The sequence below is a fragment of the Micromonospora sp. D93 genome, from assembly GCF_018070365.1.
GTDB classification, from domain to species: domain Bacteria; phylum Actinomycetota; class Actinomycetes; order Mycobacteriales; family Micromonosporaceae; genus Micromonospora; species Micromonospora ureilytica.
The window spans coordinates 56,438-112,847 of sequence record NZ_JAGPXW010000019.1; the positions used below are offsets into that span (position 1 = coordinate 56,438).

Sequence of the window (56,410 nt, forward strand, 5' to 3'; positions counted from 1 at the left end):
TCGTACGGCGTGTGCCCGTCCTTGTAGCCCTCCGGGAACGCGTCGGCGTACCTGGTGAACAGGTGCTTGGCCTGCTCGTCGCCGAGCTTGCGTTCCAGCACCAACCGGTAGTCGTCGTCCCAGAGCCGGGTGGCGTCGGCCAACTCCTCGGCCAGCAGGTCGGCGTCGATGTCGCCGGGCGGCCGCGTCGGGTCGGTACGGACGATGAAGTGCACCCGCGCCAGCATCGACTCGGTGACCCGGGTCGTGTAATCCACCCCGACGCCGTTCAGCTCACGCAGCAGGATGTCCTGCATGCGTAGCCGGTTCTGCGTGGTGAACCGGTCCCGGGGCAGGTAGATCAGGCAGGAGATGAACCGCCCGTACGCGTCCCGACGCAGGAAGACCCGCAGCTGCCGGCGTCCGGCCATCCGCAGCACGCCGACCACCGCGTGGTACAGGTCGTCGGTCTTGATCTGGAACAGCTCGTCGCGCGGGTAGGTCTCCAGGATCTGGATCAGGTCCTTGCCCGAGTGGCTGCGCTGGCTCAGGCCGGAGCGGTCCAGCACCTCGGCCACCTTGCGGCGTACCACCGGCAGCTCGCGGACGCTGGTCCGGTAGGCGGCCGTCGAGAACAGGCCCAGGAAACGCCGCTCACCGATCACGTCACCGGCGGAGTTGAAAATCTTGAAGCCGATGTAGTCCAGGTACGCCGAGCGGTGCACTGTGGCACGGGAGTTGGCCTTGGTGATGATGAGCAGGCGCTTCTCCAGCACCTTCTCGTGCGCTTCGGGCGTCATCGAGGACAGCGACCGCGCGTCCGGCGAGTCGGAGCGCAGGATGCCCAGACCGGTGCCGAGCACCGCCTCCAACGCCTTGCCGTCGACCGGATCGGCGGCGTCGCCGCCGGTGGCGTCCACCAGCCGGTACTCGCGGTAACCGAGGAAGGTGAAGTGATCCTGGGCGAGCCAGCGCAGCAGCTCCACCGAGTCGGTGATGTCCTTCTCCGGCACCGGTGGGCGGTTGTCGGAGGTACGGGCCGAGGCCAGCTCGTCGGCGAGCGCGAGGGCACGCTGACGCATCTTCGGCCAGTCCTCCACCGCCTCCCGCACGTCGGTGAGCACCCGCTGCAACTCGCCGCGCAGCCGGTCCCGCTCGGCCGCGTCCCGGACCGGGTCGATCTCGATCCGCATCCAGCTCTCGATGATGTCGCCGGAGATCGCGTCGTCCGGTTCCACATCCGCGGAGACCTCGGTGAGCCGGCCCAGCGGCTCACGCCGCACCACCACCAGCGGGTGCACCAACAGGTGCACGTCGAGGTGGTACGAGTTGAGCAGCGCCGTCACCGAGTCGACCAGGAACGGCATGTCGTCCGTCACGATCTCGACGACCGTGTGGTGCTGGTCCGCGTGCGGTTCGTGGATCCGCAGCTTCAACTCGCCGGGCACCCGTTGCTGGGCGAGGTCCCGGTGTGCCCGGGCCGCGTCGAGCATCTCCTCCGCCGTGAAGCCGACCAGCTCCTCGTCCGGGGCGAACCGCCAGAAACGGCCGACAAGTGTCGCCGCGTCATGGTCGTCCCCCGCGAGCGCGACGGCCTGGGCCACCAGGCGCTCCGCGTTGGGGACGGGTTCGTCGAGCTCGGCGTCCTCCACGTCGTCGGCCAACGCCTCAGTCGGCAGGCCCAGATCGTAGATGGTGTCGATGCTCGACCCGGTCAGCCCCGTGACGCCCGTGTCGAGCCGGCCGTAGCCGTCCCCGTCGGTCGCCGAATCGAAGCTGTCGTCGTCCCGGCCGGAGTCATCCTGCCGGAGGTCGGGTTCCGGTTTGATCGCCGGACGCCGGTCCATCGGTGCCACTCCCCTCGACCCACCGCGTTGTGGGTCACTCTGCCGCCCAGCCTAGGCCCTGCCGTTGTGCGCCTTCGTCGGCGGACCACTGGCCAGACGTCCGGATCGGGACTTTGTCCTTTCACCCGTTGCGGGTCCGAGGTTGGCCGGCTGCGGGATACCCCGCCACGCGATGTTCATCACACCGGCCTGGCCCGTCTTTGAGCGCGGCCACGCACCTGGGGGACGTTGGGGACGGCGTTCGCGTACTACCGTGCGGGGGCAGTCCGAGATCGGAAGGACCAGCTTCATGCCCTTGTCGTACCCCCGGCCCCACCGGCCGAACCTTGCCCGCCGCGTGGCCGCCGCCGTCAGCACGACGCTTCTCGCGGCGGGCGTCCTGGTCGGTTGCTCGGCCGACGACGGGCCGCAACGCAGCGTCGACGCCTTCCTCGCGGGCTGGCGCAGCGGTGACCTCCAGTCGGTCGGTCTGATCGACCCGCTCGGCTCGAAACTGCCGTCGGCCGACGTGGCTCGCGAGATCAAGGACCTCTCCGGTGAGCTGGCGGCCACCCCGCCGACGTTGACGCGTCGCGGCGAGCCGAAGATCACGAAGGACATCGCGACCACTACCGTCCAGGTGGAGTGGACCCTGCCCGGTCAGACCCGCTGGGCGTACGACCGGGAGGTGCGGCTCGCGCACGGCGGCGACGACCAGTGGCAGGTGATCTGGGAGCCGAAGGTGGTGCACGAGCAGCTCGCCAAGGGTGACCGGTTGGCGCTGCGCCGCGACGCCGGCGCCCGCGCCGGGGTGCTGGACAACGCCGGGAAGCCGCTCGTGACCCCGCGCCCGGTGGTCCGGGTGGGTGTGCAGCCCAACGGGGTCACCGACCTCAAGAAGCTCGTCAAGGACCTCGACGCGGCGTTCAAGGCCATCCGCCCGGCGTTGGTCCCCGGCGTCGACCTGGCCGACCTGCCCGAGCGGGTGACCAAGGCCGAGCCGGGTGCCTTCGTCGAGGTGGTGTCGCTCCGCGAGGAGGCGTACCGGCAGATCAAACCCCGGATCTACGACCTGCCCGGCACCAAGTTCGTCTCCGACAAGATCGACCTGGCGCCGACCCGCGAGTTCGCCCGTGCGCTGCTCGGCTCGGTCGACCCGGCGCAGGCCGACGACATCGCCGCACACCCCGACCGGTACGTCGTCGGCGACCTGGTCGGCCACGGCGGGCTGCAGGGCCGCTACGACGAGCGACTGCGCGGCGGCCCCGGGCTGACAGTGGTGGTCGAGCGGCCGGCCGAGGGCGGCAAACTCGAGCCGACCGGCACCGAACTGTTCCGCCGGGAGCCGCAGCCCGGCCAGGCGTTGAAGACCACGCTGGACGTCGCTGTCCAGAACGCGGCCGACGGGGCACTGCGCGCCGAGTCGCGCCGGTCCGCGGTGGTGGCGCTCCGGATCAGCGACGGCGCCGTGCTCGCCGCGGCGAACGGCCCCGGCCCGGCCGGGGAGAATCTGGCCTTCGACGCCCAGGTGCCTCCGGGTTCCACGTTCAAGATGGTCAGCACCCTGGGCCTCCTGGACCGGGGCGCGGTCACCCTGGACGGGCCGGTGGACTGCAAGAAGACCTTCACCGTGGACGGCAGGTCCTTCAAGAACTCGGACAACTTCGAACTCGGTTCGGTGCCGTTCCGCACCGACTTCGCCAAGTCCTGCAACACCGCGTTCGCCTCGCTGGCGCCGAAGCTCGGCGGTGACGGGCTGGCCGCGGCCGGCCGCTCGCTGGGCCTGGAGGGTCAATGGGACCTCGGCACTGACGCCTTCACCGGCAAGGTCTCGACGGGCGGCAGCCTGGCCGAGCAGGCCGCGGCGTCGTTCGGGCAGGGCACCACGCTGGTCAGCCCGCTGGCCATGGCCGGTGCCACCGCCGCCGTCGCCCGTGGCCGCTTCGAGCAGCCGAAGCTACTGACCGACCCGGCGCCGGCCAAGCCGGCCCCGGCGGGCGAGCAGCTCAAGCCGGAGTCCGTGGCGGCGCTGCGCACGATGATGCGCGAGGTGGTCACCACCGGCACCGGCAGCGCGCTCAAGGACGTTCCGGGCGAGGTGTACGGCAAGACCGGCACCGCCGAGTACGACGACAACCCGGCACACACCCACGCCTGGTTCGTCGGCTGGCGGGGCGATGTGGCGTTCGCCGTCTTCGTGGAGAAGGGCGGGGCCAGCACCGCCTCGGCCGTCCCGATCGCCGAGCGCTTCCTCCGCGCCCTCCCGCCTTCCTGACATCAGCGCGGCGAGATGGGTCAGGCCGTGTCGGCTTTGCGGTGGTCCGTGGGGTTCTGCGCCGGCAGGGAGGGTCGCCGGAGCAGGCCCGGGCCGGCCGACGCGGGCGGTCCGACCGGCTCCCGCTCGACAGTGGCCGCGATGTCCGCCGCGACGCCCGACTGCTCGGAGCGGGCCTGACCGTTGGTGACGGCTGGCTCGGTCTCGGCGACGTTGTCGCGGGGCACCACGCCCAGCAGGGGACGGCCGTCGGAAGAACCCACGCCGGCAGACCCGACATCGGAGGATCCGGCCTCCGCGAGCGAACCTGCGTCGACGGACGGGTCCCACGGGGGAACGTCGACGAACGACTCCTCGCCATCGGTCGCGCTCGGCATCGCATCCAGCCGCTCGGCGTCATCGAGCCCATCGAACCGCTCGCCACGGTCCAGCCCGTCGAGCCCATCGCGCTGCTCGCGGCGCTCGGCACGATCCAGCCCGTCGAGCCGCTGGGAGCGGTCGGGTCGTTCGGTGGCGGCCGGGGCCCGGCCGTTACCGCGCCGGGGGGAGGGCGTCGGCCGGGCCGACAGCAGTCGGGGTGGTACGGCTTCCGGAGCGCTCACCGGCGCCAGACCGGCGACCACGGTGTTGACGATCTCGGCCGCGTACGAGCCGTCCGGGTCGTAGTCGGGGTCGAAGACGGTCAGCTCCACGCCGAGGCAGTGCGGGGTGTCGACCAGGCCGGCGAGCAGGATCTCCAGCTCGGCGAAGGCGATTCCACCCGGGTCGGGGGCGTCCACGGCCGGCATCACCGCGGGGTCGAGGACGTCCACGTCGATGTGCACCCAGTAGCCCGCGCAGTCGGCGAGCTGTTCGTGCGCCCACTGGGCCGTCCGGGCGGCGCCTTCGGCACGGAGCGCCGGCACCGGTCGGGTGGTGATCCCGGCGGCCTGGAGGTCGAGCCGGTATTCGTCCTGTGCGCGGATGCCGAGCACCACCACGTCGATGTCGCGGAAGTAGGGCCGGCGACCCTCCAGCGCGGCCAGGTCGGCCTGCCCGCGCCCGGTGACCAGGGCCAGGTCCTCACCGGCGGCAGCCCCGACGTAGGAGGCGTTGCCGGGGTGCCGGAAGTCGGAGTGCCCGTCGACGAAGACGAGCCCGATCCGCCCGCCGACGGCCTCACCGAGGCGGTGCATGGCCAGGGCCGAGCCGAGCAGCACGGAGCAGTCGCCACCCAGCACCACCGGGAACTCGCCCCGGTCGATGATCGAGCCGATGCGTTCGGCGAGGGCCAGCGAGTAGTCGGCGATCTCTCTGGCGTGGCACACCCCGTCGCCGGGCCGCCAGTCGCCCGGGTCGTACCGGGCGGGGGTGACGCAGCCGGCGTCGCGGGCGCGGAGCCGGGCCAGCAGGTCGTGGTCGCGCAGCGCCCCGGGCGCCTTGGCGCAACCCGGGACCGACGTGGGCGTCGGCGGCCGCAGACCGAGATTTGTCGGCGCGTCGAGGACGGCGATCCGGCGCATCATGAGCTCCCGTCCTCGGTGGTCGGGCGGGCCGGCCGGAACGCCGGCCCGCGCTGGCGTGCTACGAACTCAGAACAGGGCGCTGGCCAGGGCCCGACGCGCCGAGGCGACAGCCGGGTCGTCCGGGCCGGCGATGGAGAAGAGCGAGACCAGGTGCTGGCGTACCGTCTCGCGATCCTCACCGGAGGTGCGCCGGACCAGACCGACGAGCCGCGCGTACGCCTGCTCGGCCAGGCCGCTGAGCACCTCGATGTCGGCGGCCAGCAGTTGGGCGTCGACATCGTCGGGGGCGCTCTCGGCGGCGGCCAGCGCGGTGGACGGGTCGGCGCCGGCAACCCGGCGGGCCACCCCGACCTGGGCCAGCCCCGCCGTGGCCGCGGCGTCCGGCGGGGCGTCGGCGAGGATCTTCCGGTACGCCTGCTCGGCGGCGTCCAGATCGCCGCTCATCAGCGCGTCGTCCGCCTCGTCGAGGCGGGGGTCCTCCGGCTCGGCGACGGCCACGCCGCCGGCCTTGAGCACGGCCTGGAGCCACTGCCGCAGCTGCGCCTCGGGCACCACTCCGGAGAAGGCGTCGACCGGCTGGCCGCCGACGACCGCGTAGACCATGGGAATGCCCTGAACCCGGAACATCTGCGCGATGCGGGGATTTTCCTGCACGTCGACCCGGGCCAGAACCCAGGTGCCGCCGTCCTCAGCGTTCAGCCGCTCCAGAACCGGGGCGAACTCGTCGCTCTCCGGGAAGCCGGCCGCGCCGAAGAACACGACGACGGGCGTGGCCATCGAGCGTTCGAGCACGTCGGACTGGATGGTCGCCTCGGTGACGTCCACGATGGCGGTGTCACCGCCGGCGGTGGGCGCGCCGGGGGCGCCGTTGGACGGGCCGCCCTGCGGGGGCGTGCCGGGGCGGGTAGCGGCTGGTGCGGGGCCACGCAGCGTGCTGAGGTCGACCGCGCCGCGGGTGAAGATCGACGAGGTGATCCGTGGGTCGCTCATGGTTACCTAGTCTCGCACGTGAGCCCCCGATCTCAGCTCACCCGCAACCCCGACGTTGCGACTCTCACGCCCCGCCCCCACCCCCCGCGATCTTGCACATTCTGTCGCCGGTACGCCACATTTACGCCTTATGTCGTCGCACAAACTGCAAGATCGACGGGGTGGGGGTGGGGGTGGGGTTAGAAGCGGGCTGGCTCTCGGTAGGTGCCCCACTCGGCGCGCAGGGCGTCGCAGATCTCGCCCAGGGTCGCCTCGGCGCGGACCGCGTCGAGCATGGCGGGGATCATGTTCTCGTCGGTGCGGCTCGCCTCGATCATCCGGGTCACCGCGGCGCGGACCGCCGACTCGTCCCTGGCGCTCTTGCGGTCGGCGAGCACCCGGCGCTGCTCCAGCTCCACCTCGTGCGAGATGCGCAGGATCTCCAGTTCCTTGGCGACGGTGCCGGTGTGGCAGTTGACCCCGACGATCTTCTTGTCGCCCTTCTCGAGGGCCTGCTGGTAGACGAAGGCCGACTCGGCGATGTGACCGGTGAACCAGCCGTCCTCGATACCGCGCAGGATGCCCGAGGTCATCGGGCCGATCTGGTGCGGTCCGTCCCCGCCGAGCTGCCGGATCCGGGCGAAGATCTCCTCCGCCTCGGCCTCGATCTTGTCGGTCAGCGCCTCGACGTACCAGGAGCCGCCGAGCGGGTCGGCCACGTTCACCACGCCGGTCTCCTCCATCAGCACCTGCTGGGTACGCAGGGCGATCTCGGCCGACTCGTCGGTGGGCAGCGCCAGGGTCTCGTCCAGCGCGTTGGTGTGCAGCGAGTTCGTGCCGCCGAGCACCGCCGCGAGGGCCTCGACCGCGGTGCGTACCACGTTGTTGACCGGCTGCTGCGCGGTCAGCGACACCCCGGCGGTCTGCGTGTGGAACCGCAGCCACAGTGCCTTCTCGCTGGTCGCGCCGTAGACGTCGCGCAGCCAGCGGGCCCAGATCCGGCGGGCGGCCCGGAACTTGGCGATCTCCTCGAAGAAGTCGAGGTGCGAGTCGAAGAAGAAGCTCAGCCCCGGCGCGAAGACGTTCACGTCCAGCCCACGCGAAAGCCCCAGCTCGACGTAGCCGAAACCGTCCGCCAGGGTGTACGCCAGCTCCTGCGCCGCGGTCGACCCGGCCTCGCGGATGTGGTAGCCGGAGACCGACAGCGGCTTGTAGCGCGGGATCTCCCGGGCGCAGTACTCCATCAGGTCGCCGATCAGGCGCAGGTGCGGCTCCGGGTCGAAGAGCCACTCCTTCTGCGCGATGTACTCCTTGAAGATGTCGGTCTGCAGGGTGCCGTCCAGCTTGGACAGGTCGGCGCCCTGCCGCTCGGCGGCGACCAGGTACATGCAGAACACCGGCACGGCCGGGCCGGAGATGGTCATCGAGGTGGTGACGCCGGCCAGGTCGATGCCGTCGAAGAGCGCCTGCATGTCGGTGGCGGTGTCGATGGCCACGCCGCAGTGGCCCACCTCGCCGAGCGCCTGCGGGTCGTCCGAGTCGCGACCCATCAGGGTCGGCATGTCGAACGCCACCGAGAGGCCGCCGCCTCCGGCGCCGAGGATCATCTTGTAGCGCTCGTTGGTCTGCTGGGCGTTGCCGAAGCCGGCGAACTGCCGGATCGTCCAGGTCCGCCCGCGGTAGCCGGTCGGATACAAACCCCTGGTGTACGGATACTCGCCCGGCCAGCCGATCCGTTCGAAGCCCGGATAGGTGGCCCCCTCCGGCGGTCCGTACACCGGGTCCACCGGCGTCCCGGAGAGCGTGGTGAAGTCCGCGTCCCGCTTGCGCGCGGCGTCGTACCGGGCCTGCCAGCGCGCCCGTCCGGCGTCGATCTCGTCGGCGTCCATGAGCAGGGCTCCTCCTCGGGTCCTCGACTGCACGTCGAGTGTAAGGCCCCTACCTGAACGATCGCTAAGTCACGCCCTACCGGGAGGTAACAGCCGCCGCGGGCCCGCCCATCGCCACGTCGTCGACCCGGATGTTGACCTCGTCGACCCGCAGCCCGTACGCCTCGACCGCCTCCGTCACCTGGGCACGTACCTGACCGGTGATCTCCGGCACCGGCCGACCTGCCTCAATCACCAACACCAGGTTGACCACGGCGGCGTCCCCGGTCACGTGGGCCGAACAACCCCGCCGGGCGTCACCCACCTGGTCCAGCCCGACCCGGTCGAGAACCGCGTTGAAGAACCGGGCGACGTCCCCGCCCAGGTCGGCCACGCCGGGCACCGCGCGGGCCGCCGCGACGACGATCTTCTCGATCACCTCGTCGGCGACCTCCGTCGTCCCACCAGCCGGCACCGACGCCCTGGTCAGCTCGTGCGTTGCTTCCAGGTCCACAGTCGCTCCCTGCTCCTTGCCGCTACGCCTCAGGCTCCGGCGGCCGGCCCTGGCTGGTTCAGCTCGATGTCGTCCACAGTGACGTTGACCTGGGTGACCGTCAGGCCGTACTTCTCCACTGCCTCGATCACCGCGGCCCGCACCGCCTCGGTCACGTCGGCCACGACGTGCCCGGCGTCGATCACCAGGACCACGTTGATGACGGCCGAGCCGCCCTTCACGTCGGCCGAGATGCCCCGCCGAGCGTCGCCCACCTCGTCCAGGCCGATCTTGTCCAGCACGCTGTTGAAGAACCGGGAGACATCGCCGCCGAGATCGGCGACACCGGGCACGGCACGAGCGGCCGTGCCGGCGATCTTCTCCACGACCTCGTCGGAGACCGACGTGACACCCCGGGCCGCGCCCGTCGCTGGCTGCACCGCACCGGCGTTCTCCACCGCGTCCGTCATGATCACATCTCCCCTGGTCCCGACGCATTGTGGACCGACCGGCTCGTCAGCCCGCTTCGCGGAAGCCTCGCTTGCGGCCACGCGCGGCGAGCCTACTAAAACCAGAGCGACCTTCGCTTGCGGGCGTGCGGCGCGCGCCGGCCGGCCGAACGAGCGACGGCGTCCGCACCGGACGGTGCCGATTGGACGCGCGGGTCGCCGGTTCAGCGGGCGAGCTGGGCGAGCAACTCGTCAGCCGCCGTGTACGGATCGGTCGCACCCTCGGCAACCCTGGTGGCGAGCGTGGTCAGCTCCGTACCGTCGCGCAGTGAGCCGATCCGGGCGCGGAGGGTGCCGAGCGCGATCGCCTCGATCTCGGCGGCGGCCCGCGCTTCCTGCCGGCGGCGTAGCTCGCCGTGCTCGACCAGCCAGCCGCGGTGCTTGTCGATGGCGGCGGCGATGTCGTCGATGCCCTCGCCGCGCGCGGCGACCGACCGGACCACCTGCGGGCGCCACTGCCCCGGCCCGCGCTCACCGAGAGCGATCATGCCCTGGATGTCACGGACGGTGGCGTCGACGCCGTCCCGGTCCGCCTTGTTGACCACGAACACGTCGGCGATCTCCAGGATGCCGGCCTTGACCGCCTGGATCGCGTCGCCCATCCCGGGCGCGAGCAGCACCAGAGTCGTGTCGGCCAACGAGGCGACCTCCACCTCTGCCTGCCCGACGCCGACGGTCTCCACCAGCACCACGTCGCAGCCGGCGCCCTCCAGCACCCGGACCGCCTGCGGCGTCGCCGCGGCCAACCCGCCGAGGTGCCCCCGGCTGGACATCGACCGGATGTAGACACCCGGATCGGTGGCGTGGTCCTGCATCCGCACCCGGTCGCCGAGGATCGCCCCGCCGGTGAACGGGCTGGACGGGTCGACCGCCAGCACGCCGACCCGGTGCCCCTGCGCCCGCAGCGCGCGAACCAGCTCGTTCGTGGTGGTCGACTTGCCCACCCCTGGTGAACCGGTCAGCCCGACCACCTGGGCCTGCCCGGCGTACGGCGCCAGCGCCGCGGCGACCGCCGGCAACAGCGCGTCACCGTTCTCCACCAATGTGATCAGGCGGGCCACCGCACGGGGGTCGCCCGCGCGGGCCCGCTCGACCAGCAGCGGTACGTCCCGGCTGCGGCGCACCGACGTGGTGCCCGCAACCGGAACGTGCTCAGCCTCGCTCACTGTGTCATCTTTGTTCGCGACTGCGGGGCTCGCAAAACCGGCTCGCTCCTCGCGCTCACTGGCTGGCCGCGGCATTTCCCGGCACGTGGATGATCAGCGCGTCGCCCTGGCCGCCGCCGCCACAGAGCGCCGCCGCGCCGGTGCCACCGCCGCGTCGCTTCAGCTCCAGGGCGAGGGTGAGTACGAGACGCGCGCCCGACATCCCGATCGGGTGCCCCAGCGCGATAGCGCCGCCGTTGACGTTGACCTTGTCCGGGTCGACCCCCAGGTCCCGGGTGGACTGGACACCGACCTGCGCGAACGCCTCGTTGATCTCGATGAGGTCCAGGTCCGCCACGCTCAGTCCGCCCTTCTTCAGGGCGTGGTTGATGGCGTTGGACGGCTGCGAGTGCAGGGAGTTGTCCGGGCCCGCCACGTTGCCGTGCGCACCGATCTCGGCCAGCCAGGTCAGCCCCAGCTCCTTCGCCTTGGCCTTGCTCATCACGAGCACCGCGGCGGCGCCGTCGGAGATCGGCGAGGAGCTGCCGGCGGTGATGGTGCCGTCCTTGGCGAAGGCGGGGCGGAGCTTGGCCAGCGACTCGACTGTGGTGTCCGGGCGAATGCCCTCGTCCTCGCTGATCACCAGCGGGTCACCCTTGCGCTGCGGGATGACCACCGGGGCGATCTCGTCGGCGAAGTGACCGTTCTTCTGCGCGGCGGCGGCCCGCTGGTGGCTGGCGGCGGCGAAGGCGTCCTGCTCCGCGCGGGAGATGCCGTGCCTGGCGCCGAGCCGCTCGGTCGACTCGCCCATCGAGCAGCAGTCCCAGGCGTCGCTGAGCCCGTCGTGCGCCATGTGGTCCTTGACCACCACGTCGCCGTACTTGTAGCCGGCGCGCTGGCCCATCAGCAGGTGCGGGGCGTTGGTCATCGACTCCATGCCGCCGGCCACCACGATGTCGAACTCGCCGGCGCGGATCAGCTGGTCGGCCAGGGCGATCGCGTCCAGGCCGGAGAGGCAGACCTTGTTGATGGTCAGCGCCGGCACGGACATCGGCACGCCGGCCTCGACCGCCGCCTGCCGAGCGGGGATCTGACCGGCGCCGGCCTGCAACACCTGCCCCATGATCACGTACTGGACCTGGTCCGGGCTGACGCCGGCCCGCTCCAGCGCCGCCTTGATGGCGACCCCGCCGAGCTTCGTGGCCGGGAGGTCCTTGAGGTTGCCCAGCAGCCGGCCCATCGGGGTCCGCGCGCCGCTGACGATCACCGAAGCCATGCCTGCCTCCGAGGGGGGTGCCGAGCTGTAGCCTTAACGATAGTTCGGCCAGACTAGCGTCATGGCAGAGAACTCCCCCGTCGAGCCCGGTGCGGACTACGTCACAGACATCGGGCTTCGCAAGATTGACCACGTCGGGATCGCCGTGGCCGACCTGGACGCCGCGATCGACTTCTACCAGCGGACGTTCGGCATGCGCTGCGTACACGTCGAGACCAACGTCGAGCAGGGCGTTCGGGAAGCGATGCTGGCCGTCGGGCCAACCGCCGAGGGCGGCTGCGTGCAGTTGCTCGCCCCGCTCACCCCGGAGTCGACGATCGCGAAGTTCCTGGACCGCAACGGGCCGGGCGTGCAGCAGGTCGCGTACACCGTGGTGGACATCGACGCGGCCTGCGCGGCGCTGCGCGAGCGCGGCGTGCGCCTCCTCTACGACGCTCCGAGGCGTGGCACCGCGGACAGCCGGATCAACTTCGTCCACCCCAAGGACGCCGGCGGCGTCCTCATCGAGTTGGTCCAACCCGCCCCCACTCCCCACTGACCGCCAACCGCGCACGTCAGTGCGCGGTTGGCGGGGTGGTCGGACACCTTCACGCATCGGCGGATGCAGTTTTTCACAGAGGACTTCCCGGCCTAGCTACCGTTCAGTAACGTCCGGCCCCACAGGAGCGCGACCGGTGCCGGATGTGTCGAATGCCGACATGGCGGTCGTGCCCACCGGCGCCGACGATGGCAGCACCCGGGCCCGTGGGGTGCGGACGAACCGGAGGTCACCGTGCAGGACATCCTCGAAGCGATCATGGCGGCGGAGGAATCGAACGATCCGGACCGCGAACTCGCCGGCCTCGCCGGGCTGCCCGTACCGGAGAGCTACCGGGGCGTGGTGGTCCGCGCCGAGGAGTCCCGGATGTTCGACGGCATGGCCACCCGGGACAAGGACCCCCGCAAGGCCCTGCACGTGCAGGAGGTGCCGACGCCGGAGCTGGCGCCGGGCGAGGCACTGGTCGCGGTGATGGCCAGCGCGATCAACTACAACACGGTGTGGACCAGCATCTTCGAGCCGCTGCCCACCTTCAGGTTCCTGGAGCGCTACGGCCGGGTCTCCGAGCTGACCCGCCGACACGACCTGCCGTACCACGTGGTCGGCTCGGACGCGGCGGGCGTGGTGCTGCGCACCGGCCCCGGGGTGACCCGCTGGGCGCCCGGCGACGAGGTGGTCGCGCACTGCCTCTCCGTCGAGTTGGAGGACGCGGCCGGGCACGACGACACAATGCTCGACCCGCAGCAGCGGATCTGGGGTTTCGAGACCAACTTCGGCGGGCTGGCCGAGCTGGCCGTGGTCAAGGCCAACCAGCTGATGCCCAAGCCGCGGCACCTCAGCTGGGAGGAGGCGGCCAGCCCCGGGCTGGTCAACTCCACCGCGTACCGGCAGCTCGTCTCGCACCACGGCGCCAACATGAAGCAGGGCGACGTGGTGCTGATCTGGGGCGCCTCCGGCGGCCTCGGCGGGTACGCCACGCAGATGGCGCTCAACGGCGGGGCGATCCCGGTCTGCGTGGTGTCCTCACCGGAGAAGGCCGAGCTGTGCCGCCGGATGGGCGCGGAGCTGGTCATCGACCGGGCCGCCGAGGGCTTCCGCTTCTGGAAGGACGAGGAGACCCAGGACCCGGACGAGTGGCGGCGCTTCGGCGAGCGGATCCGTGAGCTGACCAGCGGCGAGGACCCGGACATCGTGTTCGAGCACCCGGGTCAGGAAACCTTCGGCGCCAGCGTCTACGTGGCCCGGCGCGGCGGGACCATCGTCACCTGCGCCTCCACCAGCGGCTTCCAGCACCAGTACGACAACCGCTACCTGTGGATGCACCTCAAGCGGATCGTCGGCAGCCACTTCGCCAACTACCACGAGGCGTGGCAGGCCAACCGCCTGGTCGCGCTCGGCAAGGTGCACCCGACGGTGTCCCGCACCTACCCCTTGGAGCAGACCGGCCAAGCCGCGTACGAGGTGCACCGCAACGCCCACCAGGGCAAGGTCGGCGTGCGCTGCCTCGCACCCACCGACGGGCTGGGCGTACGCGACGGAGAGTTGCGGGCCCGACACGAGGACGCGATCAACCGGTTCCGGGGTCACTGACCGGCACCGCCGGTCCCAGGGGGCACTGACCGGCACCGCCGGTCCCAGGCGGCACTGACCGGCACCGCCGGGCGGGTCCCGGCCGGACGGTGGAACGCTGGATGACCATTGCGCCGATCGCTCATTGTTCTTCCGCCCCCATTAGCGGATAACCCACCCGGATCGAACAAAGGGCCTCGGGGTAACCCCGGGGCCCTTTTCCGCGTCACGCTGCGTGTCGTCCGACCCGCCGGGACCTGCCAAGATCGCCGATTGGTCCAACCTCGCCGATCGCGGGAGTTGACCATGTAAAGAGGGCACGAAAGCTTCCCACCGCTCTTGCGAAGCACCCTGGGGCGTCTGCCAGTATGTCCCAATGCCCCAGCAGCAGTCCTCCCCTCTCGCGTTCTTCGATAACGCGAACTCGCAGCCAGATTTCACCGTTGGCCTGCGCGGATACAACACCCATCAGGTCGACGACTTCCTCGGCCGGATGACCGCCGCGCTGACCCAGTCCGAGCAGGCCCGTGCCGAGGCCGAGCAGCGGATGAACGACGCCCAGCGTCGGCTCCGCCAGGCCGAGCAGCGCATGAGTGCGCTGGAGCAGAAGCTCACCGACACGAACAAGCAGCTCGAAGAGAACAGCCGGCCCACCCTCTCCGGGCTCGGCACTCGCGTTGAGCAGATCCTCCGGCTCGCCGAGGAGCAGGCCAACGACCACCGCAACGAGGCCAAGCGCGAGTCGGAGGGCATCCTCTCCGCCGCCCGCCTCGAGGCCCGTGAGATCACCGACAAGGCCCGTGCCGAGGCCGCGGCCATGAAGGCGAGCGCCGAGCGCGAGGCGGGCAACCTGCGCACGGCCGCCGAGCGCGAGGCCGCCGAGGTCCGGGTGCAGGCCCGCCGCGAGGCTGACACGCTGCGCGCCGACGCCGACCGTGAGACCAAGCAGCTGCGTACGGTCACCGCGCACGAGGTGGCCGAGCTGAAGTCGACTGTCGAGCGGGAGGTCGCCACCCTCCGGGCCACCGCCGAGCGGGAGATCACCCAGCAGCGGGCGAAGGCAGCCCGGGAGGCTGAGGAGAAGCGCGCCGAGGCGACCAAGCTGCTCACCGATGCGCGGGACAAGCGCGACAAGGACCTGCAGGCCCTGGAGCTTCAGCTGGCCGAGCGGCGGGAGAAGGCCGAGCGCGAGGAGTCCGAGCGCCACGCCGCCCAGGTCTCGCAGACCCAGAAGATGGTCAGCGAGGCCGAGCAGCGTGCCCGGGCCGCGCAGGAGCGGGCCAAGGAGATCGAGCAGCGCGCCGAGGCGCGGCGGGTCGAGTCGGAGCGCAACGCCGCCGAGACGGTCGACAAGGCCAAGGCCCACTCGGAGAAGACCCTCAACGAGGCGAAGGCCGAGTCGCAGCGTCTGCTCACCGAGGCTCGCACCGAGGCCGAGCTGACCACGCAGGCCGCCCGCCGCGAGGTCGATGACCTCACCCGGCAGAAGGACGCGGTCACGTCGCAGCTGGGTCAGATGCTCTCCGGGCTCGCCGGCATCGTTCCGGGAATGCCGGCGCAGGCCGCTCCGGCTGCCAAGCCGGACGCGAAGAAGACCGAGGGCGGTCAGGAGCGGGTGCCCGCGGAGACCGCCGGCTGACGCGAGGCGTCAGGTCGGGGCATCGACGGCGCGAGGTGACACCGGGTAACCGGTGCCACCTCGCGCCGTATGCGTTTCCTCACCGGTGGTATCCGCCGACCGCAACAGAGTGAAGTAGCTCCCACAAGGCCCGTCCGTATCGCCCCAGCAGGGCCCGTTGCGTGTGAGGATGGGGGCATGTCGCACGGCGAGGAACTGTTCGCGCTCGGCGGGGACGTGACGACGGAGCCCAGCTTCGAGTCCGCTCTGCGGGGGTACGAGAAGAAACAGGTCGACCGTTATGTCGCGCGTGCTGAGCACGAGATCGCGACCCTCGCCTCCGAACGGGAACAGGCGTACACACAGATCCACAAGCTCGCCGGCCAGGTCGAGGTTCTCCAGCGCGACCTGACCCAGGTGCGCAAGCAGATGAACGTGGTCGACCGGGCGTCGTTCCGGCATCTCGGCCCGCGGGTCGAGTCGATCCTCACTCTCGCCGAGGAGCAGGCCGAGCAGATCCTCACCGACGCTAACGGTGAGATCGAGGCCCGTCGTGCCGCGGCCGAGCACATCATCGAGGAGGCCCGCGAGCAGGCCGCGCGGGCTCTGAAGGACTTCGAGATCGCCCTCGCCGCCCGACGCGCGGAGGAGGAGCGGCACAGCTCCGCCCGGCGGGCCGAGGCGGAGGCGACCCTGCGTTCGGCCAAGGACGAGTCGGCGCAGTTGCGCAAGGCTGCGCAGGACGCGCTGGCGAAGGCCCAGCAGGAGGCCACCCAGCTACGGGACTCCGCCAAGGAGATCCACACCCGGGCCCAGCAGGAGGCCACCAAGCTGCGCGAGACGGCCCGCGAGACGTTGGCCCACGCCCGGCAGGAGGCCAGCGATCTGCGCGATGCCGCCAAGGAGGTGCACGCCAAGGCCCTCCAGGAGGCCAAGCGGCTCACCGACACCGCGACCGAGGCCGGGCGGGCCACCCACGCCAAGGCGCAGCAGGAGGCCAAGCAGATCATCGACGACGCGTCGATGGCCGGCCGGGCCACTCGCGCCAAGGCGCAGCAGGAGGCCGAGCGGCTGACGACGCAGGCCACCGAGTCGACGAAGCGCAGCCGCGCCGACACCGAGGCGTACGTGCAGCGGATGCGCACCGAGACCGAGGCGTACGTGCAGCACACCCGGGCGCAGACCCAGCAGGAGCTGGGCGCGTGGCGGGCCGGGGTGGAGCAGGAGGTCAACTCCCGGCGGGAGGCGGCCGATCGGGAGTTGGCGCAGCGACAGTCCACCGCCGAGCGGGAGTTCGCGAAGCGCCGCGACGAGTTGGACAAGCAGCACACGTCGCGCCAGCAGGAACTGGAGGCCGGGTTCGCCGGCCGTCAGCAGGAGCTGGAGAGCGGCTTCACGAGCCGCAGGGACGAGCTGGAGACCGAGTACTCCACGCGGAAGAACGAGCTGGAGACCGAGTACACCGCTCGCAAGAACGAGATCGAGCAGGGCGCGGCCGGCGTCCGTCAGGCGGCCGAGCAGGATGCGGCAGCGCTGCGCCAGCGGTCCGAGGCGGAGGCCGCGGAGCTGCTGAGCCGGGCCGAGACTGAGGCCGGCGACAAGCGCCGCAAGGCCGACGAGCATGTCGCGGCATCGCGGCGGCAGTTCGAGGAGTACGCGGCCACCACGCAGCAGCACCTGGCCACCACCCAGCAGCACCTGGCGGCGACCCAACAGGAGTCGGCGGCGGGCCGGCAGCAGTTGGCCCACGTGATGCTGGAGATCGCCCAGGCCCAGCAGCAGCTCGCGGATCTGCGGCAGGAAACCTGGAAGGCCCGGCAGGAGTCCGACGAGTTCCAGCGTCAGATGTCCGAGCAGCGGTTGCAGAGTGTCACCGGCCCGATCGACGGCCCGACCGCGCCGGCCGCAGAGAACGGCCCGATCGACGGCCCGACCCCGCCGGCCGCGGAGAACGGCGCGAGCGGAGGCGGGCCCGATGGTGGGGGCGACGGCGTGAGCGTTGCCGCCGGCGCGGCCTCCGGGTCGGGTACGGGCACCGGGCTGAAGACGGACCCCGCCGACACCAGGCAGCCGGTGAACGCGGGCGCGGAGGAGTCCGGGCAGTCCACGACGCGGCCGGTGGCCGAGCCGATGACCACCGTGGACGGTGGGACGGCGAGCGCCGGGGTGGACGGGGAGCCGACCGTGGCCGCCGTTCCGGGCGAGGGTGGCCGGGGCGCCAAGCCCACCAAGATCACTAGCACCGGTGAGAACGGCAAGCGACCCACCAAGCCGACCACCGACGAGCGCAGCGCCAAGCCCAGCAAGGTCACCATCGAGAAGGAGTGACGGGCACCCGCCCGTCCAGGCTTCGAGATCTTGGACACTTTTCGTCAGCGGCTGACGGAAAGTGTCCAAGATTCACTTTTGCGTGGGGTGGCGAACGGGCGGGGTGGGGGTCCAGCCGGCTGCGGTGAGGGCGCGGCGGACGGTTTCGGCGACCTCGTCGGGGCGGGCGCGGACCAGCCAGGCCGGGAAGCGCAGAATCCGGTCGCCGCTGGTCCAGACGTCATTCTGCCGGCGCATGTCCGCCGCCCACTGCTTGGCGTCCATGTGGTGCGCGCCGTCGATCTCCACCTGCACCCGCCACTCCCGCCAGTACGCGTCGAGCCAGCGGTTCCGGCCGGCCGCGTCGACCCGGTGCTCCTGGAGGTCGGGGGCGGGCAACCGGTGTCGACGGCACAGCCGCACAAAGTCGATCTCGGAGAGCGCCTGTGCGCCGCCGGCGATGTCGCTGACGGTCTGCAGGATCAGCTGCCGACGGGCGGCCCGAGGGAGGACGTCGAGCACCGCCCGCAACTCCTCGGGCAGCACCCGGCGTTGCTGGCAGCCGGCGGCCAGCACCGCCTGCGCCTCGTCCACGCCGGCCGCCCAGCCAGCAGCGTCCACCAAGGCCCGCGCCGTCGTGGTGCGCGGCGGGCGGGCACGTTGAAGATGGGCCTCGGGTAGGACCGTTGTGCGGTGGACCAGGACGGCGGGCATGTCGATCGGAAGTCGACGCAGGGTGCTCCGCGCGGCACGGCGAGCTGCCGGCACCAGCACGTGCAGCGGCTCGCGCCGCAGTCCCCGTACCCCGGCTTCGGCGGCTGCCGACACCCCGGCCAGCACCGCCCCCGGCCCGGCTGCCAGCACCGCCACCCAGAGCTGTTGATCGCGGGTGAGTCGGCCGTTGCCGGCCAGCAGAATCCCGCGACAGATCGACCGCCACCGACCGGACCGAATCCGGCCTCGCACCGTCCCCTCACTGAGCAGGCTGGCGACCTGCGCGGTCGTCAGCACCCCCGCCTGCTCGAAGGCGAGCCAGTCGAGTGCGTCGGCGTCATCGGCGGGCAGCATCCGAACAGCTTTCGCCGTTGAACGCCGCCTCACCACCAGATCTTGGACAGTTTCCGTTAGGTCCTAACGGAAACTGTCCAAGATCTGGTGGTGGGCAGAGGCCGGGGCCCACACGTCGGCCTTTCCGGCCGTTCAATCTGGCCCGAGGCGCCGACGGTGGTTGGGTGGGGCACATGGAGCACCAGATTGACGGTCTCGTCGTCGATGGCGACCATGAGGTGGCTACTCTGCTGGGGCGCTGGGAGATGATCAAAAACGGTGCGTTGTCCCGCCGCCAGTCGATCGAACTGATGAAGAGAGTTGTGGCCTCATGGACCTGACCGGCGCGCTCTGGCGCACATCCAGCCATAGCGGCAACGGAGACCCGACCGGTCCGGTGCTGGTGTTCGCGCCTGCTGCGTGGCGGGCGTTCGTGGCCGTTGCCCGTCGCCCGAGCGCCTGAGCCGGGAGGTCCCTGGTGCCACAGCACGGCCCGTCCGGCGACGACCCGGACGTGACCCCCGGCCCACCACCGGCGGAAAACCCACAGCCGGCGGAGACGCGAGCACCGGAAGAGACGCCACCGGCGGAAGCGCCAGCACCGGTGCCGGTTCCCGCCCCGGGGATCGATCCGGATGAACCGCCCGCGGTCCCGTCCGGAAAGTTCGGCACACCGGGGCGGCCGCTGCGCCGCAGCAGCTTCCTGGTCGGCTTCACCGGTGCGCTGGGCGTGCTGCTGGCGTACACCCTCTATCTGGGGATTCGCAATGCCGGCGGCATCCTCGTGCTGGTGGTGATCGCGCTGTTCCTCGCGGTCGGCCTCAACCCGGCGGTGGTCCGGCTGGGCCGCTGGGGTGTGCCGCACGGCCTGGCGGTGGCGACTGTCGCGTTGACGGTGGTGCTGCTGCTCTGCGGCGGCGTGGTGGCGCTGGTCCCGCCGATCGTCACCCAGTCGGGGCAGTTCATCGACCAGATCCCGAGCCTGCTCGACGAGTTGCGCCGCAACCCGACGGTCAATGACCTGGTGGAACGGTACGACGTGGTGGAGCGGGTGCAGGGTGCGGCCAACGCGGAGACGGTCGGACGGGCGCTCGGCGGGGTGCTGGGCGGCGCACAACTGATCTTCGGCACGGTGTTCCGGACGCTTACCGTGCTGGTGTTGACGATCTACTTCCTGGCCTACTTCGACCGGCTGCGTTCGCTGGGGTACTCGTTGGTGCCCCGGTCCCGGCGGCACCGGGTGCAGCTGATCGGCGACGAGATACTGGCCAAGGTGGGCGCGTACATGGTCGGCGCGCTGAGCATCGCGGTGCTGGCCGGTGCGACCACCTTCGTGTTCGCGCTGATCGTCGACCTGCCGTACCCGTTCGCGCTGGCCGTGGTGGTCGCGGTGACCGACCTGATCCCGCAGATCGGCGCCACCCTGGGCGCGGTGATCCTGAGCCTGGTCGGCTTCGCCGCCGACCTGCCCACCGGCATCGCCTGCGCGGTCTTCTTCCTCATCTACCAGCAGGTGGAGAACTACCTCATCTACCCGAAGGTGATGCGGCGCTCGGTGGAGGTCAACGAGGTGGCCGCGCTGCTGGCCGCGCTGCTCGGGGTGGCGCTGCTGGGTGTGGTGGGCGCGCTCATCGCCATCCCCACGGTGGCTGCGCTGCAACTGATCCTGCGCGAGGTGGTGTTGCCCCGCCAGGAGCGCCGCTGAACGTTGGCCGGCCTGACCAGCGGCCCGGCGGGGACAGGCGGGTCAGTCCGCCTTGCTGGCGGCCGGGCCGGGGACGGGCGTGTCGGCGAAGGCGGCCACCGTCCGGTCGGCGTACGCGCTGACGTCGCCGGCCTCCATCGGCCCGTCCCAGGTCGTCGGCAGCGGCACCTCGACGGCCGGGTTGACCCGTCGGACGATCTCGTCGAGCACCGTCTCCGCGTCGCCCACCCAGAGGTGCTTGGCGCCCGCCACCCCGACCACCTCGGCCTGTGGCACGGCGGCGAACCGCTCCCGCGCCTCGGTCGGGCGCAGGTAGTCGTCGAACTCCGGCACGAGCGCCACCAGCGGCCGACCCGAGTTGGCCCAGGTGGCCAGGTCGTCAGGGGCGGAGAAACGCAGCGGCGGGGAGAGCAGGATGGCCCCGGCGATCGTGGGGTCGCAGCCGTACTTCAGTGCCAGGTCGGTGCCGAACGACCAGCCGACGAGCCAGATGTTGGGTAGCTCGGCGAACTCCGCGTACTCGATGGCGGCGGCCACGTCGTACCGCTCGCCCACCGCGCCGTCGAAGGCTCCCTCGCTGGTGCCGCGCACGCTGCTGGTGCCCCGGGTGTTGAACCGCAGCACCGCGAGGTCGGCCAGGGCAGGCAGCCGCCAGGCCGCCTTGCGGAACACGTGGCTGTCCATCATTCCGCCGTGGGTGGGCAGCGGGTGCAGGCAGACCAGGGTGGCCACCGGCGGCCGGTCGGCCGGCAGGGCCAGCTCACCGACCAGCCGTAGACCGTCGGCGGTGTGCAGCTCGATGTCCTCCCGGCGGCCGGGCAGGATCGACGACGCGCGGATCGCTGTGCTCACCGCCCAAGTCTGTCGCGAAGTCGCCGCCACCGCCCGCCCAGGCACGAACAGGGTGACCCAGGTCGCTAAGGCAGGCACTGAGCGCCCCGGGCGGGTAGCTCAGTAGCGCGGGGCGCCCCGGCCGCGCTGCACCGCCGGGCCGCGCCGCTCCCGGGCCCGCCAGCAGCCGCTGTGCCAGTGCCGCCGGTCGGTCAGGTCACCCAGGCCGTCCGCCGGCCAGGCCACCAGGTGCGCCACCCCGGGCGGGATCTCCTGGTTACAACCGGGGCAGCGGTACGTCTTGACCGACGCGCCCGCGCCGATGCCGCGTACCTGCCAGGCACCGTCGGTCCACTGCTGCACCGAGGCGACGCCCTGCCGGACCCGGTCGGCGTCCAGGTTGGCGTTCTCGTCCCGGCGAGGGCGATTGCGACGGGGGCTCACAGTCACCAAGCGTACGTCCGGCCGACGAGGCCGTCCGGGGCGGTCACCAGGTCGCGGGCCGGTCTCAGTGCTCGTCCTGGGGTGAGGTGCTCGTCACCGGTCAGCAGCCGGGCGAGCCGAACGAGGGCCGGGCCGCGGCTGCCGACGTACTCCTCGAAGGTCACATACTGCAGACGCGGTCAGGACCCGCAGGCGTTGACCCGGTCAGCGGTGCGAGTGGTCGCGGAAGCCGCGGCGGGTCTTGCGGCCCAGGTAGCCGGCGGTGACCAGGTGCTCCAGCAGCGGCGCGGGCGCGAAGCCCGGCTCGCGCAGTTCCAGGTACAGCTCGCGCTGGATGGCCAGCGCGACGTCCAGCCCGACCACGTCGAGCAGCTCGAACGGGCCCATCGGGTAGCCGCAGCCGAGCTTCATGGCGTGGTCGATGTCGTCGGCCGTCGAGTAGCTGGCCTCCAGCATCTTCACCGCGTCGTTCAGGTACGGGAAGAGCAGCGCGTTGACGATGAAGCCGGACCGGTCGCCGCAGACCACACCTGTCTTGCCGAGCGCGGCGCAGACGGCGCGGGCGGTGGCGGTGGTCTCCGGCGAGGTGCGGATGGTCCGAACCACCTCGACCAGCGGCATGACCGGCGCCGGGTTGAAGAAGTGCAGTCCCACCACGTCGGCCGGTCGGTGGGTGGCCATCGCCACGTCGATCACCGGCAGCGACGAGGTGGTGGTGGCCAGCACGACGCCCGGCTTGCAGATCTCGTCGAGGCTCGCGAAGAGGGCCTTCTTGACGCTCAACTCCTCGACCACCGCCTCGACCACGAGGTCGACGTCGGCGAGGTGGTCGAGCGTGGCCGACCAGCTGATCCGGCCCAGGGCGGCGTCCCGGTCGGCCTCGGCGAGCTTGCCGCGCACCACGCCCTTGTTCAGCGACGTCTTCACCGCCTCGCAGACCTTCGCGGACTTCTCCATCCCGCGGGTCACCGAGACGACCTCGTAGCCGGCCTTCGCGAAGACCTCGATGATCCCGGTGGCCATCGTCCCCGAGCCGACAATGCCAACCTTGGTGATGGCGCGCGCGCCGTCGGCGAGCGCCGACTCCGTGGCCAGCGGCGTCGCCTCATCGGGTACGACCACCGGGGAGCCGGGCCGCTCGTAGGTGTAGAAACCCCGGCCGGACTTCCGGCCGAGCAGCCCCGCCGTCACCATCTGCTTGAGCAGCGGCACCGGTGCGTGCCGGCGGTCCCGCCCGCCGCGCCGGTACATGGTGTCCAGGATCTCGTACGCGGTGTCCAGGCCGATCAGGTCCATCAACGCCAGCGGGCCCATCGGGAGACCGCAGCCGAGCTTCATGGCGGCGTCGATGTCCTCCCGGGTCGCGTAGTGCGACTCGAACATGCCGACCGCGTGGTTGAGGTAGCCGAAGAGCAGCGCGTTGGCGATGAAGCCGGCCCGGTCGTTGATGGTGACGTCGACCTTGCCGAGCCGCGCGCAGAGCGCTTCGACGTCGGCGACCACCTCGGGTGCGGTGACGACCGTGCGGACCACCTCGACCAGCTTCATCACCGGTGCCGGGTTGAAGAAGTGGATGCCGATGACCTGGTTGGGGCGGCTGGTGGCCACCGAGATCTCGGTGACGCTCAGCGACGAGGTGTTGGTGGCGAGGATCGTCTCCGGTCGGCAGACCCGGTCCAGCTCCGCGAAGATCCGCTGCTTGAGGTCCAGGTGCTCGGGCACCGCCTCGATGACCAGGTCGACGGAGTGCAACGCGTCCAGGCCGACAGCGAAGTGCACCCGCTCGTGCAGGGCGTCGCGGTCCGCCTCGGCGAGCTTGCCCTTGGCGACCGCCCGGTCGGTGGAACCCTTCAGGGTGGCCCGGCCACGTTCCAGCGCCGGCGCGGAGATCTCCACGGCCACCACGTCGATGCCGTTGCGGGCGAAGACCTCGACGATGCCGGCACCCATGGTGCCCAGCCCCACCACGCCAACGGTGCTGAACTCGCGCGCCACGACCGGCCTCCCCAGAGACTCCGCACGGCCACTGAACGGCCGCTAAGGTTATGCGCGCGAGTCTGCCACCTGACGGTGAGTTGTCGAGACGCCGTGGCATATTTCACCCACGGCGCAGCCGGGCCGCAGCGCGGCCGACACCTGGACCGCCTATCCGGCGGCCGGCAGGCTGGTCAGGGCCAGCAGCTCCGCGACGAACTCCGCCGGGCGCTCCAGGTGCGGGCTGTGACCGCAGCCGGGCAGGACCACCTCGTGGTACGCGCCGCCGGCCGCCGCGTACCGGTCGAGCACGGCCCGGGTCTGGCCGACCATCGGTTGCGGTGGGCAGGCGTCCGCGCCGGGCCAGCCGGGCACGAGATCCAGCGAACCCAGGTACGCCAGGTCGAAGAGCGAGGTGTCCGAGACGATGACGTCGACGTCACCGCGTACCCAGGTGACCGGCGGTTTCTCGGCGACGGCCACCAGCTCGTCGGCGAGCCGGAACCAGGTCGGCGCGAGCGCGTTGAGCACCCCGCGCTCCCCCGGCGCGGTGCCCGGCCAGTTCTCCGACGGCACCGCCGTGCCCGGGTAGTTGTCGTCCCCGGTAGCTGTGGAGAGCACGGTGTCCAGCAGCAGATCCTCGTCCGCGCCCAGCGAGGCGGGATCGGCCACATAGGTGGCGCGCAACACGGCGCGCGGGCTGGCCGGCGCGTCCGCGCTCCGGTCGCCGGCCGCGAGTCGGGCGACGAAGTCCGGGTTCGCCGTGCCGGCGCCGGTGCCGGCGAAGTCGGCTGTGGTCGGCGTGCCGGTCAGGTCGCGGGTGCCGCCGAAGCCGTACGGGGAGACCGGTGCGGCGAGCAGCAACGCTCCCACCCGGTGCGGATGGTCGACCAGCAGGCGCATCGCGACGCCGCCGCCGAGGGAGTGCCCGACCACCACCGGGCGCGCGTCGGCGTCGAAGAGCGTCGGGTCGTCCAGGAGGGCGGCCACGTCGTCGGCGAAGTCCCGCAGGCCCCGGGTGGCGTCCACCGGGGCCGTCGCGGAGTCGCCGTACCCCCGCAGGTCGGGGGCGACCACCCGCAGCGTCGGCGGCAGACGCCGGACCAGCGGCTCCCAGAACAGCGCGGACGAGCAGTTGCCGTGGATCAGCAGCACCGGCGTGCCGTCCGGCGGGCCGGCCACCCGTACCGCCTGGGTGATGCCGTTCGCCGTCACGGTCCGCTGCTCGGTGTCCATCCGCGGCATGCTGCCACGGGTGTCCCCGTCGGTCCAGGTGTCGGACCGCCACCCAACGGAGCTGCCCGGTGTGGCCGACCGCCAGGCGATCAGCGACGCGTGGCCGGCGGCGCGGCCAGCGGTAGCGGCAGCGTCGGTCGGACGTCACGCCGGGACGGGCCGAAGCTCAGCCCGACCGGATCGGTGAGCGCCACCCCGGGGTCGAACAGGCGCAGCTCGGTACGGCCCAGCCGGATCACGTCACCGTCGGAGAGTCGTTCCACCTCGGTGATCCGCCGGTCGTTGAGCCAGGTGCCGTTGGTGGACCCCAGGTCCCGCAGGGACGGGCCCTCCGGCGCCAGCCACACCTCGGCGTGGCGACGGCTCAGGTGCGGGTCGTTGATGACCACCTGACCTGTCGGCGCGCGGCCGATCACCTGTGGTTCGCCCCGCATGCGAAAACTCGCGCCGCGCATCGGTCCACCCGCGACCGTCAACAGCGGCATCAGTTCCGGATGTTCCTCCATGGACAGTCAGCCCTCCACCCCACACCGTCACTCCGCGCGTCAGCTTGCCATCAGACGGTAGTCGTCAGTACCGACCGGCCGGTCAGCCTCTCGTCACCTCCCGGCCACCTGCCGTTCGACGATTCGGGCGGGCCGTATCGGTCACCAACGCCCTGACCTGCACTGATCAACGATCGGTCGGGTAGGTGCGACGCCGGTCCCCCCGCCTCGAATCGGGGACCCTACCGGCGAGTAATCCTCGGGTCTAGACTTCCGCCATGACGGCAGTGCATATCCCGGGCGTTCCGGTCATCGACGCGGGTCAGTTGGTTTCCACCAGCCCGGCGACCGGCGCCGAGGCCGGTCGACTGCCGGTCGCAAGCGAGGCCGACGTGCGGCAGGCCGTCGCTCGCGCCCGCGCCGCCGGCGAGTGGTGGGCCGGTCTGGGCTTCACCGGCCGCCGCCAGCGGATGCTGCGGTGGCGTGCCCTGCTCGCCAAGCGCATCGAGCAGTTGGCCGAGTTGGTGCACGTCGAGGGCGGGAAGCCGGTCGCCGACGCCATCGTCGAGATCGTCACCGCGATCGAGCACATCGACTGGGCCGCCCGCAACGCCGGCCGTGTGCTCGGCCCACGCCGGGTGCGGTCCCGGCTCATCCTCGCCGAGTTCTCCGCGCACCTCGAATACCAGCCGTACGGGGTGGTCGGCGTGATCGGGCCGTGGAACTATCCGGTCTTCACGCCGATCGGCTCCGCCGCGTACGCCCTCGCCGCTGGGAACGGCGTGGTGCTCAAGCCGAGCGAGTACACGCCCGCCGTCGGCCAGTGGCTGGTGGACAGCTTCGCCGAGGTGGTGCCCGAGCAACCGGTGTTCACCGCCGTGCACGGGCTGGGTGACGTGGGCGCGGCGCTGTGCCGCTCCGGGGTCGACAAGCTGGCCTTCACCGGCTCCACCGCCACCGCCCGCAAGGTGATGGCCGCCTGCGCCGAGACGCTGACCCCGGTGCTCATCGAGGGCGGCGGCAAGGACGCCATGATCGTCGACAGCGACGCCGACCTGGACGCGGCCGCCGAGGCGTGCGTCTGGGGCGGCATGACCAACGCGGGCCAGACCTGCATCGGCATCGAGCGGGTGTACGCCGTCGACGCCGTTTTCGACACCTTCGTCGACAAGGTGGTGGCTCGCGCCGGTCGGCTGACGGTCGGGCCGGAGGGCACCGACATCGGGCCGATCACCATGCCCCAGCAGATCGACGTGATCCGCCGGCACATCGACGCCGCGATCACGTCCGGTGGGCGCGCCGCGCTCGGTGGCCCGAGCGCCGTGCAGCCGCCGTACGTCCACCCCACCGTGCTGGTGGACGTCCCGGAGGAGTCGGCCGCCGTCCGCGAGGAGACCTTCGGCCCCACGCTGACCATCAACCGGGTCCGCGACGCCGACGAGGCCGTCACCCGCGCCAACGCCCTGTCGTACGGCCTCGGGGGTTCGGTCTTCGGCCGGCGGCGCGCGGTGGCCATCGCCCGGCGACTGCGCTCCGGGATGGCCTCGATCAACTCCACGCTGACCTTCGCCGGCATGTCCACCCTCCCGTTCGGCGGTGTCGGCGACTCCGGCTTCGGTCGGATCCACGGAGAGGACGGCCTGCGTGAGTTCGGCCGGTCCAAGGCAATCACCCGACGTCGCGCCCGGTCGCTGCTGCCGTCGATGACCTTCGACCGCACCCCCACCGACGTGGCCCGGCTCGTCAAGGCGATCAAGGCGATGTACGGAAGGTGAGTGTCGGATAACCGATCATCGAGAAGGATCGGCGTATCCACATGTTTATACGTTGTGGTCGCGGCGGTACATTGCGTTAAATGGGCCCCAATCGATTGCGCTACCGCCTTGTCGACAGTGAGCAGTCGTGGGCCGCCCGGCGGCGTCGGCACCGCTCGGACTGGCTGGCGCGCACCTTCCCCGACATCGGTGACATGCACGTGGTCGACCTCGGCGGCCGGCTCGGCACCTGGCACCGCGCCACCGTCCGACCGGCCCGCGTGACAGTCGTCAACCTGGAGCAGCCGCCCTCCGTCGTCCCCGAGTGGGCCCACGTCGAGCAGGCCGACGCCTGCGACCTGCCTCCGCACCTGACCAGGGGCACCTACGACCTGGTCTTCTCGAACTCGGTGCTGGAGCATGTGGGCGGGCACGAACGCCGGATCCGCTTCGCCGCTGCCGCCCGCTCACTGGCCGACCGACACTGGGTGCAGACGCCCTACCGCTACTTCCCCATCGAGCCACACTGGATCGCGCCGGGGATGCAGTTCCTGCCGGTGCGACTGCGCACCGCGTTCGCCCAACGCTGGCCGTTGGGGCACAAGCCCACCCGCAGCCATGCCGCCGCCATCCACCAGGTGCTCTGGACCGAGCTGTTGGACCGCTCGCAGATGCGCCACTACTTCCCCGACTCGTCCATGCTGGTGGAGCGGGTGTTCGGGCTGCCGAAGTCACTGATCGCGGTGCGCACCGGCTAGCGCGGCGATCAGAAGAGGGTCAGCTCGTCCTTCACGATGCCGCGCAACCTGTCGTAGTCCACGACCACACACCGGATGCCCCGGTCGGTGGCGAGCACCCGGGCCTGCGGCTTGATCTCCTGGGCGGCGAAGACCCCGACGACCGGGCTGAGCAGCGGGTCACGGTTCATCAACTCGAGATAGCGGGTCAACTGCTCCACGCCGTCGATGTCGCCACGCCGCTTGACCTCGACGGCGACCGAGCCCGAGTTGGCGTCCCGGCACAGCAGGTCGACCGGGCCGATCGCCGTCATGTACTCGCGGCGCACCAGCGTGAACCCCTCGCCCAGGGCACCCGGGTTGGCGGCCAGCAACTCCTGCAGGTGCGCCTCCACCCCGTCCTTGCGCAGGCCCGGATCCACACCCAACTCGTACGAGGTGTCCTGGAAGATCTCCTCCAGGGTGATCCGCAGCTCCTCGCCAGCCTTGTTGACGACCCGCCACACACCGGGGGCCTCCTCCAACCGACACGGCGGGCTCATCCAGTTCAACGGCTTGTACGCCCGGTCGTCGGCGTGAATAGACACCGACCCGTCCGCCTTCACCATCAGCAACCTGGTGGCCAGCGGCAGGTGAGCCGAGAGCCGTCCGAGATAGTCCACCGAGCACTTCGCAATGACCAACCGCACCCGACGAGGGTAGCCGAGCACCCACCGGTCGCCAGCGAGCGGCACTGGCGCGTCGATGCGATGCTGAGACCGTGTTCGAAGTCCTCACCGGCACCGGTCTCGCCGCCTCGGCGGGGCTGAACGCCTACATACCCCTGCTCATCCTCGGTCTGCTCGGTCGTTACACCGACCTGATCGACCTGCCCAGCGGCTGGACCTGGCTCGGCAACGGCTGGGTCATCGCCATCATGGCCCTGCTGCTCGCCGTCGAGATGGTGGCCGACAAGGTGCCAGTGGTCGACCACATCAACGACGTGGTGCAGACAGTGGTCCGGCCCACCGCCGGCGGCCTGGCCTTCGGCGCCGGCTCCTCGTCGGAGACCGTGACGGTCAGCGACCCGGGGAGCTTCTTCTCGTCCCACCAGTGGGTGCCTGTCGTCACCGGCGTGCTGCTGGCGTTGGGCGTGCACCTGCTCAAGTCCGCGGCCCGCCCGGTGATCAACGCGACCACCGCCGGTTTCGGCGCCCCGGTCGCCAGCACCGCCGAGGACGCCACGAGCGTGGTGGTCTCCCTGGTGGCGATCATCCTGCCGGTGCTGGTGCTCGTCGTCCTGGTCGGCCTGGCGTTCTTCACCTTCTGGTTCTTCCGTCGCCGATCCGAACGACGCCGCGAACGAGAGGCGGCCCGCGCCGCCGGCTTCCGCGTCTGATGGGCGGGCGGGCTCGCCGTACCGGGCTTTTGTCGGCCGACAAAAGCCTAGTATCGGGGCAAGAGCCTAGAGGAGGTCGGCATGACCGCAGCGTTGGAGATGCCCCGAGTCCAGGAATGTGTGGTCGCCGCGTGCGCGTACAACCAGTCGGGTGACTGCCACGCCTTCGCCATCACGATCGGCAGCATGGATCACGCCCACTGCCACACCTTCGTCGAGTCGCCCGTCCGGGGCGGTGCGGAGAGCATGATCGCGCAGGTGGGTGCCTGCCAGCGCTCCGACTGCCGGCACAACGAGCAGTTGGAGTGCCACGCGGCGTCCATCCGGGTCGGCCCGGACAACGACATGGCCGACTGCATGACCTACGCCGGCCGCTGACCAGCCGGGGCGACAGCTGATCAGGGCAGGTCGTTGGCGCGACGGATCACCGTCACCAGGTCGTCGATGATGCCGGTGAGGGCGAAGTCCCTCGGGGTGAAGACCCGGGCGACGCCGGCCGCCCGGAGCGTGTCCGCGTCACTGGCCGGGATGATGCCGCCCACGACCACCGGCAGGTCCGCCCGGCCGGCGGCGCGCAGCCCGTCGAGCACCGCTGGCACGGCGGCCAGGTGCGACCCGGAGAGCACTGACAGCCCGACCAGGTCGACGTCCTCCTCCACGGCGGCCGCGACGATCTGCCCCGCCGTCAACCGGATGCCCTGGTAGACCACCTCGAAGCCGGCGTCGCGGGCGCGTACCGCGATCTGCTCCGCGCCGTTCGAGTGCCCGTCCAGGCCGGGTTTGCCGACCAGCAGCCGCAGCCGGCCGCTGCCCAGCTCCCGCGCCGTGGCGGCGACCCGCTCGCGGACCGCCGCGAGGCCCGGCTCAGCACCGCCGCCGGTGGCACCGGCAAGGCCGGTAGGTGCCCGGTACTCGCCGAAGACCTGGCGCAGCGCGCCGGCCCACTCGCCGGTGGTCACCCCGGCCCGCACGCACTCAAGGGTGGCTGGCATCAGGTTGGTGGTGGTCGCGGCGTCCGCGCGCAGCCGGGCCAGCGCCGCGTCGACGACGGTCGCGTCCCGATCAGCCCGCCACAGGTGTACGCCGTCCACGGCGGCCGCCTCGACAGCGGGATCGACCTGCTCGACAGCGCCCGCGCCGGCGGCGGTCAGCGGGGAGGATTCGGTCTCGGTGTACCTGTTGACGCCGACCACCACGTCGGCACCGGACTCCATTCGCCGGCGGCGTTCTGCCAGCGACGCGACAAGCGCGCTCTTGAGGTAGCCGGTCTCCACCGCGGCGACGACACCGCCCAACTCCAGCACCTTGTCCAGCTCGACCCGCGCCCCGGTGACGACCTCGTCGACGAGCGCCGTCATCACGTGCGACCCGGCGAAGAGGTCGGGATATTCGAGCAGATCCGACTCGTACGCCAGGACCTGCTGCATCCGCAGCGACCACTGCTGGTCCCAGGGGCGGGGCAGGCCGAGCGCCTCGTTCCAGGCGGGCAGTTGGACCGCGCGGGCGCGGGCGTCGCGGGACATCGTCACGCCGAGCATCTCCAGCACGATGCGCTGGATGTTGTTCTCCGGCTGCGCCTCGGTGAGGCCGAGCGAGTTGACCTGCACTCCGTAGCGGAACCGCCGTTGCCTGGCGTCGGTGACCCCGTACCGGTCCCGGGTGATCTCGTCCCAGAGCACACCGAACGCGCGCATCTTGGCGATCTCCTCGACGAAGCGCACCCCGGCGTTGACGAAGAACGAGATCCGCTGGACCACGTCGCCCATCCGCTCGGCCGGCACCTGACCGGAGTCCCGGACCGCGTCGAGCACGGCGACGGCGGTGGCCAGCGCGAAGCCGACCTCCTGCACGGGCGTCGCGCCGGCCTCCTGGAGGTGGTACGAGCAGATGTTGACCGGGTTCCACCGGGGCATCTCGCGCAGCGTGTACGCCACCACGTCGGCGGTGAGCCGCAGCGATGCCGCCGGCGGAAAGATGTAGGTGCCCCGGGACAGGTACTCCTTGATGATGTCGTTCTGGGTGGTGCCGGCGCAGCGGGTCAGGTCGGCGCCCTGCTCCAGCCCGACGGTGCCGTACAGGGCGAGCAGCCACATCGCCGGGGCGTTGATGGTCATCGAGGTGTTCGTGTCGGCGAGCGGGAGACCGTCGAAGAGCGTCCGCATGTCGCCGAGGTGGGCCACCGGCACACCGACCCGACCGACCTCGCCGGAGGCGAGTTCGTGATCCGGGTCGTACCCGGTCTGGGTGGGCAGGTCGAAGGCGACCGAGAGGCCGGTCTGCCCCTTCGCCAGGTTGCGGCGGAAGAGGGCGTTGGTCGCCGCGGCCGACGAGTGGCCGGCGTAGGTGCGCATCACCCACGGGCGGTCCCGCTCGGGCAGCCGCCCCGGGAATGCCGTCTCATCCATGGCCGGAGTCTAAGTTACCGTTCAGTAAAAGGAGCTGTGGAAAACCACACAGGTCCATGTCGCGGACGTCCGGGTGTCAAGTACGCGCAGTGGCGCTGACCGCCACACCCGGGGCAGCGTGGCCCTTGGCCAGGGCGCACACTGGACGTCATGGAAGACGAGCTGGCCATCTCCGTCCGGGGGTTACGCAAGGCGTACGGCGACAACGTCGCGGTGGCGGGCGTGGACCTCGACGTCCACCGTGGCGAGGTGTTCGCGTTGCTCGGCCCGAACGGCGCCGGCAAGACCACCACCGTGGAGATCCTGGAGGGCTACCGCCGCCGCGACGCCGGCGAGGTCTCCGTGCTCGGCGCCGACCCGGCCCATGCCGACGCAGGGTGGCGGTGCCGGGTGGGCATCGTGCTCCAGGGCACCGGCGAGTTCGACGAGCTGACAGTGGCCGAGGTGGTCCGGCACTTCTCCGGCTTCTACCCCGACGCCGACGACCCGGACAAGGTGATCGAGCGGGTCGGGCTGGCCGGCAAGGCGAAGGCCCGGACGCACACCCTCTCCGGCGGGCAGAAGCGCCGCCTGGACGTGGCCCTGGGCATCATCGGCCGTCCCGAGCTGCTCTTCCTCGATGAGCCGACCACCGGCTTCGACCCGGAGGCCCGCCGCGAGTTCTGGGAGCTGATCCGCGACCTCGCCGCGGCCGGCACCACAATCGTGCTCACCACCCACTACCTGGACGAGGCCGAGGCCCTCGCCGACCGGGTCGGCGTGATCGCCGGCGGTCGACTGGTCGAGGTCGCCGCACCCGACCGGCTGGGCAATCGACAGGAGTCCCTCGCGACGGTCTCCTGGCGTACCCCGGACGGGCTGTTGGAGCTTGCGCAAACCGCGACCCCGACGGCCTTCGTGGCCGACCTCGCCGCGCGCTACGGCGGCGAGGCCCCCGGGCTCACGGTGACCCGGCCGACCCTGGAGGACGTCTACCTCACCATGATCGGACACGCGCGATGACGACCACGACGAAGCCGGCCACGCCAGTGGCCGCGGCCCGCGGCCGACGGCCGGGTGCCGGTGCCCTCGCCCTGCGCCAGGGCCGGCTGGAGATCACCCAGTTCCTGCGCAGCAGGGAGTCGGTGGTCTTCACGATGGGCTTCCCGATCATCATGATCGTGATCTTCGCGTCGATCTTCCACGGCACGATCGGCGGCGGGGTCAAGTTCACGCAGTACTTCATCACCGGCATGATCGCGACCGGCCTGATGACTGTGAGCTTCCAGAACCTGGGCATCTGGATCCCGGTCGAGCGGGACCGGGGGGTGCTCAAGCGCTACCGGGGCACGCCCATGCCGAAGTGGGTCTGGTTCGCCGGCAAGGTGCTCATGGTGGTGGTGATCGGCATCGCCGAGACGGCGCTGCTGCTGGCCGTCGCGGTGGCGCTGTTCGACCTCGACCTGCCCGGCACCGCCGGGAAGTGGTTCACCTTCGGCTGGGTCGCCGTGCTCGGGGTGACCGCCTGCACCCTGGGCGGCATCGCCATCTCGTCGCTGGCCCGCAGCGCCCGCAGCGGCTCGGCGGTGGTCACCCCCGTCGCTCTGGTGCTCCAGTTCATCTCCGGGGTGTTCTTCGTCTTCACCGACCTGCCCACCTGGATGCAGCAGGTGGCGGCGCTGTTCCCGCTCAAGTGGATGTGCCAGGGGCTGCGGGCGGTCTTCCTGCCGGAGAGCTTCGGCGCCCAGGAGCCGGGCGGGTCGTTCGAGCTGGGCCGGGTGGCGCTGGTGCTCGGCCTGTGGTGCGTGATCGGCCTGGTGCTCTGCCTGACCACGTTCCGCTGGACCACCAAGCGCGACGGCTGAGCGGCCGACCGGGGCGGACGCCCGCCCCGGTCGCCACCACTCAGTACGTGTAGAAGCCCTTGCCGGTCTTGCGGCCCAGGTCGCCGGCCGTGACCATCCGCTGGAGCAACTCCGGCGGGAAGAACTTCTCGTCGGCGGTGTCGGTGTAGATGTTCTTCGAGGCGTGCAGCAGCACGTCCACGCCGGTCAGGTCGGTGGTGGCCAGCGGGCCCATCGCGTGCCCGAAGCCCAGCCGGCAGGCGGTGTCCAGGTCCTCCGCGGACACCACCCCGGCCTCGACCAGCTTGACCGCCTCCATCACCAGGGCGGAGATCAGCCGGGTCGTGACGAAGCCGGCGATGTCCCGGTTGACCACGACAACCGTCTTGCCGATCTCCTCGGCGAAGGCCCGCGCGGTGCCCAGCGTGGCATCGCTGGTCTTGTAACCGCGAACCAGCTCGCAGAGCTGCATCATCGGCACCGGGGAGAAGAAGTGGGTGCCGACGACCGCCTCGGGCCGCTCGGTCACCGCGGCGATCTGGGTGACCGGGATGGCCGAGGTGTTGGTGGCGAGCACCGCGTCGGCCTTGCAGATCTTGTCCAGGGCGCGGAACACCTCGTGCTTGATTTCCAGCCGCTCGAAGACCGCCTCGACCACGATGTCCGCGTCCGCCGCCGCCTCCAGGTCGGTGGTCGGGGTGATCCGGGCCAGCGTCGCCTCGACCTCGGACGCCTCGATCTTGCCCTTCTCGGCGAACTTCTCCAGCGACTTCCGGATGCCGCCGAGCCCACGGGTGGTGGCAGCCTCGTCCAGGTCGCGCAACGTCACCTGCCAGCCCGCCTGCGCCGCCACCTGAGCGATGCCGGAGCCCATCAGCCCGGCCCCGACGACCGCGAGTCGACCCGCCATCTACTTCTCCCTCGCTGCGATTGAGTGCCTGCAAACACCCTAGTCGGCGAGCCTGAACGATGACTAAGTGGCGGGGCGTCAGATCTCCAGTGCTGGCTCCTCCGGCGTGGTGCCCCGCTCGACGGCCACCCCGAGCGCCCGCAGGTCGGCCACGAAGTCCGGGTAGCCCCGGTCGACGTGATGCACGTGGGACACCTCGGTGACCCCCTGCGCGCACAGCCCGGCGATGATCAGCCCGGCACCGGCGCGGATGTCGGTCGCCTGCACCGGTGCGCCGGAGAGCCGACCCCGCCCCCGGACCACCGCGTGATGCCCATCGGTCTTGATGTCCGCGCCGAGCCGCATCATCTCGTTGGCGAACATGAACCGGCCGTCGAAGATGTTCTCGGTGATCAGGGAGGCACCGTCGCTGACGGCCGCCAGCCCGATCGCCATCGGCAGCAGGTCCGTGGCGAAGCCGGGGTACGGCAGCGTCACCACGTCCACCGCCCGGGGCCGCTCGTCCATTCGTACGCGGAAGCCGTCCCCCCGGGTCTCCACCAGTCCGCCGGCCGCCACCACCTTGTCCAGGGCGACCTCCAGGAAGGCCGGGTCCAGCCCGGTCACCGTCACGTCGCCCCGGGTCATCGCCGCGCCGAACGCCCAGGTGCCGGCGACGATCCGGTCCCCCACCGTGGCGTGACGCACCGGACGCAGACCGGGCACACCGGTGATCCGCAACGTCGACGTGCCCGCGCCGACGATGCGCGCGCCCATCTCGTTGAGCATCGTGCAGATGTCGACGATCTCCGGCTCCCGGGCCGCGTTGTCGATCATCGTGGTGCCCTGGGCCAGCACCGCCGCCATCACCAGGTTCTCGGTCGCACCGACGCTGGGAAAATCCAACACGATGTCCGCGCCACGCAGCCCGTGCGGGGCGGAGGCGATGACGAAACCGTGCTCACCGGAGATCTCCGCCCCCATCCGGGTCAGCCCGGAGACGTGCATGTCCAAGCCCCGCGACCCGATCGCGTCGCCGCCGGGATGGGCCACCCGCACGTACCCCCGACGGGCCAGCAGTGGGCCGAGCACGCAGATCGACGCGCGCAACCGTCGGACCAGGTCGTAGTCGGCCTCCGCGCCCGGCTGTTCGGGTACGTCGATCGTCACCGACCGGGACCGGGCCACGCCGCCACGAGCGACCATCGGGTCGACCGGGTCGTCCGCATCGAACTGGACGTCGCAGCCCAGCCGGCGCAGCACCTCCCCCATGATCGCGATGTCGGTGATCCGGGGGACGTTGGTGATCACGCTGCGGCCCGGCGCGAGCAGCGCGGCGGCCATCAGCTTCAACGCCGAGTTCTTGGCACCGACCACGTGCACGGTCCCGGCCAGTCGGGCGTCACCGTGGACCCGGATGACGTCGACATCGTTGACCGCCGGATCGCCGGCGTCGCCGGGGCCCACCACCACCGGCCAGCCGGCGGTGCTGTCCGGCCGCGCCGGGATCGTCAGGTCGGGAATCCGTAGGCTGTGCGTCATGGCCGTCCACCTCACGCGCATCTACACCAAGGCCGGCGACGCCGGCATGACCAGGCTGAGCAACAACGAGCAGGTGCCGAAGACCGATCCACGGATCGCCGCGTACGCGGATGTCGACGAGTGCAACGCGGCGATCGGCGTCGCGCTCGCGCTGGGAAACCTCGACGAGGAGCTTCGCGGCGTGCTGGGGTCGGTGCAGAACGACCTGTTCGACGTCGGCGCCGACCTGTCCACACCGGTCGAGCCGGAGCCGAAGTACCCGCCGCTGCGGGTGACCGAGGAGTACGTCGAGCGCCTGGAGGGCTGGTGCGACGAGTACAACGCACGCCTGAGCAAGCTCGACTCCTTCATCCTCCCCGGCGGCACCGCGGGCGCGGCGCTGCTACACGTGGCGCGGACCGTCGCCCGGCGTGCCGAACGGGCGGCGTGGGCGCTGGTCAGCCACGATCCGGAACGAACCAGCACGCTCCCGGCAAAGTATCTCAACCGGCTCTCCGATCTGCTCTTTATCCTGTCAAGAACGGCAAATCCGGCAGGAGATGTGCTATGGGTGCCGGGCGGCAAGCGCTGAACGTCGGCGCTCCGCACCACGTCGAGGTCTGGGTTCCCACTCTGACCGCCACCACGCGTAGCCAAGCCGTGATCGACGCGAGAAGGCGCGACTTAACAAAACCGGTAACGGCAGATGATCAAAGCCCGCGCCGGACCGACGCACAGTGGCAACGAAGGGTTTCCGGGGGAGCCCGCCCGGCGCAGGGATCAAGCCTGACCGCCCGGAGCCGGGCGGGCTCCCCCGGAAACCCCAAGCGCAACCGACGGGCAGCCTAAGCAGCCAGCCTCAGGCGGCAGGCCAATCCTGGGAGGCCATACGCGGCGAGACCGCCCCCGGAGGGGCGGCCTCGAGCCAGGAGAGAAAACCGGTCACTGTCGATCGCGCCATGGCGATCTCCACCGGTGCGTGGTTACTGGTACAGCGGAGGATCACCCAGTCGGCCGGCATGGAGAACCGTTCCTGACCTTCGGGCAACCGGCGGCGCTCCACAGCCAGCCCCTTGCGGGAGAGCACCCGCTTGGGTCGGATCGCGAAGCTGAACATCCGGTACCAACGCAGTTCGTCACCGGCGAACCGACCGAAGCCGGGTGACCAGCCGCGGCCGTCGAGCATGGTGGAGACCCGGACGCTGAGCCGGATGATGCCACCGCTGCGGGTGACCAGAGCTCGCCGGACGAAGAGGGTCAGAAGCGCGCCGAGGATGACGACGATGCCGATCCCGAATCCTTCGACGATCTCCATCCCCGGTGTGGCTCAGCGGCTCTGCGCGGAGACCGGGGTTGCGCTCTCGGCCAGCACTGTGACTCCGTCGGCGCTCACGGAGAGGAAGCCGCCGGCTACCTCGTAGGTGACCTGCTCACCGCCGGCGAGCTTGATGCGCACCTGGCCGGGCTCGGCGAGTTGACCGAGAAGCGGCGCGTGGCCCGGCAGGACACCGAGCTCGCCTTCGGTCGTCCGGGCGACGACCATCTCGGCGTCACCGGACCAGACCTTCTCCTCGACGGCGACGAGCTCGACGTGAAGCTGCTGTGCCACGCTGTCTCCTTGCTGCGGCTATGGATTGCCGAAAGTCTAGCCTGACGACGCGGCGCGCCCAACGCGGGTGGGGACAACGGCGCCCCGACTACTTGGCCTTGTTCACGAATTCCGGGTGCTCGAGCAGGAACGGGTCGAGTTGCTCGTTGTGCAGGGCTGTGAAGAAGTCCGGGACCCCCTCCTGGAACTGCTCGCCCAGGTACTTCTTACCGTCGTAGACCCCACCACCGGGGAGCTTGATCATCTCGATGGTGTTCGGGCGGATGTCCTTCAGGGCGAGCCCGAAGTCGACCACGCTGCTACCCCGACCGTTGAAGATCAGTGACTGGCCGGCGGCGCGGAGCACCTTGTCCAGCTTGATCGGGTTGGCCACCACGTCGGCGCCGAACGCCTGGCCGACCATGGCCTTGACGAACTGCTGCTGGTGGCGCTGCCGGCCGTAGTCGGAATCCGGGACGCCGTTCTTCGGGTAGCGCTGCCGAACGTAGTCCAACGCCTGCCACCCACTCAGGTGCCGGTTGCCCTTCTTGTAGAGCGCCTGTGGGCCGACGTAGCCCTCACCTCGGGTGTTGCCCGGCCGCGGTTTGCCGTCCGGCTGCTTGTGCTCGGACTTCACGTCGCGCTCGATGTACATGTCGACACCACCCATGGCGTCGACGATCTTCTGGAAGCCGGTGAAGTTGATGATCGCGCCGGCGTCGAAGCGCTTGATGCCTGTCACCTTCTGCACGGTGGTGGCCAGCAGCTCGAAGCCCCGTGCGGCGTCGGGGTTGGCCCCCGGGACCTTGCTGCCGAACGACATCGCGGCGTTGATCTTCGTGGTCTCGCCCGGGAAGTCGGCCTTCTTGAACTCCGGGATGCGCACGTAGAGGTCACGTGGCAGCGAGAACAGGTAGGCCCGGTCCATCGACGCCGGCACGTGCAGCACCATGATCGAGTCGGCCAGTGGCGCGGCCGTCGGCGTACGCGGGTCGATGCCGACGAGCAGGATGTTGAGCGGACCCTTGATATCGCTCTTCTTCGCCTGGGCACCCGCCGCCTGGTCGCCGAACAGGTCGGCCTTGCCGACAGCTCCCTCGTAGCGGGCCATGAGCACCTCGGTGCCGACCAGCACAGCGCCGCTGAGCACGGTCAGCACGGTGCCGAACACCGTGCAGATCCTGGCCCACCGCGGCACACCTCGCCAGATGGACGGCTTGCGGCCACTCTTGCCGGCCTTACCCACGAGCATCTCCGTTCGTTACGCCCACGACGAGGAAGACGGGCGCACGTCGTCGAAAGGTTGCAAATATCAACGCTCGTTCAGGTGAGCGCGGATCGAACCGTAGCTCGGGAGCCTCGGGAGTGACGACCACGAGTAACGGACCGCGACGATGGTAAGGCGCGAACATGAACAAAAGACTGCCCCGGCATTGCCGGGGCAGTCTTTTTGCTACGGGAGATGAGAGCTGGGTCAGCTCTTCATCAGCTCCTCAGCCTTGCGCTCCAGGTCCTCGAGACCGCCGCACATGAAGAACGCCTGCTCGGGGAAGTGATCGTACTCACCCTCGCTGATCTTGCGGAACGCCTCGATGGTCTCCTTGATCGGGACCGTCGAGCCCGGCACGCCGGTGAACTGCTCCGCCGCGTAGGTGTTCTGCGAGAGGAAGCGCTCGATCCGCCGGGCACGAGCCACGGTGATCTTGTCTTCCTCGGAGAGCTCCTCGATACCGAGGATGGCGATGATGTCCTGCAGGTCGCGGTAGCGCTGCAGGATCCGCTTCACCTCGGTGGCCACCTGGAAGTGCTCGGGGCCGACGAACTCCGGAGCGAGGATCCGGGACGAGGACGCCAGCGGGTCCACGGCCGGGTAGATGCCCTTGTCGGAGATCGACCGCTCCAGGTTGGTGGTCGCGTCCAGGTGGGCGAACGTGGTGGCCGGGGCGGGGTCGGTGTAGTCGTCCGCCGGCACGTAGATCGCCTGCATCGAGGTGATGGCCTGGCCCCGGACGGAGGTGATCCGCTCCTGGAGCTCGCCCATCTCGTCGGCCAGGGTCGGCTGGTAACCCACGGCGCTCGGCATACGGCCGAGCAGGGTGGACACCTCCGAACCGGCCTGCGTGAAGCGGAAGATGTTGTCGATGAAGAGCAGCACCTCCTGCTTCTTCACGTCGCGGAAGTATTCCGCCATGGTCAGCGCGGAGAGCGCCACCCGCAGCCGGGTGCCCGGCGGCTCGTCCATCTGGCCGTAGACCAGCGCGGTCTTGTCGATGACGCCGGACTCGGTCATCTCGGCGATGAGGTCGTTGCCCTCACGGGTGCGCTCACCCACGCCGGCGAACACCGAGGTACCACCGAAGTTGCGGGCAACCCGGGTGATCATCTCCTGGATGAGCACCGTCTTGCCCACGCCCGCGCCGCCGAACAGGCCGATCTTGCCGCCCTTGACGTACGGGGCGAGCAGGTCGATGACCTTGATGCCGGTCTCCAGCATCTCGGTCTTCGGCTCCAGGTCCGCGAAGGCCGGGGCCTTGCGGTGGATACCCCAGTGGTCGTCCGGGGTCAGGGTCTCGCCCTCTTTGAGGTTGAGCACCTCGCCGATCGCGTTGAACACGTGGCCCTTGACCGCGTCGCCCACGGGCACCGTGATCGGCTCGCCGCGGTCACGCACCTCCGCGCCGCGGACCAGGCCGTCCGTCGGCTGCATCGAGATGGCACGGACCAGGTTGTCACCCAGGTGCTGGGCGACCTCCAGGGTCAGCGTCTTCTCACCGCCGGACAGGCTCACGTCAACGTTCAGGGCGTTGAACAGGGCCGGCATGGCGTCGCGCGGGAACTCGGCGTCGACGACCGGGCCGATGACCCGGACCACGCGACCCGTGGCCGTCTTGGTCTCTACTGGTGCAGTCATCACACTTCACTTCCCGACGCGGCCAGCGCGTTGGCGCCGCCGACGATCTCGCTGATCTCCTGGGTGATACCGGCCTGGCGGGCCGAGTTCATCTCGCGCGTGTACTTGTCGATCATGTCTTCGGCATTGTCGGTGGCGGACTTCATGGCCCGCCGCCGTGCCGCCGACTCGCTAGCCGCCGACTCGATCAACGCCGCGTAGATCCGCGTGTTGATGTAGCGCGGCAGGAGCGCGTCGAGCAGCGCCTCCGCCTCCGGCTCGAACTCGTACGCCGGCAGCAGCCCCTCGGAGCGCGGCCGGTCCTCCACCTGCATCGGACCGATGACCTTGGTGACCGGGTTCTGCGTCATCAGCGAGTGGAACTCGGTGTAGACGATGTGCAGCTCGTCGACGCCGAGCACCCCGTCCGCTCCGGCGCCGCCGTCGGCGTCGTCCGCACCGGCCGTGAACGCCTTGATCAGCGTCTCACCGACGGCGCGGGCGTCCTCGAACGACGGCTGCTCGCTGAAGCCCGTCCAGTTGGCCTCGATCGGCCGCTCGCGGAACCGGTAGAACCCGACGCCCTTACGCCCGATGACGTAGAGCACCGGCTCCTTGCCGTCCGCCTTGAGCCGCGCGATCAGCGACTCCGCCATCCTGATCGCGTTGGAGCTGTAGCCGCCGGCCAGGCCACGGTCACTGGTGACCAACAGGACGCCGGCCCGCCGCACCCGCTCGCGCGGGGTCAGCAGCGGGTGGTCGATCCGCGCGTTGGACGCCAGCGCCGTGAGCACGCCGGTGATGGCCTGGGCGTACGGCAGGGACGCCTGCACCCGGGCCTGAGCCTTGGCGATCCGGCTCGTCGCCACGAGCTCCATCGCCTTGGTGATCTTCTTCATCGACTTCGCCGAGCGGATTCGTTGACGAAGAACGCGTACCTGGGCCGCCATCGGATCAGCTCTCGGCCGGGCGGTCGGTCGTGCCGTCGCGGAAGCGGGTCACCGTCTCGCGGTTCTCGTCGCCCTCGAGCGGCGCGGCCGGCGCGTCGTTGATCTTGCGCTCGTCCTCCTTGCCGAGGAAGACCTGCTTGAACTCGGCGATCGCCGTGTCCAGGGAGCCGATGATGTCGTCGTTCCACTGGTTGTCGGCGATCCCGGCCAGCACACCCTCGTGCTTGTGCCGCAGGTACTGGAGGAACTCCGACTCGAAGCGTCGTACCTCGCCGACCGGAATGTCGTCCAGCTTGCCCTCGACGCCGGACCAGACCGAGACGACCTGCTCCTGCACTGGGTACGGCGAGTAGTTCGGCTGCTTGAGCAGCTCCACCAGGCGGGACCCACGGTTCAGCTGGTTCTGCGAGGCCCGGTCCAGGTCGGAGGCGAAGGCGGCGAACGCCTCCAGCTCGCGGTACTGGGCCAGGTTGAGTCGCAGCGAACCGGAGACCTTCTTCATCGGCTTCACCTGCGCGGCGCCACCGACCCGGGAGACCGAGGTGCCGACGTTGATCGCCGGCCGGACGCCCTGGTTGAACAGGTCCGTCTCCAGGAAGATCTGACCGTCGGTGATCGAGATGACGTTGGTCGGGATGAAGGCCGAGATGTCGTTGGCCTTCGTCTCGATGATCGGCAGACCGGTCATCGAGCCGCCACCCAGCTCGTCGGAGAGCTTCGCGCAGCGCTCCAGCAGGCGGGAGTGCAGGTAGAAGACGTCACCCGGGTACGCCTCACGGCCCGGCGGGCGACGCAGCAGCAGCGACACGGCGCGGTACGCCTCGGCCTGCTTGCTCAGGTCGTCGAAGACGATCAGAACGTGCTTGCCGCCGTACATCCAGTGCTGCCCGATGGACGAGCCGGTGTACGGGGCGATGTACTTGAAGCCGGCCGGGTCGGACGCCGGGGAGGCGACGATGGTGGTGTATTCCATCGCGCCCGCCTCTTCCAGCTGGCCCTTGATCGAGGCGATCGTGGAGCCCTTCTGGCCGATGGCGACGTAGATGCAGCGGACCTGCTTCTTCGGGTCGCCGCTGCGCCAGTTGTCCCGCTGGTTGAGGATGGCGTCCAGCGCGACAGTGGTCTTGCCGGTCTTCCGGTCGCCGATGATCAGCTGCCGCTGGCCCCGGCCGATCGGCGTCATGGCGTCGATCGCCTTGATACCGGTCTGCAGCGGCTCGAACACCGACTGCCGGGCCATCACGTTCGGAGCCTGCAGCTCCAGCTCGCGGAAGCCCTCGTTGGCGATGTCGCCGAGCCCGTCGATCGGCTGGCCGAGCGCATCGACCACGCGGCCGAGGAAGGCATCGCCGACCGGAACGGAGAGCACCCGGTCGGTGCGCTTGACGCGCTGCCCCTCCGCCAGCTTGGCGGAGTCACCGAGAACGACGACGCCGATCTCCCGGACGTCGAGGTTCAACGCCACGCCCAGGGTGCCGTCCTCGAACTCCAGGAGCTCGTTGGTCTTGGTCGAGGGCAGGCCCTCGACGTGGGCGATGCCGTCGCCAGTGTCGGCGACGGTGCCGACCTCCTCGCGGGAGACGTCGGACGAGTAGGAGGAGACGTAGCGCTCCAGGGCGCCGCGGATCTCCTCCGTCGAGATGGTCAGCTCGGCCATCCTCTGCTTCCTTAAAATTCAGGGGCCCGGGATACCTAGTACCAACCGGTCCGAATGGCGTCTGTCAATCCGGGCGCTGGGCGGCAGAGCCGCCCGACTGGGCGGCGCAGCCGCTCAGCCGCTGGGCGGCGGAGCCGTTCAGCGCTTCGCGAGCGCGTTGCGGCTCTCGTTGAGGCGGCGCAGGATGGTGCCGTCGTACAGGTCGGAACCGACCCGGACGCTCACGCCACCCAGGACGGCGGGGTCGACCGTCTGCTTGACGGAGACCTCTCGACCGTATATCGCGGTGAGGCTCGCACCCAGCCGGTGCTCGTCCTCGTCACTCAACGGGGCCGCGACGGTCACGTATGCCACCTGCCGGTCACGCCGGTCGGCGGCGAGCTCGACCAGCCGGGTGAGCGCCCCGCTGAAGGAGCGTCCCCCGAACCCGCTCAACGCCACCTCGACGAGGCGGACAGTGACCGGGCGGGCCTTGTCGGCGAGCAGCTCGCGGGCCAGGGTGGCCCGCTGCTCGACCGGGGCGACCGGGTCGGCGAGCGTGTTGCTCAGCGCCGACTGACCGGCCACTACCTGACCGAAGCGGAACAGCTCGTCCTCGACCTCGCCCAGCTCGCCGGCCTTGTCGGCGCTGGCGAGCAGCGCCTCCACGCCCAGCCGCTCGGCACCGCCGAGAAGCTCCGACGGTGCCGACCAACGGCCGGACACCAGCGTCACGAGCAGGTCGAGCGCGTCCGCGCCGATCCGCCCACCCAGCATGTCGCCGAGCAGAGCGCCGCGATCCTCACCGGAACGAGCCGGCTCGGACAGCGCCCGGCGCAGCCGCGGCTCACGCCGCAGCAGACTCGCCACGGAGAGGATGGCGTCGGCGGTGGAGGCCACCGCCGACGGCTCCGCGCCGCGGACGTACGCGTCGAGGCGCTCGGCCGCGACCTTGTACGACTCCCGGCTGGCGGCCTGCATCAGCGGGCCCCCGTGCTCTCGAGGCCGCTCAGGAACCGGTCCACGGTGCCCTTGCGCCGCGCCTCGTCGGCAAGCGACTCGCCAACGATCTTGCTGGCCAGGTCCACCGCGATCGTGCCGACCTCCGTGCGCAGCTCGCGCACGATGGTGGCCCGCTCGGCGGCGAGCGCGTCCTTACCCGCCTGGATGACCCGGTCGGACTCTTCCCGCGCCTTGGCGAGGATGTCCTGTCGGATCCCCTCGGCGTCGGCCCGCGCGTCGTCACGGATCTTGGCGGCGTCGGTCCGGGCCTCAGCGAGCTGGGCACGGTACTGCTCGAGCAGCTGGTTCGCCTCGGCCTGAGCGGCCTCGGCGCGCTTGATGCCGCCCTCGATCGCGTCGACCCGAGCCTGGAACGTCTGCTCCATGCGCGGGAAGACGAACTTCATCAGCACGTAGCAGAGCACGGCGAAGGCGACCGAACCGACCACGATCTCCTGCCAGAGCGGGATGATCGGGTTGTGGGTCGACTCACCACCCTCAGCGGCGAGGAAATACATGGTTACCTCCCGGTCAAAGGGTGGATCAGGCTGCGGAGCCGGCCCAGATGAAGCCGAAGGCGATGCCCAGCAGCGCGAGCGCCTCGATGACGGCGAAGCCGATCCAGACGTACGGCAGGGTCATCCGCGACGACTCCGGCTGGCGGGCGGTCGACTGGATGTAGGCGGCGAAGACCAGGCCAACGCCGATGCCCGGGCCGATGGCGGCGAGACCGTAGCCGATGGCAGCGGTGCTACCGGTGACCTCGGCGAGAACGCTAGCGTCCATTGGTGTGGTTCCTCCTGGTTATCACGCGTGACTCTCACGCGGGACGACAACGGATGGTGCGGGTGGATCAGTGCTCTTCGGCGAGCGCGCCCTGCACGTAGCTGGCGGTGAGGACGGTGAAGACGTAGGCCTGCAGGCAGATCACCAGGAACTCGAGGAAGGTGAGCGCGATGGTCATCACCCAGGAGAGCACCGAAACGGGGGCCAGCCAGGCGTTGGCGCTCAGCATCGCGAAGCCGCCGAGCGTGAAGACCAGCAGGAGCATGTGACCGGCGAACATGTTCGCGAAGAGACGAACCGCGAGCGAGAACGGCCGGACGATGAAGGTGGAAAAGAGCTCGATCGGGATCAGCAGCGGCAGGATGTACCAGGGTGCCGGCGGGATCAGCGAGTTCTTGAAGTATTTGACGAAGCCGTGCTGCTTGATGCCGATGTAGTTGAACAGCACGTAGCTGATGATCGCGAGGATCGCCGGGAAGGCGATGTGCGAGTTCGGCGAGATCTGGAAGAACGGGATGATCGCGAACGCGTTCGTCAACAGCACGAAGCAGAACAGCGTCGTGAAGTACGGCGCGAACCGCACACCCGCGTGACCGATCATCTCGACCGCGATGTTGTTGCGCACGAAGCCGTAGATCGACTCGGCGAACCACTGCTTCTTGGTCGGCACCAACTGCGGGTTCCGGTAGCTCGCCAGGAAGAAGATGATCAGGACGCCGACCGCGATCCAGACCATCGCCGTGATCTTGGTGAACCAGTAGGAGTCGTGCGCACCCCAGGGCAGGATGCTGGGCAGGTAGAAGTCCTCCACCGTGGGTGGGAATGCCGCCTGGCCCGCTGCCAGAACGTTCGCCTGTCCGAACACCGCGTCCCTTCCTAAGTAGGCGTGCCGAGTCGGCGGATGACCAGGATGATGCCCCCAGCCATACCGAGCACGACGCCGATCCCGGTGGCGACGCCGCCGGTGTCGAGCCACTGGTCAACCAGCCAGCCGATGAAACCCCACACGAGCATGCCTCCGATGAGGTAGCTGAGCGCGGTCCAACCCTGACCGGCACCGGACGGATAATCGTCCGGTTCACCGGCGGGACGGGGGGTTTGGTCACCAGCCATGACGGGGCGAACGATATCAGCCGGGAAGACGAGGCTGTGCCTCACCCCCCGCACAACCGTGGTTGTGTGGGCTTCTCGTGGGCGCCGTCGTCTGTGGGCACGCTACTCCCCTTCCGCCCGTCGGAAAATGACCGGAGGCCGACACATTGCCGCGCGTCCGAAAGGTGGGACGACCGCCAGGTCAGCTGTGCACCCGACGCGCGTGCACAGTGGTGAGCCACCAGATGTGCACCGCAGTCCACACTGCCACCCCGGCGACGATGCCGAGGCAAAGAGGGATCAACCCGGGCCAACCGGTCGACGCCACCGCCACCATCACCACACCCAACAGGCTGAACTTCAGCACGTACAGGCCCAGGCCCAGCGGCAGCAGCAACTGCGGGTTGATCCGGTCGGCCCGGGCCAGCACCACAGTGGTGAGGGTGTAGCTGAGCACTGTGACGCCCACGCCGGCCGCCGCGCCGAGCGCTGCCGTCGCGCCGCCGGTCACCCCGCCCACCACCGCGGCGACCGCGGCCAGCGCCGCGGACGCCCCGAGCAACACCGGCAGGTGCCGCAGCCGCCACCGCCGGTCGGTGTCCGGCTCGACCACCCCGGGCTCAGCCACGGGGGTACGCCGGGAACGTCGCGACCAGCTCGGCCACCTCGGCACCGAGCCGGGTCAACTCGTCAACCCCGCCCGGAGCCCCGGGGTCGGTGCGCACCGCACGGGCGATCAGGCTCGCCACCTGGCGCAGCTCCCCCTCGCGCATCCCCTGCGTGGTGACACTCGGCGTGCCCACCCGGATGCCGGAGGCCACGATCGGGGGCTGCGGGTCGTACGGGATGGCGTTCTTGTTCAGGGTGATCGACGCGGCGTCGCAGCGGCGCTCGGCCTCGGTGCCGGTCACCCCCAGCTCCCGCAGGTCGATCAGGGCGAGGTGGGTGTCGGTGCCACCGGACACCGGGCGCATCCCCTCGTCGGCCAACCCGGCGGCGAGCGCCTGGGCGTTGCTGACCACCTGCCGGGCGTACGTCTGGAACTCCGGCTGGGCGGCCTCGCGCAGCGCGACCGCCTTGGCGGCGACCGCGTGCATCAGCGGGCCGCCCTGGGTGAACGGGAAGACCGCCTTGTCGATCCGCTGAGCCAGCGACTCACGGCACAGGATCATGCCGCCGCGCGGGCCGCGCAGCACCTTGTGAGTGGTGGCGCAGACGACGTCGGCGTACGGCACCGGGGACGGGATCGCCCGGCCGGCGACCAGGCCGATGAAGTGCGCCGCGTCCACCATCAGGTACGCGCCGACCTCGTCGGCGATCTCCCGGAAGCGCGCGAAGTCGATCAGGCGCGGGTACGCGGTGGCCCCACAGATGATCAGCTTGGGTTGGTGTGCCCGCGCCAGGTCCCGTACCTCGTCGTAGTCGATCTGCTCGGTGTCCGACCGGACCGGGTAGCCGACCGGGTGGAACCACTTGCCGGAGAAGTTCACCCGGCTGCCGTGGGTGAGGTGCCCGCCGTGCGGCAGGTCCATCGCCAGCACCGTGTCCCCCGGCTGCACCAGCGCGGCGTACGCGGCCAGGTTGGCGCTCGCCCCGGAGTGCGGCTGGAGGTTGGCGTGCTCGGCACCGAAGAGCTCCTTGGCCCGGGCGATGCCGATCTCCTCGGCCCGGTCCACCTCGGCGCAGCCGCCGTAGTAGCGCCGGCCCGGGTAACCCTCGGCGTACTTGTTGGTCAGCGTCGAACCGAGCGCCGCCAGCACCGCCGGCGAGGTCAGATTCTCGCTGGCGATGAGCTGCAGGCCGCCCCGCAACCGGTCCAGCTCGCCGAGGACCACCCCGGCGATCTCCGGATCGGTGGCCCTGAGCTGCGCAAAATCCGGCCCCCAGAAGGTGCTCGTCTCAGTCTCCACAGCGAACGAGTCTAGGGGGCAGCAGACTGGGACCCGTGAGATGCCTCGTCACCGGAGCGACCGGCTACATCGGCGGGCGGCTGACGCCGCTGCTGCTCGCCGACGGGCACACCGTGCGCTGCCTCGCCCGCAAGGCGGTGCGGCTGCGTGACGTGCCCTGGGCCTCGGCGGCCGAGATCGTCGAAGGAGACCTGAGTCGACCGGAGACGCTGTCCGCCGCGTTCGCCGACGTGGACGTCGCGTACTTCCTGGTGCACTCGCTGGGCCGACCCGACTTCGAGGCGGCCGACCGTACGGCCGCGACCAACTTCGCGGCGGCGGCACGCGCGGCCGGCGTACGCCGGATCGTCTACCTGGGCGGCCCGGAGCCGGCGTCCGACGCGGAGGTGCCGTCCCCGCACCTGCGGTCCCGCGCCGAGGTGGGCCGGATCCTGCTGGCCAGCGGGGTGCCCACGGCGGTGCTCCGCGCCGCGGTGATCATCGGGTCCGGCTCGGCGTCGTTCGAGATGCTGCGCTACCTGACCGAACGGCTGCCCGCCATGATCACTCCGCGCTGGGTCCGCAACCGGATCCAACCGATCGCGGTCCGCGACGTGCTGCGGTACCTGGCCGGCTGCGCCGACCTGCCGGCCGAGGTCAACAGGGGCTTCGACATCGGCGGGCCGGACGTGCTGACATTCCGCGAGATGATGCAGCGGTACGCGAGGGTGGCCGGGCTGCGCCGCCGGGTCATCGTGCCGGTCCGTCCGCTCACCCCGTCGCTCTCCTCGCACTGGGTCGGTCTGATCACCCCGGTGCCGAACAAGATCGCCCGTCCGCTGGTGGAGAGCCTGATCCACGAGGCGGTCGCCCACGAACACGACATCGCCCGCTACGTGCCCGACCCGCCCGGCGGTCTTACCGGCTTCGACGAGGCGGTGGCGCTGGCGCTGGCCAAGGTGCGCGACGCCCAGGTGGAGACCCGCTGGTCCACCGCGAGCGGCCCGGACGCGCCCGCCGAGCCGTTGCCCACCGACCCGGACTGGTCCGGCGGCACCGTCTACACCGACGTCCGGGAGCGGGCGGTTGACGCGACACCCGCGGCGCTCTGGCTGGTCGTCGAGGGCGTCGGCGGCGAACACGGCTGGTACTCGTTCCCGCTGGCCTGGTCGATCCGAGGCTGGCTGGACCGGCTGGTCGGCGGGGTCGGGCTACGGCGGGGCCGACGCGACCCGCACCGCCTCCAGGTCGGTGAGGCGCTGGACTTCTGGCGGGTCGAGGAGATCGTCCCGGGCGAGTTGCTGCGACTGCGCGCCGAGATGCGGCTGCCCGGCCGGGCCTGGCTGGAGATGCGGGTACTGCCGGGCAGCGGCGGCCGCAGCCTCTACCAGCAGCGCGCGGTCTTCCTGCCGCGCGGCCTGGCCGGACACGCCTACTGGGGGTCGGTGGCGCCGTTCCACGCGGTGGTCTTCGGCGGAATGGTCCGCAACATAGCCCGCAACGCCGAACAAACCCGCTGACCGCCCGGGTCAGTTGCCGGCTTGGGGTTGGGTTTGGAAGGCGGCGCGTTCGCTGGGCGGGACGAAGTCGCGGACCGGTTGGTCGCGCAGGGCGAAGGCGAGCACCTCACCTACCGCGTTCACCATCTCGGCCTGCACCGCCTGACCGACCGCGTCCCGGGGATCGTCCGGGTTCGCCGCCATCGAGGCGACCGCGAGCTGCGGCGTGAACGCCACCACCGTCTCCGTCTCGTACCGTTCCGAGCTGCCGGTCTTGCCCGCCACCGGACGGCCGAGCTTCGCCCGCAGGCCCGGTGCGGTGGCACCGTCGCAGCGCCCGTACATCGACTGGTCCCCGACCGGGCAGCGGGCCGCGTCGGTGGCCGCCCGTGCCACGTCGGCGTCGAGCACCTGTCGGCAGTCCGGCCTGGCGGCGTCGACCGGCCGGCCGCCCGAGTCGGTGATCGAGACCACCGGCAGCGGCGCGCACCAGGTTCCCTCGGCCGCCACCGTGGCGTACGCGCTGGCCAGGTCCAACGGGGTGGTCGCGGCCACGCCCAGGGTGAACGGGCCCCAGTCCTTCGCGCCGTAGCGGGCCAGCTTGGCATCGGACTCGGCCCGCAGCACGATGCCGAGTCGCTCGGCCATCTCCACCACCCGGTCGGCGCCGACCTTCTCGGTGAGCCAGGCGAAGTACGTGTTCACCGAGCGGCCGAACGCGCTCCACATGGTGCGGGGGCCGTCCATCGACGACGGGCTGGCGTTCGCCGGGCACCACCGCCCGTCGCAACTCGCCGCCCCGGTCACCGGGAAGCGGGTGAGCAACTGGGTCGGCGCCACGAAGTCGGTCGACAGCGGCAGGCCGGACTCCAGCGCGGCCAGCAGGGTGAAGAGCTTGAACGTCGAGCCGCCCTGGTACCCCTCGATCGCGCCGCCGCCGGCGATCAACTGGTTGACGGTGTTCGGGCGGTTCTTCTGCCCGACCGGGTTGTCCGCCACGCTGTACGTGCGGTTCACCGACATCGCCAGCACCCGCCCGGTGCCCGGTTGCACCACGGCGGTGGGCACCGCCTCGGCCCTGGTCGTCGGATAGATCTTCAACACCTGCTCGGTGGTGGCCCGCTGCACGCCCGGGTCCAGTGACGACACGATGGAGAAGCCGCCCCGGCGCAGCGTGCGCTGTCGCTCGTCGGCGGTCGCCCCGAACGCGGACTGGCTGCTCCACCAGCGGGTGAACCAGTCGCAGAAGAAGCCCCAGTCGTTGTGCGCGTCGGGCACGCCCGTGCAGTCGTTCGGGGTTTCGCTGGGCCGCAGTTGCAGGGGTTCGGCGGACGCCGCCGCGGCCGCGTCCGCCGGCACCTGCCCCGACTCCACCAGCCGCTCCAACACGTACGACCGCCGGACCACCGCGCTGTCGGCGTCGCCGTTGATCGGATCGTCGCTGTCCGGCGAACGCACCAGGCCGGCGAGCAGTGCCGCCTGGGCCAGGGTCAGCTCGGCCGGGGACCGGGAGAAGTACCGCTTGCTGGCCGCCGCGATGCCGTACGCCCCGGCGCCGAAGTAGGCGATGTTGAGGTAGCGGGTCAGGATCTCGTCCTTGTCGAGCTCCCGCTCCAACGCGAGCGCGTACCGCATCTCCTGGAGTTTGCGGACGGTGGTGAGTTCGGTGGCAGCGTCCCGTTGCGTCTCGGTCAGCCGGGGGTCGTTGCTGAGCACGTTGCGGACGTACTGCATGGTCAGCGTGGAGGCGCCCTGCCGGGTCCGGCCGTCGCGCTTGTTGACTGTGAACGCGCGCACGACGCCCCGCAGGTCGACCCCGCTGTGCTGGTAGAACCGGACGTCCTCGGCGGCCACGATCGCTTGGCGCATCACCGGGGCCACCTCGTGCAGCGGCACGTCCACCCGGTCCTCCTGGTAGAAGGAGGTGATCAGGGTGGTGCCGTCGTTGGCGTAGAGGTTGGAGCGCTGCGCGGTGGGCGGCGTACGGAGTGTGTTCGGCAGCTCCGAGTACGGCGTCGACAGGGCGCTGAAGCCGATTCCGAAGACCAGGGCCGCGGGCAGTGCGGCGGCGGCCAGCGCCAACCCGGCCAGCACTCCGGCGATCACCACGGTCAGCAGTTTGTCGAGTTGGGCCCGGATCATCAGCTCTCCCCGCAGGAGCCGGTCACGCTAGGACCCGTTCAGAATGACCCGGAACACCCCTTTGGCCCCGGGTTTTCCCCAAACCCGGAGGAAACTCGCACCACGCTCAGGGCAGCAGCGCGCCGGCCAGCGGGTGGACCGTCTCCTCGATCTCGTCGGCGACCCGGCTGAAGCACTGGTCGCCACGACCCCACGGGTCGTCCAGATCATCGGTGGCCAGCGCCGAAGCGCCCAGCCGCGCGTCGTGAGCCGCCGCCACCAGGGCCACTCCCCGGGCGTACACGGCCTCCGGGGTGGCGTCGCCCGACGGCAGCGCGGCGGCGTCCACCGCGGCCAGCAACCGACCGAACTCGCCAAGCACGAACGTGCGGGCCGCCGCGTCCGGACGAAGCGCCACCACGTACTCCTGCTGGTCGGCGGTGGCGGTCAGGACCAGGTCGGCGGCGTCGATGTGGTCCGAGCGCAGCTTGCGCGCGGCGAACCCCTCCACCTCACCACCACGGCCGGTGACCTGCCGCGCTGCCGGCGGGTTCATCTCCTCGCCGGCGTGCCAACCACCAGTGCCGGCGCTGTGACTGTGCACCAGCTCCTCGGCCTGAGCCGGGTCCTGCGCACGCCGGGTAAGCCGCTCCCGCACCGCCAGGGCGAGCAGCCGCTCCGCCATCGGCGAACGGCAGATGTTGCCCATGCAGACGTGCAGAACCGTGAACGGGGGCACTCAGACCGCCCGCCCGTCGACGAGATCCGGAACCACGTCGCGCAGCTTCTCCAGGGGGATCGCCCCGGCCCGCAACAACTGCGGCACCTCACCGGTCAGATCCACGATCGTGCTGGGCACCGGGTCCGGGCAGGGCCCGGCCTCCAGATAGGCCCGCACCGAGTAGCTGAGCTGGTCACGCGCCTCGTCGGCGGTGACCGCGGCCGGCTGGCCGGTCTTGTTGGCCGACGAGACCGCCATCGGACCGGTCTCGCGCAGCACCTCCAACGCCACCGGGTGCAGCGGCATCCGCACCGCCACAGTGCCGGTCTTGTCGCCCAGGTCCCACTGCAGGCTCGGCGAGTGCTCGACCACGATCGTCAGCGCACCCGGCCAGAACGCCTCCACCAGGTCCCGTGCGGCAGTGGGCAGCGAGAAGACCAACCCGTCGAGGGTGTGCCGCGAGCCGATCAGCACCGGCGGCGGCATCTGCCGACCCCGGCCCTTGGCATCGAGCAGCGCCTTCACCGCGTACGGGGTGAACGCATCCGCGCCGATCCCATACACGGTGTCCGTCGGGAGAACGACCAGCTCGCCGTTCTTGACCGCCTCGATCGCCGCAGCGATGCCGCGGTCCCGATCGGCGGGCGACCGGCAGTCGTAGAGCATCACGAGGAGTCAGTCTGCCACGCCGCCCCGATCGGGGCGTGCTGGCCGTCCGCCCGTCGGGACGCGGTCGCGTAGCGGGGACGCCCGGTGAGGTCCGGATGCTCCGCGACAGCGGTGAAGCCGCCGTCCTGGGCGAGCAGTGCGGGCACCGCAGCGCCGTGGGTGTCGTCGTGCTCGACGCCGAACACACCCCCCGGGCGCAACAGCACCGCCGCCCGCGCGACGACCGGCCGGATCACCACCAGACCGTCCGCGCCGCCGAAGACCGCCTCCGCCGGGTCGTGCCCGGCCACCTCGAGCGGGACCACCACGTCGTCCGGGACGTACGGCGGGTTGCAGAGCAGCACGTCCACCCGGCCCACCAGCTCCGCCAGCAGGTCCGGCGCGGTCACGTCGGCCTCGACCACCTCGATCGGCCGGTCCCCCGCCGCCGCCCGCTCCGCCGCGTTGCGCCGCAGCCAGGCCAGCGCCGCCGGGGACCGCTCCACAGCGATCACCCGTGCCCCCGGCAGCTCCTGAGCCACCGCCAGCGCGATCGCGCCCGACCCGCTGCACAGGTCCACCACCACCGGGTCGGGCCGGCCCTGCGCCTGCTCGACGCCCCAGCCGGCCAACAGCTCGGTCTCCGGCCGGGGCACGAAGACACCCGGGCCGACCGACAGCTCCAGGTGCCGGAACCCGGCCCGACCGGTCAGGTGCTGCAACGGCTCACGCGCGGCGCGGCGGCGCGTCAACTCGTCGAGCCGCACCAGCTGGTCGTCGCCGAGGTCGTCGGCGAGAGCCAGCCGACCCCGGGGAACCCCCAGCACGTACGCCGCCAGCACCTCGGCCTCCACCCGGGCGGAGCCGACCCCGGCGGCGGCGAGCGCGCGGGCCGCTCGGGCCACCGCGGCGGACGGCCGGAGGGGGCCTGTCCCTTCGGGGGGGTGTTGCGGCAAAGTACTCACGACATAATCATGAAGCGTCGCGGGCGACGTGACGAACAGGTGCGCGCAGGCGCGCACGACAGGAGGTTGGCGGGTGGGCTGGCTCGACCGGGTCGATGACCAGGTTGACGCCCTCACGCACGCCCGGGCGTTGCAGGAGGCCAGCCGCTCCGCGGAGGCGTACGTCCTGCTGGAGCGTGTGATCCGCACCACCACCGACCCGGCGGCGCGGGCGGACGCGATGGTGCAGCGCCTCTCCGCGCTGATCAATCTCGGTCGGACCGCGGAGTTCACCCGGGCCATCGAAGAGGCGTCGGCGGCGGTCCGCGACCTCGCCGAGCCCTATCTGCACGGTCACCTCAACGCGCTTGCCGCGCTCGCCGCGCACCACCAGGGCGCACTGGACCGCTGCGTCATGCACCTCGTCCGAGCGGCCCGGGCGCTGGGCGCCGTCGCCGACCCGGACCGGGACACCGCCTGGGGCTGGCACGACCTGGCCATGGCCTACAGCTACCTCAGCTTCCACGGGTACGCCCTGGGCGCCATCGAGCGGGCCCGGCAGCTCGGGCTGACCGCCGGGATCCCGGAGGAGACGTTCGCCGCGCCCGGCATCCGGCTGCGCAACGCCGTGGCCCTGGACCACAACGGCGACAGCGACGGTTGTCTGCGGGTGCTCCGGGACGTGGCCGCCGACCTGACCCGCTTCGTCCGCGCCGGGCGGGCCAGCCAACTACGCCCGAGCAGCCTCGCGGCGTACGGCTACGCGGCGGCCCGGCAGGCCGCGCTCGGCGACCAGGTGGCCACCGAAGGCCCCGAGCCGGCCCGGTTGATCAGCCACGGTGGCGACAGCGCCCGCGCCCGTGACCTGCGTCAGCTCGGGCAGGTCTGCCTCGCCGTCGCCGACGGTAGGCCGATCGAGGCGGTCGCCCGACTGGACACCGTCCAGGTGTCCAACGAGACGCTAGGGGCGGCCGAGCCGGCCCGGCTGCGCAGCATCGCGCTGACCCGCGTCGGGGACCACCTGGCAGCGCACCGGGCCGACCGGCTGGCGTTCCGGCTCGCCGCGCAGCGAAACGACCGGCTGCGCGACGTCTACATCGACGGCATCGCCGCCCGCATCGACCACGAGGAGATGCGCCGTGAGGCGGCGCGCTTCGAGGGTGAGGCGTTGACCGACCCGCTCACCGGGCTGCCCAACCGCCGCCGGCTGGAGCGGTACATCACCGCAGTGGTCACCCGTGGCGAACGGGTGGTCATCGGCGTCTGCGACCTGGACGGCTTCAAGGCGGTCAACACCCGGCACGGCCACCACTCCGGTGACCTGGTGCTCCAGCGCATCGCCGGCGTGATCAACCGGGTGATGCGCCGGCACGACTTCGTGGCCCGTTACGGCGGTGACGAGTTCGTGGTGGTGCTGCCGGACACCGGCATGACCGAGGCCGCCGAGGTGGCCCGCCGGATCGAGGCAGCGGTCCGACAGGAGGACTGGGAATCGTTGGTGCCGGGCACCCCCGTCGGGGTGAGCATCGGCTTCGCCGAGGTCTCCGGCGGCAGCGGGCTGCGCGACGCGCTCAGCATCGCGTTCGAGCAGGCCGACCGCGAGATGCTCCGCGCCAAGACCCGCCCCCGCGCGAGCTGATCGCCCCCGCGCGAGCGGGTCAGCTCAGCGGCGGGTCAGCTCGGTGTCGCCGGCGAGCCGGGCGGCCCGGTCGGCCTCGGTGAGGGCGTCCAGCACCCCGTCCAGCTCGCCGCCGAGCGCCAGGTCCAGGTTGTACGCGGTGTAGCCGATCCGGTGGTCGGTGATCCGGTTCTGCGGGAAGTTGTAGGTGCGGATCCGCTCCGAGCGGTCCACGGTGCGCACCTGGGCCTTGCGCGCGTCCGAGGCGGCGGCGTCGGCCTGCTCCTGGGCGGCGGCGAGCAGCCGGGCCCGCATGATCCGCATCGCCTGCTCCCGGTTCTGCAACTGGGACTTCTCGTTCTGGCAGGAGACGACGATGCCGGTCGGCAGGTGGGTGATCCGCACCGCCGAGTCGGTGGTGTTCACCGACTGGCCACCCGGGCCGGACGAGCGGAACACGTCAATGCGCAGGTCGTTCTGGTCGATCGTGACGTCGACGTCCTCGGCCTCCGGCAGCACCAGCACCCCGGCGGCGCTGGTGTGGATCCGGCCCTGCGACTCGGTCACCGGGACACGCTGCACCCGGTGGACGCCGCCCTCCCACTTGAGCCGCGACCAGACGCCGTTGCCGCCGTCCGGCACGCCCTTGGTCTTGATCGCCAGGGAGACGTCCTTGACCCCGCCGAGGTCGGAATCCTGTGCGTCGATCACCTCGGTGACCCAGCCGTGCCGCTCGGCGTACCGGGTGTACATCCGCAGCAGGTCACCGGCGAACAGCGCCGACTCCTCGCCACCCTCACCGGCCTTGATCTCGACGATCACGTCCTTGGCGTCGTGCGGGTCGCGTGGGATGAGCAGCTCGGCGAGGCGCTCCTCCAGCACCGGCAGGGACCCTGCGATGGCGTCCGCCTCACCCGCGA

52 protein-coding genes and 2 pseudogenes (2 of these 54 cut by a window edge) are annotated in these 56,410 nt (G+C 70.9%); 17 read left to right on the forward strand and 37 right to left on the reverse strand.

The window, feature by feature from the left end:
- Positions 1-1,826 carry the 5' portion of an NAD-glutamate dehydrogenase gene (locus KBX71_RS20995; protein ID WP_210819691.1) on the reverse strand. Its footprint begins 3,256 nt before the window's first position, so the window shows 1,826 of its 5,082 coding nt (coding positions 1-1,826); it begins with the start codon at positions 1,824-1,826; the stop codon falls past the left edge of the window.
- A 289-nt stretch (positions 1,827-2,115) separates the two neighbouring features.
- Between KBX71_RS20995 and KBX71_RS21000 the strand changes: the two genes are divergently transcribed.
- Positions 2,116-4,080, forward strand: coding sequence for a penicillin-binding transpeptidase domain-containing protein (locus tag KBX71_RS21000; protein WP_210819692.1), 1,965 nt, complete (start codon positions 2,116-2,118; stop codon positions 4,078-4,080).
- A gap of 538 nt (positions 4,081-4,618) precedes the next feature.
- Here the strand turns inward: KBX71_RS21000 and KBX71_RS21005 are convergent.
- The 7 genes and pseudogenes from KBX71_RS21005 to KBX71_RS21035 form a co-directional block, all read right to left on the reverse strand.
- A pseudogene (locus KBX71_RS21005) lies at positions 4,619-5,585 on the reverse strand (arginase family protein); the annotation flags it as partial.
- Positions 5,586-5,651: 66 nt separating this feature from the next.
- Positions 5,652-6,575: a tetratricopeptide repeat protein gene (locus KBX71_RS21010; RefSeq protein ID WP_210819694.1), complete on the reverse strand. Its 924-nt coding sequence runs from the start codon at positions 6,573-6,575 to the stop codon at positions 5,652-5,654.
- A gap of 179 nt (positions 6,576-6,754) precedes the next feature.
- Positions 6,755-8,443, reverse strand: coding sequence for a methylmalonyl-CoA mutase (locus KBX71_RS21015; RefSeq protein ID WP_196929768.1), 1,689 nt, complete (start codon positions 8,441-8,443; stop codon positions 6,755-6,757).
- 76 nt (positions 8,444-8,519) lie between these two features.
- The gene (locus KBX71_RS21020; protein WP_210819695.1) at positions 8,520-8,936 is read right to left on the reverse strand and encodes an Asp23/Gls24 family envelope stress response protein; all 417 of its coding nucleotides are present in this window, start codon (positions 8,934-8,936) and stop codon (positions 8,520-8,522) included.
- Positions 8,937-8,965: 29 nt separating this feature from the next.
- On the reverse strand, positions 8,966-9,385 hold the full coding sequence (locus tag KBX71_RS21025) for an Asp23/Gls24 family envelope stress response protein (RefSeq protein ID WP_210819696.1): 420 nt from the start codon (positions 9,383-9,385) through the stop codon (positions 8,966-8,968).
- 203 nt (positions 9,386-9,588) lie between these two features.
- On the reverse strand, positions 9,589-10,590 hold the full coding sequence (meaB, locus tag KBX71_RS21030; RefSeq protein ID WP_210819697.1) for a methylmalonyl Co-A mutase-associated GTPase MeaB: 1,002 nt from the start codon (positions 10,588-10,590) through the stop codon (positions 9,589-9,591).
- Positions 10,591-10,645: 55 nt separating this feature from the next.
- Positions 10,646-11,845, reverse strand: a complete 1,200-nt coding sequence (locus tag KBX71_RS21035; RefSeq protein ID WP_210819698.1) for an acetyl-CoA C-acetyltransferase — start codon at positions 11,843-11,845, stop codon at positions 10,646-10,648.
- Positions 11,846-11,906: 61 nt separating this feature from the next.
- On the opposite strand from KBX71_RS21035, the gene mce reads away from it, so the two are divergent.
- The 4 genes from mce (at position 11,907) to KBX71_RS21055 (ending at position 17,898) form a co-directional block, all read left to right on the forward strand.
- Positions 11,907-12,383 (forward strand): methylmalonyl-CoA epimerase, encoded by a 477-nt coding sequence (mce, locus tag KBX71_RS21040; protein WP_210819699.1) that lies wholly within the window; start codon positions 11,907-11,909, stop codon positions 12,381-12,383.
- A gap of 234 nt (positions 12,384-12,617) precedes the next feature.
- Entirely contained in the window at positions 12,618-13,973 is a 1,356-nt protein-coding gene (ccrA, locus tag KBX71_RS21045) for a crotonyl-CoA carboxylase/reductase (RefSeq protein ID WP_210819700.1), read from the forward strand.
- Between the two features lie 355 nt (positions 13,974-14,328).
- On the forward strand, positions 14,329-15,591 hold the full coding sequence (locus tag KBX71_RS21050; RefSeq protein WP_196929763.1) for a DivIVA domain-containing protein: 1,263 nt from the start codon (positions 14,329-14,331) through the stop codon (positions 15,589-15,591).
- A 177-nt stretch (positions 15,592-15,768) separates the two neighbouring features.
- Positions 15,769-17,898 carry a hypothetical protein gene (locus tag KBX71_RS21055; protein ID WP_210819701.1) on the forward strand — a complete coding sequence of 710 codons (2,130 nt, stop codon included), beginning with the start codon at positions 15,769-15,771 and terminating at the stop codon, positions 17,896-17,898.
- Positions 17,899-17,970: 72 nt separating this feature from the next.
- On the opposite strand, the gene KBX71_RS21060 is transcribed toward KBX71_RS21055, so the two are convergent.
- Positions 17,971-18,945 carry a DUF559 domain-containing protein gene (locus tag KBX71_RS21060; RefSeq protein WP_210819702.1) on the reverse strand — a complete coding sequence of 325 codons (975 nt, stop codon included), beginning with the start codon at positions 18,943-18,945 and terminating at the stop codon, positions 17,971-17,973.
- 173 nt (positions 18,946-19,118) lie between these two features.
- Between KBX71_RS21060 and KBX71_RS21065 the strand changes: the two genes are divergently transcribed.
- The 3 genes from KBX71_RS21065 to KBX71_RS21075 are packed head-to-tail and all read left to right on the forward strand — an operon-like array spanning position 19,119 to position 20,629.
- Positions 19,119-19,265, forward strand: a complete 147-nt coding sequence (locus KBX71_RS21065) for a hypothetical protein (protein ID WP_210819703.1) — start codon at positions 19,119-19,121, stop codon at positions 19,263-19,265.
- Positions 19,256-19,387, forward strand: a complete 132-nt coding sequence (locus KBX71_RS21070) for a DUF397 domain-containing protein (RefSeq protein ID WP_210819704.1) — start codon at positions 19,256-19,258, stop codon at positions 19,385-19,387. The genes KBX71_RS21065 and KBX71_RS21070 overlap by 10 nt, the downstream gene beginning before the upstream one ends.
- Positions 19,388-19,402: 15 nt before the next feature.
- Positions 19,403-20,629, forward strand: coding sequence for an AI-2E family transporter (locus KBX71_RS21075; protein ID WP_374102621.1), 1,227 nt, complete (start codon positions 19,403-19,405; stop codon positions 20,627-20,629).
- Between the two features lie 42 nt (positions 20,630-20,671).
- On the opposite strand, the gene KBX71_RS21080 is transcribed toward KBX71_RS21075, so the two are convergent.
- The 6 genes and pseudogenes from KBX71_RS21080 to KBX71_RS21105 all read right to left on the reverse strand — a co-directional run bounded on the left by KBX71_RS21080 (position 20,672) and on the right by KBX71_RS21105 (position 25,620).
- The gene (locus tag KBX71_RS21080; protein WP_210819705.1) at positions 20,672-21,481 is read right to left on the reverse strand and encodes an alpha/beta hydrolase; all 810 of its coding nucleotides are present in this window, start codon (positions 21,479-21,481) and stop codon (positions 20,672-20,674) included.
- Positions 21,482-21,580: 99 nt separating this feature from the next.
- The gene (locus KBX71_RS21085; RefSeq protein WP_307847214.1) at positions 21,581-21,904 is read right to left on the reverse strand and encodes a hypothetical protein; all 324 of its coding nucleotides are present in this window, start codon (positions 21,902-21,904) and stop codon (positions 21,581-21,583) included.
- An 86-nt stretch (positions 21,905-21,990) separates the two neighbouring features.
- Positions 21,991-22,068 (reverse strand): annotated as a pseudogene (locus KBX71_RS34630) (SigE family RNA polymerase sigma factor); the annotation flags it as partial.
- 40 nt (positions 22,069-22,108) lie between these two features.
- On the reverse strand, positions 22,109-23,899 hold the full coding sequence (locus KBX71_RS21095) for a 3-hydroxyacyl-CoA dehydrogenase family protein (RefSeq protein WP_210819706.1): 1,791 nt from the start codon (positions 23,897-23,899) through the stop codon (positions 22,109-22,111).
- Positions 23,900-24,049: 150 nt separating this feature from the next.
- Positions 24,050-25,123: an alpha/beta fold hydrolase gene (locus KBX71_RS21100; protein ID WP_374102622.1), complete on the reverse strand. Its 1,074-nt coding sequence runs from the start codon at positions 25,121-25,123 to the stop codon at positions 24,050-24,052.
- Between the two features lie 80 nt (positions 25,124-25,203).
- Positions 25,204-25,620: an FHA domain-containing protein gene (locus KBX71_RS21105; RefSeq protein WP_124821212.1), complete on the reverse strand. Its 417-nt coding sequence runs from the start codon at positions 25,618-25,620 to the stop codon at positions 25,204-25,206.
- A gap of 257 nt (positions 25,621-25,877) precedes the next feature.
- Between KBX71_RS21105 and KBX71_RS21110 the strand changes: the two genes are divergently transcribed.
- Together KBX71_RS21110 and KBX71_RS21115 are read left to right on the forward strand one after the other, a co-directional pair.
- Positions 25,878-27,374 (forward strand): aldehyde dehydrogenase family protein, encoded by a 1,497-nt coding sequence (locus tag KBX71_RS21110; protein ID WP_210819708.1) that lies wholly within the window; start codon positions 25,878-25,880, stop codon positions 27,372-27,374.
- Between the two features lie 80 nt (positions 27,375-27,454).
- Entirely contained in the window at positions 27,455-28,111 is a 657-nt protein-coding gene (locus KBX71_RS21115; RefSeq protein ID WP_210819709.1) for a class I SAM-dependent methyltransferase, read from the forward strand.
- Between the two features lie 8 nt (positions 28,112-28,119).
- On the opposite strand, the gene nucS is transcribed toward KBX71_RS21115, so the two are convergent.
- A complete protein-coding gene (gene nucS, locus KBX71_RS21120; protein ID WP_210819710.1) occupies positions 28,120-28,779 on the reverse strand; it encodes an endonuclease NucS in 660 nt (219 codons plus the stop codon).
- Between the two features lie 71 nt (positions 28,780-28,850).
- Between nucS and KBX71_RS21125 the strand changes: the two genes are divergently transcribed.
- The gene (locus tag KBX71_RS21125) at positions 28,851-29,468 is read left to right on the forward strand and encodes a DUF4126 domain-containing protein (protein WP_124821208.1); all 618 of its coding nucleotides are present in this window, start codon (positions 28,851-28,853) and stop codon (positions 29,466-29,468) included.
- A gap of 81 nt (positions 29,469-29,549) precedes the next feature.
- Positions 29,550-29,846 carry a DUF1540 domain-containing protein gene (locus KBX71_RS21130; RefSeq protein ID WP_210819711.1) on the forward strand — a complete coding sequence of 99 codons (297 nt, stop codon included), beginning with the start codon at positions 29,550-29,552 and terminating at the stop codon, positions 29,844-29,846.
- A 20-nt stretch (positions 29,847-29,866) separates the two neighbouring features.
- Here KBX71_RS21130 and KBX71_RS21135 read toward each other — a convergent pair whose 3' ends face one another.
- Positions 29,867-31,873, reverse strand: a complete 2,007-nt coding sequence (locus KBX71_RS21135) for a protein meaA (RefSeq protein ID WP_210819712.1) — start codon at positions 31,871-31,873, stop codon at positions 29,867-29,869.
- A 150-nt stretch (positions 31,874-32,023) separates the two neighbouring features.
- Here KBX71_RS21135 and KBX71_RS21140 point away from each other — a divergent pair, with 150 nt between their 5' ends.
- Both KBX71_RS21140 and KBX71_RS21145 read left to right on the forward strand, forming a co-directional pair.
- Positions 32,024-32,875, forward strand: a complete 852-nt coding sequence (locus KBX71_RS21140; RefSeq protein WP_210819713.1) for an ABC transporter ATP-binding protein — start codon at positions 32,024-32,026, stop codon at positions 32,873-32,875.
- Complete coding sequence (locus tag KBX71_RS21145; RefSeq protein ID WP_210819714.1) at positions 32,872-33,717, forward strand: ABC transporter permease; 846 nt, start codon at positions 32,872-32,874, stop codon at positions 33,715-33,717. The genes KBX71_RS21140 and KBX71_RS21145 overlap by 4 nt, the downstream gene beginning before the upstream one ends.
- Before the next feature lie 40 nt (positions 33,718-33,757).
- On the opposite strand, the gene KBX71_RS21150 is transcribed toward KBX71_RS21145, so the two are convergent.
- Together KBX71_RS21150 and murA are read right to left on the reverse strand one after the other, a co-directional pair.
- On the reverse strand, positions 33,758-34,606 hold the full coding sequence (locus KBX71_RS21150; protein ID WP_124821203.1) for a 3-hydroxyacyl-CoA dehydrogenase family protein: 849 nt from the start codon (positions 34,604-34,606) through the stop codon (positions 33,758-33,760).
- 78 nt (positions 34,607-34,684) lie between these two features.
- The gene (murA, locus tag KBX71_RS21155; protein ID WP_210819715.1) at positions 34,685-36,127 is read right to left on the reverse strand and encodes a UDP-N-acetylglucosamine 1-carboxyvinyltransferase; all 1,443 of its coding nucleotides are present in this window, start codon (positions 36,125-36,127) and stop codon (positions 34,685-34,687) included.
- Here murA and KBX71_RS21160 point away from each other — a divergent pair.
- Positions 36,126-36,698, forward strand: coding sequence for a cob(I)yrinic acid a,c-diamide adenosyltransferase (locus KBX71_RS21160; protein WP_091405871.1), 573 nt, complete (start codon positions 36,126-36,128; stop codon positions 36,696-36,698). The two genes, murA and KBX71_RS21160, sit on opposite strands and share 2 nt — an antisense overlap.
- Positions 36,699-36,965: 267 nt before the next feature.
- On the opposite strand, the gene KBX71_RS21165 is transcribed toward KBX71_RS21160, so the two are convergent.
- The 13 genes from KBX71_RS21165 to glyA all read right to left on the reverse strand — a co-directional run bounded on the left by KBX71_RS21165 (position 36,966) and on the right by glyA (position 47,960).
- A complete protein-coding gene (locus KBX71_RS21165; RefSeq protein WP_210819716.1) occupies positions 36,966-37,421 on the reverse strand; it encodes a DUF2550 domain-containing protein in 456 nt (151 codons plus the stop codon).
- 12 nt (positions 37,422-37,433) lie between these two features.
- Positions 37,434-37,715, reverse strand: coding sequence for a F0F1 ATP synthase subunit epsilon (locus KBX71_RS21170; RefSeq protein ID WP_124821201.1), 282 nt, complete (start codon positions 37,713-37,715; stop codon positions 37,434-37,436).
- A gap of 88 nt (positions 37,716-37,803) precedes the next feature.
- Positions 37,804-38,946, reverse strand: a complete 1,143-nt coding sequence (locus KBX71_RS21175; protein ID WP_210819717.1) for an LCP family protein — start codon at positions 38,944-38,946, stop codon at positions 37,804-37,806.
- A 222-nt stretch (positions 38,947-39,168) separates the two neighbouring features.
- A complete protein-coding gene (gene atpD, locus KBX71_RS21180) occupies positions 39,169-40,605 on the reverse strand; it encodes a F0F1 ATP synthase subunit beta (protein WP_210819718.1) in 1,437 nt (478 codons plus the stop codon).
- Complete coding sequence (locus KBX71_RS21185) at positions 40,605-41,534, reverse strand: F0F1 ATP synthase subunit gamma (RefSeq protein ID WP_210819719.1); 930 nt, start codon at positions 41,532-41,534, stop codon at positions 40,605-40,607. The genes atpD and KBX71_RS21185 overlap by 1 nt, the downstream gene beginning before the upstream one ends.
- A 4-nt stretch (positions 41,535-41,538) precedes the next feature.
- Positions 41,539-43,191 (reverse strand): F0F1 ATP synthase subunit alpha, encoded by a 1,653-nt coding sequence (atpA, locus tag KBX71_RS21190; protein WP_210819720.1) that lies wholly within the window; start codon positions 43,189-43,191, stop codon positions 41,539-41,541.
- 138 nt (positions 43,192-43,329) lie between these two features.
- Positions 43,330-44,151: a F0F1 ATP synthase subunit delta gene (locus tag KBX71_RS21195; RefSeq protein WP_124821196.1), complete on the reverse strand. Its 822-nt coding sequence runs from the start codon at positions 44,149-44,151 to the stop codon at positions 43,330-43,332.
- Positions 44,151-44,690 carry a F0F1 ATP synthase subunit B gene (locus KBX71_RS21200; protein WP_210819721.1) on the reverse strand — a complete coding sequence of 180 codons (540 nt, stop codon included), beginning with the start codon at positions 44,688-44,690 and terminating at the stop codon, positions 44,151-44,153. Before KBX71_RS21200 ends, KBX71_RS21195 begins: the two co-directional genes overlap by 1 nt.
- Before the next feature lie 25 nt (positions 44,691-44,715).
- Positions 44,716-44,958: a F0F1 ATP synthase subunit C gene (locus tag KBX71_RS21205; RefSeq protein WP_130404096.1), complete on the reverse strand. Its 243-nt coding sequence runs from the start codon at positions 44,956-44,958 to the stop codon at positions 44,716-44,718.
- A gap of 67 nt (positions 44,959-45,025) precedes the next feature.
- Complete coding sequence (gene atpB / locus KBX71_RS21210; RefSeq protein WP_210819722.1) at positions 45,026-45,823, reverse strand: F0F1 ATP synthase subunit A; 798 nt, start codon at positions 45,821-45,823, stop codon at positions 45,026-45,028.
- Between the two features lie 11 nt (positions 45,824-45,834).
- Positions 45,835-46,071 carry an AtpZ/AtpI family protein gene (locus KBX71_RS21215; protein WP_196929737.1) on the reverse strand — a complete coding sequence of 79 codons (237 nt, stop codon included), beginning with the start codon at positions 46,069-46,071 and terminating at the stop codon, positions 45,835-45,837.
- A 181-nt stretch (positions 46,072-46,252) separates the two neighbouring features.
- The gene (locus KBX71_RS21220) at positions 46,253-46,678 is read right to left on the reverse strand and encodes a hypothetical protein (protein ID WP_196929736.1); all 426 of its coding nucleotides are present in this window, start codon (positions 46,676-46,678) and stop codon (positions 46,253-46,255) included.
- Positions 46,671-47,960: a serine hydroxymethyltransferase gene (gene glyA / locus KBX71_RS21225; protein ID WP_210819723.1), complete on the reverse strand. Its 1,290-nt coding sequence runs from the start codon at positions 47,958-47,960 to the stop codon at positions 46,671-46,673. The genes KBX71_RS21220 and glyA overlap by 8 nt, the downstream gene beginning before the upstream one ends.
- 35 nt (positions 47,961-47,995) lie before the next feature.
- Here glyA and KBX71_RS21230 point away from each other — a divergent pair, with 35 nt between their 5' ends.
- A complete protein-coding gene (locus KBX71_RS21230; RefSeq protein WP_210819724.1) occupies positions 47,996-49,459 on the forward strand; it encodes an SDR family oxidoreductase in 1,464 nt (487 codons plus the stop codon).
- A 9-nt stretch (positions 49,460-49,468) separates the two neighbouring features.
- Here KBX71_RS21230 and KBX71_RS21235 read toward each other — a convergent pair whose 3' ends face one another.
- From KBX71_RS21235 to prmC, 4 genes are all read right to left on the reverse strand, one after another.
- On the reverse strand, positions 49,469-51,580 hold the full coding sequence (locus tag KBX71_RS21235) for a transglycosylase domain-containing protein (RefSeq protein WP_210819725.1): 2,112 nt from the start codon (positions 51,578-51,580) through the stop codon (positions 49,469-49,471).
- Positions 51,581-51,686: 106 nt separating this feature from the next.
- Positions 51,687-52,298 carry a phosphotyrosine protein phosphatase gene (locus tag KBX71_RS21240; protein WP_124821191.1) on the reverse strand — a complete coding sequence of 204 codons (612 nt, stop codon included), beginning with the start codon at positions 52,296-52,298 and terminating at the stop codon, positions 51,687-51,689.
- Positions 52,299-52,946: an L-threonylcarbamoyladenylate synthase gene (locus tag KBX71_RS21245; protein ID WP_091406475.1), complete on the reverse strand. Its 648-nt coding sequence runs from the start codon at positions 52,944-52,946 to the stop codon at positions 52,299-52,301. It lies immediately after the preceding gene.
- Positions 52,946-53,893, reverse strand: a complete 948-nt coding sequence (gene prmC, locus KBX71_RS21250; RefSeq protein WP_210819726.1) for a peptide chain release factor N(5)-glutamine methyltransferase — start codon at positions 53,891-53,893, stop codon at positions 52,946-52,948. The genes KBX71_RS21245 and prmC overlap by 1 nt, the downstream gene beginning before the upstream one ends.
- Before the next feature lie 73 nt (positions 53,894-53,966).
- Between prmC and KBX71_RS21255 the strand changes: the two genes are divergently transcribed.
- Complete coding sequence (locus KBX71_RS21255; protein WP_210819727.1) at positions 53,967-55,511, forward strand: diguanylate cyclase; 1,545 nt, start codon at positions 53,967-53,969, stop codon at positions 55,509-55,511.
- Positions 55,512-55,535: 24 nt separating this feature from the next.
- Here KBX71_RS21255 and prfA read toward each other — a convergent pair whose 3' ends face one another.
- Positions 55,536-56,410 carry the 3' portion of a peptide chain release factor 1 gene (gene prfA / locus KBX71_RS21260; protein WP_210819728.1) on the reverse strand. The gene runs 214 nt beyond the window's last position, so the window shows 875 of its 1,089 coding nt (coding positions 215-1,089); its start codon lies beyond the right edge, outside the window — the gene reads right to left on this strand; it ends in the stop codon at positions 55,536-55,538.

Bases quoted from the DNA above. Each gene is read 5' to 3' on its own strand.
- KBX71_RS21000 (WP_210819692.1), top strand. From the start codon at position 2,116: ATGCCCTTGTCGTACCCCCGGCCCCACCGGCCGAACCTTGCCCGCCGC.
- KBX71_RS21010 (WP_210819694.1), bottom strand. From the start codon at position 6,575: ATGAGCGACCCACGGATCACCTCGTCGATCTTCACCCGCGGCGCGGTC.
- KBX71_RS21015 (WP_196929768.1), bottom strand. From the start codon at position 8,443: ATGGACGCCGACGAGATCGACGCCGGACGGGCGCGCTGGCAGGCCCGG.
- KBX71_RS21025 (WP_210819696.1), bottom strand. From the start codon at position 9,385: ATGACGGACGCGGTGGAGAACGCCGGTGCGGTGCAGCCAGCGACGGGC.
- KBX71_RS21035 (WP_210819698.1), bottom strand. From the start codon at position 11,845: ATGGCTTCGGTGATCGTCAGCGGCGCGCGGACCCCGATGGGCCGGCTG.
- mce (WP_210819699.1), top strand. From the start codon at position 11,907: ATGGCAGAGAACTCCCCCGTCGAGCCCGGTGCGGACTACGTCACAGAC.
- KBX71_RS21050 (WP_196929763.1), top strand. From the start codon at position 14,329: ATGCCCCAGCAGCAGTCCTCCCCTCTCGCGTTCTTCGATAACGCGAAC.
- KBX71_RS21055 (WP_210819701.1), top strand. From the start codon at position 15,769: ATGTCGCACGGCGAGGAACTGTTCGCGCTCGGCGGGGACGTGACGACG.
- KBX71_RS21060 (WP_210819702.1), bottom strand. From the start codon at position 18,945: ATGCTGCCCGCCGATGACGCCGACGCACTCGACTGGCTCGCCTTCGAG.
- KBX71_RS21065 (WP_210819703.1), top strand. From the start codon at position 19,119: ATGGAGCACCAGATTGACGGTCTCGTCGTCGATGGCGACCATGAGGTG.
- KBX71_RS21070 (WP_210819704.1), top strand. From the start codon at position 19,256: ATGGACCTGACCGGCGCGCTCTGGCGCACATCCAGCCATAGCGGCAAC.
- KBX71_RS21100 (WP_374102622.1), bottom strand. From the start codon at position 25,123: ATGCCGCGGATGGACACCGAGCAGCGGACCGTGACGGCGAACGGCATC.
- KBX71_RS21105 (WP_124821212.1), bottom strand. From the start codon at position 25,620: ATGGAGGAACATCCGGAACTGATGCCGCTGTTGACGGTCGCGGGTGGA.
- KBX71_RS21110 (WP_210819708.1), top strand. From the start codon at position 25,878: ATGACGGCAGTGCATATCCCGGGCGTTCCGGTCATCGACGCGGGTCAG.
- KBX71_RS21115 (WP_210819709.1), top strand. From the start codon at position 27,455: ATGGGCCCCAATCGATTGCGCTACCGCCTTGTCGACAGTGAGCAGTCG.
- KBX71_RS21130 (WP_210819711.1), top strand. From the start codon at position 29,550: ATGACCGCAGCGTTGGAGATGCCCCGAGTCCAGGAATGTGTGGTCGCC.
- KBX71_RS21135 (WP_210819712.1), bottom strand. From the start codon at position 31,873: ATGGATGAGACGGCATTCCCGGGGCGGCTGCCCGAGCGGGACCGCCCG.
- KBX71_RS21140 (WP_210819713.1), top strand. From the start codon at position 32,024: ATGGAAGACGAGCTGGCCATCTCCGTCCGGGGGTTACGCAAGGCGTAC.
- KBX71_RS21145 (WP_210819714.1), top strand. From the start codon at position 32,872: ATGACGACCACGACGAAGCCGGCCACGCCAGTGGCCGCGGCCCGCGGC.
- KBX71_RS21150 (WP_124821203.1), bottom strand. From the start codon at position 34,606: ATGGCGGGTCGACTCGCGGTCGTCGGGGCCGGGCTGATGGGCTCCGGC.
- KBX71_RS21160 (WP_091405871.1), top strand. From the start codon at position 36,126: ATGGCCGTCCACCTCACGCGCATCTACACCAAGGCCGGCGACGCCGGC.
- murA (WP_210819715.1), bottom strand. From the start codon at position 36,127: ATGACGCACAGCCTACGGATTCCCGACCTGACGATCCCGGCGCGGCCG.
- KBX71_RS21165 (WP_210819716.1), bottom strand. From the start codon at position 37,421: ATGGAGATCGTCGAAGGATTCGGGATCGGCATCGTCGTCATCCTCGGC.
- KBX71_RS21175 (WP_210819717.1), bottom strand. From the start codon at position 38,946: ATGCTCGTGGGTAAGGCCGGCAAGAGTGGCCGCAAGCCGTCCATCTGG.
- atpD (WP_210819718.1), bottom strand. From the start codon at position 40,605: ATGACTGCACCAGTAGAGACCAAGACGGCCACGGGTCGCGTGGTCCGG.
- KBX71_RS21185 (WP_210819719.1), bottom strand. From the start codon at position 41,534: ATGGCGGCCCAGGTACGCGTTCTTCGTCAACGAATCCGCTCGGCGAAG.
- atpA (WP_210819720.1), bottom strand. From the start codon at position 43,191: ATGGCCGAGCTGACCATCTCGACGGAGGAGATCCGCGGCGCCCTGGAG.
- KBX71_RS21195 (WP_124821196.1), bottom strand. From the start codon at position 44,151: ATGCAGGCCGCCAGCCGGGAGTCGTACAAGGTCGCGGCCGAGCGCCTC.
- KBX71_RS21200 (WP_210819721.1), bottom strand. From the start codon at position 44,690: ATGTATTTCCTCGCCGCTGAGGGTGGTGAGTCGACCCACAACCCGATC.
- KBX71_RS21205 (WP_130404096.1), bottom strand. From the start codon at position 44,958: ATGGACGCTAGCGTTCTCGCCGAGGTCACCGGTAGCACCGCTGCCATC.
- KBX71_RS21215 (WP_196929737.1), bottom strand. From the start codon at position 46,071: ATGGCTGGTGACCAAACCCCCCGTCCCGCCGGTGAACCGGACGATTAT.
- KBX71_RS21235 (WP_210819725.1), bottom strand. From the start codon at position 51,580: ATGATCCGGGCCCAACTCGACAAACTGCTGACCGTGGTGATCGCCGGA.
- KBX71_RS21245 (WP_091406475.1), bottom strand. From the start codon at position 52,946: ATGCTCTACGACTGCCGGTCGCCCGCCGATCGGGACCGCGGCATCGCT.